The sequence below is a fragment of the Variovorax sp. GW821-FHT09B05 genome (assembly GCF_059418265.1).
Genome location: NZ_JBWKPN010000021.1, coordinates 56,620 through 110,395, shown reverse-complemented (window position 1 = coordinate 110,395; position 53,776 = coordinate 56,620). Strand labels below are relative to the sequence as shown.

Here is a 53,776-nt window from a genome sequence, read left to right as displayed (position 1 = left end):
CGTGCAGCACGGCGAGCAGCAGGTCGGTGTCGATGCCGGTCATGAGGAAGGGCGCGGCGCCGCGGCGGATGCAGTCGGCCACGTAGGCGATGTCGGCCACGCCGCCGATGGCCAGCGGCTTGCCGGCGCGCGCGCAGGCCGCGAGCGCGGCGTCGTGCGCCTCGCGCAGCAGCGGATGCACGGCGGGGCCACCCGCGAGGTTCATCTCGGCGCCGAGGTCGTTGCTGCCGATCGCCAGCAGATCGACGCCCGGCACGCGCGCGATGGCCTCGATGTTCTCGATGCCGCGCGGGCTCTCGATCAGCAGCTTGACCACGGTCGAGCGGTTGGCGCGTTCGCGCAGTTCGGCGGCCGGCAGCCGGCGGTAGCCGAAGGCGGGCAGCGCGGCGATGGCCGAGCGATGGCCCTCGGGCGGAAAGCGGCAGGCCGCGACCACGTCGGCCGCCTGTTCGGCCGTTTCCACGCGCGGCACGATGATGCCGGCCGCGCCCGCGTCGAGCAGCCGGCCGATCACGCCGTATTCGCGTTCCGGCACGCGCACGAAGGGCACCAGGCCGATGTCGAGCGCGGTGGCGCAGATCGCGCCGGCCGCGTCGATCGGCATCGCGCTGTGCTCGAGGTCGACCCAGATCGCATGGTGGCCGCTGGCCTTGGCCAGCCGCGCGATCTCGGCGCCGCGCGCATGGCGCACGCCGAGCGCGGCCACCCATTGGCGGCGGGCGAGCCGCTGCATCACGGGGCTGGTGCTGCCGGCGGAGGCCGGCGAAGGGGTGTCTCTTGTCTCCATGGCGGCGACTGTAGGCAGTTGGCCTTATATTTGGAAATACTGATTGGTCACAGATTTCCATACGCAGGAGATATCGATGGAACTACGGCATCTGCGCTATTTCGTGGCGGTGGCGGAGGAGCTGAACTTCACGCGCGCGGCGCAGCGGCTGCACATGGCGCAGCCGCCGCTGAGCACGCAGATCCGCCTGCTCGAGGAGGAGCTGCAGGTGCGCCTGCTCGATCGCGACAAGCGCCGCGTGCATCTCACGCAGGCCGGGCGCCACTTCCTCGAGCGCGCGCAGGCGATCCTCGCGTCGGTCGAATCGGCCAAGGGCGAGGCGCGCGACGCGGCCACGGGCGGCATCGGCAAGATCGCGCTGGGCTACACCGCCTCGTCGATGCTGTCGGCCACGCTGCCGGCCGCGATCCGCGAGTTCCAGGCCGCGCATCCGCGCATCGCGCTGGCGCTGCACGAGATGACCTCGCTCGACCAGCTCGACGCGGTGCACGGCCACCGGCTCGACCTCGGCATCCTGCGCCATCCCAACGTGCCGATCCCCGCGGGCATCGCGATCGAGGCCTGGTACCAGGCGCCGCTGATGGTGGCGGTGCCGGCCACCCATCCGCTGAGCCAGGCCCCGGTGCGCATCGCCGACCTGCGCGACGAGCCGCTGATCCTCTACCCGCGCCATTCGGGCATCGGGCTGTACTGGAAGGTGCAGGAGCTGTGCTCGAAGGCGGGCTTCCGCCCGCGCATGGTGCAGGAGGCGCGCGACGCCTCGACCATCGTCGGCCTGGTGTCGGCCGGCGTGGGCCTCGCGATCGTGCCCAGCGGCACCGAGTCGATCCGGCTCGAGGGCGTGGTCTACCAGCGGCTGCGCGAGAAGAGCGCCGTGTCGGCGCTGCACCTGGGCTACCGCGAGGCCGACCCGAACCCGTACCTGGGCCTGCTGCTCAAGCAGCTGCGGCGTTCGGCACGGGTCTGAGCGGGCTCAGGCCGGCACGGCGTCGATGTTCGGCCGGTCCCAGTGCCGGTGCTTCGCGATCGCGGCCACGAAGTCCTGCGCGATCTGCTGCGCGGCGCTGGCGTCGCCGAGGTTGGTGACCGGCGTGGCCGCCACCACCACGCCCGGCGGCAGGCTGTCGGCCGGCGTGTCGGCGGCGATGCCGAGGGTGGAAAGCAGTTGCACGCCCTCGCCCACCGTGCACACGGCCTTGCAGTGCTTGAAGGCCTCGAGCACGAAGTGCACCGCGTCGCCGCTGGCGGCGAGCGCGCGCGCGCCCTCGGCACCCGCGGGCACCAGCACCGCGTCGAACATCACCGAGGGCATGTTGGCGAAGGTGGCGTCGGTGTCGACCTGGCGCTTGGAGCCGCTGACCACCGAACCCAGGCGCGGGCCCACGACCTTGCATTGGGCGCCGGCCTGTTCGAGCGCCTCGCGGATCGGCTTGAGCGAGGCCGAGTCGATGCCGTCGGCCACGAGGATCGCGATCTTGCGGGTGCGGATCGAGCCGTCGCCGGTGCCCGCCATGCTGAGCGCGGGCGATTCCTCGATCGGCAGGTGGATGCGGTGCTCGCGGAAGCCCGCGCGCCCGGCCGCCGCGCGCGCATCGGGCTCGCCGATGCCCAGCGGCTCGGCCACGCGGCGCGCCAGCTTCTCGTCGACGTGCGCGAGGTTGTCGACCATGCGCTGGCGGATCGCCGGCACCTCCACCTTCGACAGCTCGAAGCGGAAGGCCGCGACGATGTGCTCCTTCTCGGGCGCGCTCTGGCTCTCGAAGAACAGGCGCGCCTGCGTGAAGTGGTCGTCGAAGGTGTGGCTGCGGCGGCGCAGCTTGGGCGCCTCGTAGTCGGCATCGGGATAGCTCTGGAAGCCGGCGCTGTCGCCGTCGACGCGGAACTCGGCGCCCGTGCCCAGGGTGTTGGGCTCGTAGGCGACCTGGCCGCGCGCGATGGTCTGGCGGTGCATGCCGTCGCGCTGGAAGTTGTGGAACGGGCACACTCCCTTGTTGATCGGCAGCTCGTGGAAGTTGGCGCCGCCCAGCCGCGAGATCTGCGTGTCGGTGTAGGAGAACAGCCGCCCCTGCAGCAGCGGGTCGTTGGTGAAGTCGATGCCCGGCACCAGGTGGCCCGGGTGGAACGCCACCTGCTCGGTCTCGGCGAAGAAGTTGTCGGGGTTGCGGTTGAGCACCATGCGGCCGATCTTCTGCACCGGCACCATCTCCTCGGGGATCAGCTTGGTGGGGTCGAGCAGGTCGAAGCCCAGCGTGCCTTCCTTGCCCTCGGGGATCATCTGCACGCCGAGTTCCCATTCGGGGAAGTCGCCGTTCTCGATCGCCTCCCAGAGGTCGCGGCGGTGGAAGTCGGGGTCCTTGCCCGCGATCTTCTGCGCCTCGTCCCAGGCCAGGCCGTGGATGCCGAGCTTGGGCTTCCAGTGGAACTTGACGAAGTGGCTCTCGCCGCGCGCATTGACCAGGCGGAAGGTGTGGACGCCGAAGCCTTCCATCATGCGCAGGCTGCGCGGGATCGCGCGGTCGCTCATGGCCCACATCAGCATGTGGGTGGTCTCGGGCATCAGCGAGGCGAAGTCCCAGAAGGTGTCGTGCGCGCTCGCGGCCTGCGGCATCTCGTGGTGCGGCTCGGGCTTCACGGCGTGGATCAGGTCGGGGAACTTCATCGCGTCCTGGATGAAGAACACCGGCACGTTGTTGCCCACCAGGTCGTAGTTGCCTTCGCGGGTGTAGAACTTGACGGCGAAGCCACGCACGTCGCGCACGGTGTCGGCCGAGCCGCGCGAGCCGGCCACGGTGGAGAAGCGCACGAACACCGGCGTCTTCGCCTCGGGGTCCTGCAGGAAGTCGGCGCTGGTGAACTGCGACATCGACTTGTAGACCTGGAAGTAGCCGTGCGCCGCCTCGCCGCGCGCATGCACCACCCGCTCGGGGATGCGCTCGTGGTCGAAGTGCGTGATCTTCTCGCGCAGGATGAAGTCCTCGAGCAGCGTGGGTCCGCGCCGTCCGGCCTTCAGCGAGTTGTGGTTGTCGGGGATCCGCAGGCCCTGGTTGGTCGTCAGCTCGGCCCCGTGGTCGAGCGTGAAGCCCTCGAGCTGCTGCTGCTTGGCATCGCTGGCGTCCCCCGCTTTGGAAGTCTTGGCGGGCTTGGCGCGCCGGGCGGCGGCCTTGTTCTGTGGCGTCATCGAGGGGCTTTCAAGGTGTCGTGAAGGGAGCTCAGGCTCATCCGGCGCCGCCGTTGTCGAGAAGCATGTCCAGCACATTCACCACGGCGACCAGGCAGATGCAGCCGGCGACGGCGGCAACGGACCAGATCAGGATCTCGTCGCCCCAGTTGGTGGCGAACGAGTCGAACAGCGACGAAAACTCCATGATTCCCTCCAGCAGACCGGTTGAACGCGCCCGTACGACCTGTCGAAAGATCGCTGGCCAGGACTTGCGACATCTCCCTGCCTGGCTTCGGATACGAGCGGAAACGAAGCGTAGGGTCGGCACCGCGCAAAACCCGTAGTGGCGCCCCGCCCCCGTCTGTGGGAGAGCGGGCGCCCCTGCGGTAGGAAGGCACCGACAGCGCGACGGCCTACGACCGATGCGCGCGTTGACCCCGCGCGCGCATCGGTCGCAGGCCCCAAGATCGGCGTTGGGGAATCTCCCCCGCGAAAGAACCCATGCTCATCCGGATCGGCTACGACATCGAGCTCGCGCTCGCCACGGCCCCCATCGCGCCCACCGCGCTGGTCTACATGCTGCAGGTCCATCCGTCGCGCGTGGCGGACCTGCGCGGCGGCGGCGAGCAGCTCACGGTCGAGCCGCCGCTGTTCACCGATCACTACTTCGACGCCTTCGGCAACGCCTGCGCGCGCGTGCAGATCCCCGCGGGCGTGACCAACGTGCGGCTGCGCAACCAGGCCGTGATCGCCGACCCGGGCACGCCCGACCCGGTGGACCGCGGCGCCGTCGAGCACGACCCCGCCGCGCTGCCGGTGGAAACGCTGGCCTTCCTGCTGCCCAGCCGCTACTGCGAGGTCGACAGCGAGCTGCTGCAGTTCGCCTGGGACCGCTTCGGCACCGTGGCGCCGGGCTGGTCGCGCGTGCAGGCGATCTCGGATTTCGTGCACGGCCACCTGCGCTTCGACTACGCCAATGCGCGCTCCACGCGCACCGCCGCACAGGGCCTGCGCGAGGGCACCGGCGTGTGCCGCGACTTCGCGCATCTGGCGATCACGCTGTGCCGCTGCATGAACATCCCGGCGCGCTACGTGACCGGCTACCTCGGCGACATCGGCGTGCCGCCGGTGCGCTCGCCGATGGACTTCAGCGCCTGGTTCGAGGTCTACCTCGGCGACCGCTGGCACACCTTCGACGCGCGCCACAACCAGCGCCGCATCGGCCGCGTGACGGTGGCGCGCGGGCGCGACGCGGCCGACGTGCCGATCACGATGATGTTCGGCGCGCACACGCTGGCGCGCTTCGACGTGACGACCGAAGAAGAGCGCTAGCGCCGGGCGGCCCGCGGGGCCGGCCTTGTGGCACATTCAGGCGCCGCCCCACGAACCGCAAGCCGCGCATGAGCCACCTCGACCTGAACCTCGTTCGCGTGTTCGTCGCGATCTACGAAACCCGCAGCGTGACCCATGCGGCCGAGCGGCTCGACGTCACGCAGTCGACCGTGAGCTACGCGCTGGCGAAGCTGCGCAAGGTCTACCTCGACCGCCTGTTCTCGCGCGGCAGCGACGGCCTGGTGCCCACGGGCATGGCCGAGCAGCTGTTCCAGCGCTTCCGCGAGGCACTGACCATGGTCGAGGGCACGCTCGAGCAGAACGCCAGCTTCGACCCGCTGCGCTCGACGCGGCGCTTCCGGCTCGCGATGTCGGACATCGGCGTGCTGTACTTCGTGCCGCCGCTGCTGCGCCGCTTCCAGGAGGTGGCGCCGCGCATCGAGATCGAGATCGCGCAGATCTCCGACACGCTGGGCGAGGAGCTGTCGACCGGGCGCCTGGACATGGCGGTCGGCAACATCCCCTCGCTGGGTTCGCCGATGCACGGCGCGCTGCTGTTCCGCGAGCACTACGTGTGCCTGATGTCGGCCAGCCATCCGAGCATCGGCGAGCGCATGAGCCTTGCGGCCTTCTCGGCGGCGCGCCACGTGATGGTGTCGTCGCCGCGCTCGGGCCACTTCCTGATCGAGGACATGCTGGCCGAGCGCGGCATCAACCGCAACATCGTGGCGCGCGTGCCGCAGTTCACCGTGCTGCCGCAGCTGCTGTCGCAGAGCGACCTGCTGGTGCTGCTGCCCTCGCGCGTGGCCGACCTTTACGTGCGCCAGGGCGGGCTCAAGGCGCTGCCGCTGCCCGTGCCGCTGCCCGACTTCCAGGTGCAGGCGCACTGGCATGCGCGCCACGAGTACAGCGCGGCGCACCGCTGGCTGGTCGACGAGATCGTGCGCACGCTCGGCAAGCTCTAGACCAGATAGCGCCGCACGGCCTCCTCGTCCCACGCGATGCCGGTGCCGGGCTCGGCCGGCGCGGTCGCCATGCCGTCCTCGAAGGCGAGCGGCCGCGCCAGCACCGGCGCCGCCAGGTCCATGCGCTCGAGCAGGTGGGCCGTCGGCGTCACCGCCATCAGGTGCACGCTGACCTCCTGGAAGATATGGCTCGACATCGGCACGCCGTGCGCCTGCGCCAGCACGGCGGCGCGCAGCCAGCCGGTCACGCCGCCGATCTTCATCGCATCGGGCATCGCGAGGTCGCAGGCGCCGGCCTGCAGCGCCTTGGCCATCTCGTCGGGCCCGCACCAGTTCTCGCCCATCTGCAGCGGCAGCGCCACGCGTTCGCGAATGCGCGCGTGGCCCGCGTAGTCCTCCTGCAAGGTGGGCTCCTCGACCCAGCCGACGCCCTCGGCCTCGAGCGCGCGGATGCGGCGCACCGCCTCGGGCACGCTCAGGCCCTGGTTGTAGTCCACCAGCAGCTCGACGCGGTCGCCGACGACGGCGCGCAGCGCGCGCACCACCTCGAGGTCCTCGGCCAGCGTGGCATGGCCGATCTTGGTCTTGATGGCGCGAAAGCCCTGCGCCACCGCGAGCGCGGCGCGCCGCGTGCCGAGTGCGAGGCCGTCCATGCTGTGGCTGTCGTAGGCCGCGATGGCGCGGCGCGTGCCGCCCAGCAGCTCGACCAGCGGCACGCCGCGCGCCTGGGCCAGCGCGTCCCAGGCCGCCATGTCCAGCCCGGCGCCGGCCATCAGCGCGATGCCGGTGCGGCCCAAAAGGCGCAGCCGCTGCGCCAGCAGCCGGTCGAGGTCGAAGGGGGCCAGCGGCTGGTCCTTGAGCACGCTGCCCAGAGTCAGCACCATGCGCCGCGTGGCGCGCAGCGCGAGCGGCGTGTAGGTGAACAGGTAGGCATGGCCGACGGTGCCGTCGTCGGCGTGCAGGTCGACCAGCACCAGCGGCGCGGTCGCCACCACGCCCACGCTGGTGCGCACCGGATGCTCGAGCGGCACGTTGACGCAGCGCGCCTGCACGTCGGCCACGCGCAGGCCGGTGTCGGGAAGGGAGTTCATGCGTGCGTCGTTCCTCACAGGCCCAGGTAGGCGGCCTTCACGCGCTCGTCGCCGAGCAGCTGCGCGGCCGGCCCGCCGAGCGCGATGGCGCCGGTCTCGAGCACGTAGCCGCGGTCGGCCACCGAGAGCGCGGCATGCGCGTTCTGCTCCACCAGCAGGATCGGGATGCCGCGCGACTTGAGCCGCGCGATGACGCCGAAGATCTCCTTCACCAGCAGCGGCGCCAGCCCCATCGAGGGCTCATCGAGCAGCAGCATGCGCGGCTCGCACATCAGCGCGCGTGCGATCGCCAGCATCTGCTGCTGGCCGCCCGAGAGCGTGCCGGCCGCCAGCAGGCGCTTCTCGCCGAGCACCGGGAACAGCGCGTACATCTCGTCCAGCCGCTGCGCGCGGCGCTCGGCGCGCGTGTAGCCGCCGAGCAGCAGGTTGTCCTGCACCGACAGCGGGCCGAACACCTGGCGGCCCTCGAGCACCTGCGCCAGGCCGGCGCGCACGCGCGCGTCGGCGCTGTCGCGCGCGATCTCGCGGCCGAACAGGCGCACGCTGCCGGCGCCGCCGCGGATCAGGCCGGAGACCGCGCGCAGCAAGGTGGTCTTGCCCGCGCCGTTGGCGCCGACCAGCGCCACCAGCTCGCCCGCGCCGACCTGCAGGTCGATGCCGTGCAGCGCCTCGATGCGGCCGTAGCCGGCGCGCAGACCGCTGACTTCCAGTGCGATGCCGCTCATGCGCAGGCCTCCGCCTCGGTGCCGAGGTAGGCCGCGATCACCTGCGGGTTGGCGCGCACCTCGGCGGCGGTGCCCTCGGCGAGCTTGCGGCCGTAGTCGAGCACCAGCAGGTGGTCGGAGATGTTCATCACCAGCTTCATGTCGTGCTCCACCAGCAGCACCGTCACGCCCGAGGCGGCGATGCTGCGGATCAGTTCGGTGATCTCGTGGGTCTCGGTGTCGTTGAGGCCCGCGGCCGGCTCGTCGAGCAGCAGGATGCGCGGCCGGCTCGCGAGGGCGCGCGCGATCTCGAGCCGCTTGAGCAGGCCGAACGAGAGCTGCGTGGCATGGGCATGCGCATGGCGGCCCACGCCCACGTAGTCGATCAGCCGCAGCGCCTCCTCGCGCAGCGCGGCGTCGGCACGGCGCGTGGCGCCGGTCATGCCGCCCAGCAACGAGCTGCGCGTGTGCAGGTGCGCGCCGAGCATCACGTTCTCGCAGGCCGTCATGTTCATGCACACCTGCAGGTTCTGGAAGGTGCGGCTCATGCCGCGCCGCGCGAGCCGGTCGGGCGCCATGCCCGCCACGTTCTCGCCGTCGAGCAGGATCTCGCCGCGCGTGGGCTCGTAGACGCCGCTGATCAGGTTGAACAGCGTGGTCTTGCCGGCGCCGTTGGGCCCGATCACCGAATGCACCGAGCCGCCGCGCACGCTGAAGCTCACGTCCTGCATGGCGTGCACGCCGCCGAAGGACTTGCTCAGGTTCTTCACTTCGAGCATGGCTCAGCCCTTCCTGCGCAGCCGCAGCGCGAGCGTGGGCACCAGCCCCTTGGGCAGGAACATCATGGTGAGCATCAGCACCAGGCCGAAGAACACCATCTCGTAGCCGTGCAGGCCGCCCAGCAGCTGCGGCAGCGCGGTCAGCAGCGCGGCGCCGAGCAGCGCGCCGAAGGTCGAGGCCATGCCGCCGAGCACCACCATGGTCGCGAGCTCCACCGAATGCGTGAAGGCCGCCAGCGAGGGACTGATGAAGCCCAGGTAGTGCGCCGTGAGGCTGCCCGAGACCGCGGCGAACACGGCCGACACCACGAAGGCGCGCACCTTGAAGCGCGCCACGTCCACGCCCATCACGCGCGCCGCCACCTCGGAGCCGTTGAGCCCGCGCAGCGCGCGCCCGGCCGGCGACTCGTAGAGGTTGAGCGACAGCAGCACCGCGAGCCACAGCAGCACCGCCGCCAGCGCATACCAGTGCAGCACCTTGGCGAAGGCGAAGCCGGCCACCGCCAGCGGCGGCACCGGCATGCCGTCGGGGCCGCCGGTCCAGTCGACCTCGTTGATCAGCACGATGTTGACGATCACGCCCAGCCCAAGCGTGGCCATGGTCAGCGAATGGCCCTTGAGGCGCAGGATCGGCTTGGCGATCAGCCAGGCCACCAGCGCCGCGCCCACGGCCGCGGCGCAGATGGCCGGCAGCGCGGGCCAGCCGAAGCGCGCCGTGACGATGCCGCTGCCGTAGGCGCCGATGGCGACGAAGGCCGCGTGGCCGATGCTGATCTGGCCCGCGAAGCCCATCAGCAGGTTGAGCCCGATGGCGGCGATGGCCGCCAGCGCGATGCGCACCGCGACGTCGATCACGTAGTTGTTGGGCATGGCCAGCGGCAGCAGCGCCAGCACCAGGGCCAGCAGCAGCAGGGAGGGACGCAGCAGCGCCCGCGAGGACGCCTTCATACGCGCTCCGCTGCCTTGCTACCGAACAGGCCGTGCGGCATGACCAGCAGGATGAACACGATCAGCACGAAGGGCACGGCGTCCTTGTAGGCCGAGGAGACATAGCCCGCCATCAGCGCCTCGAGCAGGCCGACGATCAGGCCGCCGACCACCGCGCCGCCCGCGCTGCCGAGCCCGCCCAGCGTGGCCGCGACGAAGCCCTTCATGCCCAGCATCAGGCCGATGTCGTAGACCGTGGTGGTGATCGGCGCGGCCACCACGCCGGCCACGGCGCCCAGCAGCGCCGACAGGCCGAACGAGAGCTGCAGCACGCGCGAGGTCGGGATGCCGACCGCGCGCGCGGCCAGCGCGTTGGCCGCCACCGCGAGCATGGCCTTGCCCACCATGGTGAAGCGGAAGAAGGCGAAGCACAGCGCCACCAGCAGCGCGGCCGTGCCCAGCACCCACAGGCTCTGCGGCAGCACGTAGGCGCCGAGGATCGACAGCGCCGCGTCGCCGCTGAAGGCCGGCAGGGTCTGCTGGTTCTTGCCGAGCACGATCTGCACCACGCCCTGGATGAAGATCGAGGCGCCGATGGTGATGATGATCAGCGACACCACGCTGGCCTCGCCCGCGGGCTTGATCGCCAGCCGGTACAGCAGCAGGCCCGCCACCACCGTGGCCAGCACGCCGCCGGCCACGGCCACGCCGTAGGGCAGGCTGGCGCCGAGCAGCGCGGCCGTGATCATGGCGCCGAGCATGAGGAAGTCGCCCTGCGCGAAGTTGATGACGCCGCTGGCGTTGTAGATCAGCGAGAAGCCCAGCGCGGCCAGCGCGTAGATCGCGCCGGTGGTGAGTCCCGAGAAGACGAATTGCATGAAGTCAGCCATGGCGTGCTCCGGCGTGGGAAAGCCCGGCTGTGCCGGGGAAGGGAAGGTTGGCGAGCAGGTGGTGGGGCGCGACCTCGTCCACGCGGTCGGCGCCCAGCAGCACCAGGGTGCGGGCGATGTCGTCGACCAGGCCGGCCAGCACGCCGCGCGCGCCCGCCTCGCCGTCGCAGGCCATGCCCCAGACCGCGGCGCGGCCGACGAAGGCCGCGGTGGCGCCGGCGGCCAGCGCCTTGACCACGTCGCTGCCGCGGCGGAAACCGCCGTCGACGAACACCGGGATGCGCCCGGCCACGGCATCGACCATGCGCGGCAGCACCGAGATGGTCGAGGGCGCCGCGTCGAGCTGGCGCCCGCCGTGGTTCGACACCACGATGCCGTCGGCGCCGTGGCGCACGGCCAGCGCGGCATCGCCCGGATGCAGCAGGCCCTTGACCAGCAGCGGGCCGTCCCACAGCCGGCGCAGCCAGGCCAGGTGTTCCCAGGCCAGGGTGCGGTCCATGGTGCGCGACAGCAGCGCGGCCTGCAGCTGGGCCGAGGTGGCGCCGTCGTCGGCCTCGGCCAGGTTGACGAACGAGGGCGAGCGGCCCTGCATCGCCATCGCGAGCGACCAGCGCGGATGCAGCGCGAGGTCGAGCAGGGTCGAGGGCGTGAAGCGGAACGGCAGCCGAAAGCCGTTGCGCACGTCGCGCTCGCGCAGGCCGCTCACCGCCGCGTCGACCGTCAGCACCAGCGCCGAATAGCCGGCGGCGCGCGCGCGGCGCACCAGTTGCTCGGCGATGGCGCGATCGCCCATCACGTAGAGCTGCATCCATTGCAGCGCCTCGGGGTCGCGCCGCAGCGCGGCCTCGCGCACCGCCTCGAGCCGGTCGTTCGACGGCGTCGACAGCACGTGCGGCACGCCGGTGGCCGCGGCCGCGCAGGCCAGCAGGGTGTCGCCATGCGGGCGCACCAGGCCCGAGAAGCCCACGGGCGCCACGCCCAGCGGCGCGGCCCAGCGCCGGCCGAACACCGTGATGCCGGGGTCGGCATGGCGGGTGTCGCGCAGCGCGGTGGGCACCAGGTGCAGCGCGGCCAGGTCGGCTTCGTTGCGCCGCAGGCAGTCCTCGGTCTCCGCGCCGCCGTCGACATAGTCGAAGACGAAGCGCGGCAGCCGCCGGCGGGCATGCCGGCGGTGATCGTTCGCATTGAGCTTCATGCGCTCTCCGGTGACGCGCGCGAACTCAGCGGACTTCCACGAACTTGCCGTCCTTGATCTCGACCATGCGGAACGCGGACACGTCCAGGCCCATGTGGTCGGTGGCCGACATGCGGTAGATGCCGCTCACGCCGACGAAGTCCTTGGTGGCCTCGATGGCGTCGCGCAGCTTCTGCTTGTCGGTGCCGCCGGCGCGCTGGATCGCGTCGATCAGCAGGTACAGCGCGTCGTGCGCATAGCCGCCGAAGGTCGACACGTCCATCTTCGCGGTCGACTCGTAGTCCTTCGCGTACGACACGCTGACCTTCTTCTGCGGATCGGCATCGGGCAGCGCCTGGGCGATCAGCAGCGCGGGCGAAGGCATGCGGATGCCCTCGGAGGACTTGCCCGCGATGCGGATGAACTCGGTCGAGGCCTGGCCGTGCGAGGTGTAGAGCGGCTGCTTCATCGCGAGCTGCTGGTGGTTGCGCGCGATGATGGCCGGCGCCTGGCCGGTGCCGAACACGAACACGGCCTGCGCGCCCGAGGACTTGATGCGCGTGAGCTGCGGCGTGACGTCGGTGTCCTTCTCGCCGTAGGTCTGGTCCTCCACCACCTTCAGTCCCAGCGACTCGGCGAGCTTGAGCGTCTCGGTGCGGCCCGACTTGCCGAAGCCGCCGGTGTCCGACAGCAGCGCGAACTGCGTGAAGCCGCGCTTCTTCATCTCGCCGAGCACCTTCTCGGCCGCCATGCGGTCGGAGTGCGGCATCTTGAACACGTAGGGCTTGACCGGCTCGACGATGACCGAGGCGGCGGCCAGCGAGATCAGTGGCATCTTCGCGGCCTCGGCCTGCGGCACCATCGCCATGGTGGAGCCGGTGGTGGAGGCGCCGAGGATCGCGTCGACCTCGTCCTGCATGATCAGGCGGCGCGTGAAGGCGTTGGCCTTGTTCGCGTCGCTGGCGTCGTCGTAGAGCACCAGCTCGAGCTTGCGGCCGAGCACGCCGCCGGCCGCGTTGATCTTGCGCACGTACATCTCGAGCGTCTTCTGCTGCGGATCGCCGAGGAAGGAGGCCGGGCCGGTGGCCGAGACCACGGCGCCGATCTTGATCGGCCCGGCCGCATGGACCTGCGCGGCCAGCGGCAGCAGCAGCGCGCCGGCCAGCAGCGCGTTGACGGCGCGGCGGCCGAGGAAAGTGGAAGGCTTGCTGTTTCTCATCGTCTTGTCTCCTGTCGTCGTTCTCTTTGGGGGAAGGGATGCGGACCCTCAGCGCGCCGGCTTTCGCCGCACGATGTGGATGGGGTGGACGCGCGGCGCGGGCGGCGGCAGGCCCAGCGCGCGCGCCAGGGTGCGGCCCTCGGGGTCGGCCAGCGCGGCTTCGCGCGCGGCGCGCACGCGCTCGGCCGCCTGCGCGAGCGCGGCGGCATCGCCGGGGGGCGCGGCGAACTGGGCCTGCATGTCGTCGAGCACCGCGCCGAGGTTGCGGTGGCCGCGCTCGCTGGTCTCGCCGTAGCCCTTGACCAGGTTGCCGCACAGCGCGATCTCGTAGGCCAGGCGCGGGCTCAGCGCGAGCGCGGCGCGCACGGTGTCGAGCCAGCGCTCGATCATGGCCTGCTCGATCGCGTAGCGCGCGCCCGCGCGGCGCAGCACGCGCAGCGAGCGCAGGCCGCACAGCAGCGCGAAGCCCAGCACGGTGTCGGTGCGCATGTGCAGGCCCACGTTGAGCCGGTGCGCCTTGTGGGCCAGGCGCCGGCGCAGCCAGGCCGAGGCGCGCGGCGGCAGCAGCGAACAGACCTCGTCGAGGCCGGGCTTCAGGTATTCGGTCAGGCGCAGCGGCTCGCCCTGGCGCGCGCCCACCTCCTCGCGCACGCGTTGCAGCCGCTCGCCGCGGGTCTTGAGGTCGGCCACGCGGATCACGTCCTCGTAGCTCATCCACAGCGCGAGATGGCGCGCGGTCTCGCGCGTCACGGGCAGCTCGCCGCCGAAGGGCCGCTCGAGCGCGAGCACCGCGTCGACGCGCTGCAGGTAGAGCGCGCCGTAGCGCGCGTCCTGGTAGTCGAGCACCTGCTGCAGGCCATGGCCCAGCAGTTCGTGCAGCGGCTCGGGCATGGCGGCGATGCGCGGGTCGATGGGCGTGCGCGGCGGCGCCACAGCGGCACTGGCGGTGGCCTCCGGCGCAGGACGAGCCACCTGCTCGAAGCCCGCCGCGAAACCCTTGAGGCTGGCCTCCACCGCCTTGCCCGAGGCGCGGATCGCCTGCTCGCAGGCCTCGCGCGAGAACGGCAGCGCGCCGCTGCCGGCCATGGCGCCGAACATCACGGTGTTGATCACCGTGCCGTGGCGCCAGGCCAGCGCGCGCATGTCGAACAGGTGGCTGTGCCGCGCGAGTTCGCGCGCGGCCTCGCTCACGCGCCGGCCGTCGTAGCGGCCATCGCCCATGGCGGATTTCTCGGCCACCGCGAACTCGCGGTGCGTCGAGGCCACCAGCGTGGTGCGCCGCGGATGCACGAAGCCGCCCTGCAGCACGCGTCCCGCCTCCATCAGCTCGGAGGCGGCGACGATGTCGACGTCGCCCGGACTCGGCGTGAGCGAGAACACCGGGCGCGCGCCGCCGAGCCGCGCGGCCTCGACCGGGTAGATCTCGATGTAGTAGTTGGTGGCGCCGGTGCGCTGCGCCACGCCGGGCACCGAGGTGCTCTGCACCGGGAAGCCCTGGGCCGCGGCCGCGGCGATCAGCCAGTCGGCCAGCACGCCGCCGCCCTCGCCGCCCATGGCGGCGACCAGTACGGTCACGATGCGCGGTGCGTCTTCGAAGGCGTCGTGGTTCATGCCGCCAGCGCCTCCGCGCGGTCGCGCGCCTTGCCGGCCATGAGGCCGATGACGCCGCTGCGCAGCCGGTGCAGCAGGCGCTCCCAGGTGCCGGCGTTCTGCACGATCTCGGCCTTGTAGAACGAGGGGCAGAGGATCGCGGCGTGCGCGTTCTCGCCGCACAGGCCGCAGCCCACGCAGCCCTGGTTGACGGTGGCCACGGGATCGGTGCGCAGCGCGCTCGGGTTGGGCTTGATGGTGAGCGACGGGCAGCCCGACAACCGGATGCACGAGTGGTCGCCGGTGCAGACGTCGTCGTCGATGCCGAAGCGCGTGCGCACCACGCGCTCGCCGCGCTTGAGCTTCGCGGCCGTGACGGGCTTGATGCGGCGCTGGCGCTCGAGCTGGCATTCGCCGTCGGCGATGATGACCTTGAGGCCGCCCTCCTCGGTGGTCATCGCCTCCTGCAGCGTGTCGCGCATCTCGGCCACGCTGTAGCTGCGCACCTTGCGCACCCAGCCCACGCCCACGCCCTTGAGCGCGGCCTCGATGTCCAAGGTCAGCGGCTTGGCCGCGGGCTGCGTGGGCGAGGAGGGAATGGCCTGCGTGCCGGTGGCCGAGGTGTAGCCGTTCTTCAGGATCACGAGCACCGAGTCCTGGCCGTTGTAGACCGCGTTGACCACGCCGCTGGTGAAGCCGTTGTGCCAGAAGCCGCCGTCGCCCATGATGCTGACGACCCGGTTGCCCATCAGCGGCGCGATGCCCGAGGAGCTCGCGAGGCCCAGGCCGTAGCCGAGCACCGTGCTGCCGGTGTTGAACGGCGGCAGGGTGCCGAAGGTGTGGCAGCCGATGTCGGCGCTGACGTGCACGCTGCCGAGTTCCTTCTGCATCAGCTTGATGGCGGCGAACACCGGGCGCTCGGGGCAACCGATGCAGAAGCCCGGCGGCCGGCTCGGCACGGGCACGCCCAGCGCCTCGACCGCGCGCGGCTTGAGCGCGGCCAGCGGCGCGGCGCTGTCGGCGACCTGCACGGCGCCCTGGTCGCCGAGCGCTTCGGGCCGCGCCTGGCGGATGAACTCGGCCAGGCCGCGCACCAGCACCTCGCCGGTGTACTCGCCGGCCATCGGGAAGATGTCCTTGCCGTGCAGCCGCGTGTCGCAGCCGGCCTTGCGCAGCATCGCGTGCAGCGCGTCCTCCATGTAGTTGGGCTGGCCCTCTTCCACCATCAGCACCGCGCGCTTGCCGCGGCAGAAGTCGATGAGCTCGTCGGGCACCATCGGGTAGACCACGTTGAGCACCTGCAGCGGAATGCGGCTGTTGCCGAAGGCATCGGCCAGGCCGAGTTGCTGCAGCGCGCGCAGGGTGCCGTTGTAGAGGCCGCCCGGCAGCACCAGGCCGACGTCGGCGCAGTCGCCGTCGAAGCGCTCGTTGAGCCGCGCGTCGCGGATGTAGGCCAGCGCGGCCGGCCAGCGCGACTCGATCTTCATGCGCTCCTGCGCATAGATCGAGGGCGGCAGGTTGATGTTGGCGAAGTCGAAGCGCGGCTGTGAAATGGCCTCGCGCGTGGAGATGGCCGGCGCGCGGTTGTCCTTGCAGACGAAGCTGCCGTGCACGTGGCAGGCGCGGATGCGCAGCTGCAGCATGACGGGCGTCTGGCTCGCCTCGGACAGCTCGAAGCCGTGCTCCACCGCGTCGACGATCGAGCCCAGGTTGGGCCGCGGATCGAGCAGCCACATCTGCGACTTCATCGCGAAGGCGTGGGTGCGCTCCTGGATGATGCTCGAGCCCTCGCCGTAGTCCTCGCCGAGGATCACCAGCGCGCCGCCCAGCACGCCGGCCGAGGCGAGGTTGGACAGCGCGTCGGACGCGACGTTGGTGCCGACCGTGGACTTCCACGTGACGGCGCCGCGCACCGGGTAGTTGATGGAGGCGCCGAGCATCGCGGCCGCGCCGGCCTCGGAGGCGCTGTTCTCGAAGTAGATGCCGAGCTCGTCGAGCAGCTCGCGCGCATCGCCGAGCACGTCGATCAGGTGCGAGACCGGCGCGCCCTGGTAGCCGCCGATGTAGCTCACGCCCGATTGCAGCAGGGCCTTGGTGACGGCCAGGATGCCCTCGCCGTGGAATTCCTCGTTCGCGCCCAGCGAGAGGCGCTTGACTTCTTCGGCGAAGGATCGCTCCATGGTGTTCTTTGTCTCCGGCCGGCGCCGCGGGAAGCGCCGCATTTCATCGTGGGTGGCTCGTGGACGGGGACTTTAGGAGTACCCGTTCATTTGCCCAATCGATGAAATGGGAGTTACACATCGATGAATTCGATGTGGTGTCGTGCGATCGGAATCGGCTTGCCCGCGCGGGGCGGGAGGCTCAGTCCACCAGGTAGCCGAGCCTGCGCATCGCGTCGCCGAGCCCCTTGCGGCTGCGCTCCATCGCGGCCCAGGGCGCGTTGCCGATCTCGAGCCGCTCGACGATGGTCGCCACGGTCCAGTGGTCGGAGCCGTCGACCTCGAACAGCTCGTCCCAGTCCAGCGGCACCGACACGCCCAGGCCCGGCCGCGCGCGTGCCGACCAGGCGCTGATGGTGGTGGCGCCGAAGCCGTTGCGCAGGTAGTCGGCGAAGATCTTGCCGACGCGGTTGCGCGGCCCGCTCTTGGCGACGATGCGCTCGGGCACGCTGCGCGCGAGCTGCTGCACGATGGCCTGCGAGAAGCCCTTGACCTCGTCCCAGCCATGCGTGCGCCGGATCGGCACCACCACGTGCAGGCCCTTGCCGCCGCTGGTCTTGAGGAAGGACGGCAGGCCGAGCTCGTCGAGCAGGGTGCGCACCAGCAGCGCGGCCTCCTGCATGCGAGGCCACTCGACGCCCTCGCCGGGGTCGAGGTCGAAGGTCATGCGGTCGGGCTGGCCGAAGGCGCGCGAGAGCGCGTTCCAGGTGTGGAACTCCACCACGTTGAACTGCGCCGCGCCGAGCAGGCCCTCGGCCACGTCGATCTGCAGCAGCGGCTCGTGGCCGGGATCGAGCGCCGGGTCGAGCAGGCCCACGCCGGCCATCTCGCCGTGCTGCGCATGCTTCTGGAAGAACAGCTCGCCCGCGATGCCGTCGGGCGCGCGCACCAGCGCCACCGGCCGGCCGCGCAGGTGGGGCAGCATCAGCGGCGCGACGCGCGCGTAGTAGGCGGCGAGCTCGCCCTTGGTGATGCCGCTCTGCGCGTCGACGAGGCGGTCGGCATGGGTGATGCGCGGCGTGGATTGCTTGCGAGCAGCGGCCATGGTTCGTTTCCTTGGTCCGCCATGGTCATGCTCGCCTGGAGCGGCGGATGTAGGAACGCGACGGCGCGCCGTGTATCCCTGGCGCTCAGGCCGTGCCGTCGAGCCGCCGTTCGCTGGGCCGCGCGAAGTAGAACCACTCGGTGTCCGGCAGCGCGAGCGCGTTGGGAAACACGATGCAGCCGTCGTCGGGCGCGGTCACGGGCGTGCCGTCGTGCCGCGTGCCGATGAGCTCGCCGCGGCGCACCGGATCGAAGGTGGCCCAGTCGCGCGCGAAGCGGTCGTCGGCATGCAGCCGGTCGGTCACGCTGGCCAGGCGCAGCAGGCGCGGCGGCACGTCGGGCCCGGCCGACAGACCCGGCGGCAGCGCCGCCATGCCCAGCAGCGCCAGCGTGCGGCGGATCGCGCGCCAGGCCACCTCGGGCGCCAGCGGATCCTGGTGCTGGCCGCATTCGAGCGTGACGCCGTAGCCGCCGCAGCTGCGGATGTATTCGTTGGTGCCGCGGCCGAAGTCGATGGCGGCCTCGTCGACCGCGGCGCCGCGCTGCGCGAGGCCCGCGGCATAGATGTCGAGCCAGCCCTCGACCACGATCGGCGTGCCCAGGTGCAGCGCGAGCTGGCCTTCCTCGGCGGCGCGCGCGAAGGGCTCGAGCGTGCCGGTGTTGTCGCGCGGGCCGATCATCGCGAAGGCCTCGCCCGCGCTCTGGAACGAATGCAGGTCGAGCAGCACCTCGTGGCGCGCGATCACGGGCGCCAGCACGTTGGTCACGCGGGCCTCGTAGTCGGCCGGCTCGGCCGCGGGCTTGAACAGCCGGTTGAGGTTGCGCTCGCCCTCGCGCTGCAGGCGCCGGCGCGCCAGCGGATTGGCCACCGGCACCAGCGTGAGCTCGCCGCGCAGCAGCGCGAGCTCGCCCGCCGCGAACTCGGCCAGCACCCGCTCGATGCCGGCGGTGCCGCTGGTCTCGTCGCCATGCACGCCGCCCATCACGAGCAGCCGGGGGCCGGGGTTCAGGGAGGCGAAGGCGTGGAGGCGGATGCTGTCGTGCGCGACGGCGTCGAAGGGAGAGGAAGCCATGCGGGGATTATGAGGAGGCCTCTTGACAGGTGCAAAGATGCTTCGCTTTTCATAGCACCGACCCTCGCGGCCACGAGGCCACGGCCGCGATCGACACGCAGCCTACAGCCGTGCCCTGGGCTGTCCTACCGGCCCCGCGCGGACGGCCCCGCAAGCTGGTGCCCACCAACGACCGAAGGAGCCTTCATGGCCAAGGACAGCACCCCGACCCGCAAGCAGCCCGCCGACCCGCAGAAGGACGCGGGCGGCGGCAAGACCAAGATCGAACAGGGCGGCGAGTCGTCGCCGCGGCTGCCGCACGAACGCGACCAGTCCTCGGACAGCCAGCAGACCCGCGACGGCAAGCCGACCGAGCGTGGCCGCCGCGCGCATGACGATGTGGAGCGCGGCCTGGTCGACACCGACCAGGGGCTGCGCGCCGACAAGGTCGGCGAGCAGGCCAAGCGCTGATTCGAAGGCCTGCTGCCGCTCAGGCGGCGGCCACGCCCGCCAGTTGCGTGCGCATCTGCGAGATCACCGCGCCATAGTCCTTGGCGTTGAAGATCGCGCTGCCGGCCACGAAGGTGTCGGCGCCGGCCGAGGCCACGCGCGCGATGTTGTCGGCCTTGATGCCGCCGTCGACCTCGAGGCGGATGTCGCGCCCGCTCTGCTCGATGCGCTTGCGCGCCTGTTCGATCTTGCGCAGCGCCGAGTCGATGAAGCTCTGGCCGCCGAAGCCGGGGTTGACGCTCATGATCAGGATCAGGTCGATGTCGTCGATCACCCAGTCGAGCACCTCGAGCCCGCGCGCCGGGTTGAACACCAGCCCCGGCTTGCAGCCGGCCGCGCGGATCGCCTGGATGCTGCGGTGCACGTGCGGCGTGGCGTCGGGATGGAAGCTGATGTAGTCGGCCCCGGCCTGCGCGAACGAGGCCGCGAGGGCGTCGACCGGCTGCACCATCAGGTGCACGTCGATCGGCACCGGCGTGCCGTCGGCCGTCTTGGCATGCGGCTTGAGCGCCTGGCAGATCATCGGACCGAAGGTCAGGTTCGGCACGTAGTGGTTGTCCATCACGTCGAAATGGATCCAGTCCGCACCCGCGGCGATCACGTCCGAGAGCTCTTGGCCGAGCTGGGCGAAGTCGGCGGAAAGGATGGAGGGGGCGATGCGGAAGGTCATGGGCGGCGATTGTCGCAGCCGGCCAAAGGCGCAGCGGAGCTCCCGGACTTCTTCTATGCCTGCCAGGGATCGACCAGCGCCACGCCGGTGCCGGCATAGCCGGCCGCGTCGCGCGAGACCACCGCGAGGCCATGCTGCGCGGCGGTGGCGGCGATGATCAGGTCGGGCTGCGAGAAGGTGCGCCCGGCCTTGCGGCCCTGCTCGACCATCAGCCGCCACTTGAACATCACGTCCTCGCTGACCGGCAGCACGCGGTAGCCGAACATCGGCCGCAGTTGCAGCTGCAGCCAGTCGTTGAGCTGGGCGCGCTTGTGGATGTCGGCCACCAGCTCGATGCCGAAGCGGATCTCCGCGAAGGTGACGGTGCTGACGAACAGGCTTTCGAGCGGCTGCGCGCCGACGAAGGCGACCACCCGGGGCTCGGGACGCGGGCGCCGCAGCTCGGACAGCACGTTGGTGTCGAGCAGGAAGCCGCTCATCGCGCTCATGGCGCTCACGGCATTCACAGCTCGACGCTGCGCACCGGTGAGGCTTCGGAAGCGCCGACCGACAGCTCGATGTCCCGATGCGGCGAGGCCTGCAGCACGTCGACCAGGGCCTGGCCCGTGCGCGCGCCCTGCAAGCGCTGGAAGTCCTCGGCTGCGATCACCACGACCTCGTCGCGCCCGTGGACCGTGACGTGCTGCGGCCCCTCGCTGTGGACGCGGCGCACCAGTTCGCTGAAGCGCGCCTTGGCGTCCTGCAGCGGCCAATGGCCTGGAAGTGAAATTCTGGTCATACCGACCAGATTATCTGTTCTTCGCCAATCCTGCAAGAAAGCCGGCCCGGCACCGGGAAGCTCTCCCCGCGCCAAAAACCAGCAGTTACCATCGCGCGCATGTCACACAGCCCCCTTTCCATCGAGGTCGAGCCGCGCTACCTCGCCGACCAGTCCTCGCCGAAGGAAGGCATCTACACCTTCGCCTACACCATCACGATCACCAACACCGGCTCGACCGGTGCCCAGGTGATCGCGCGGCACTGGCTGATCAACGACGCCTCGGGGCATGCGCAGGAGGTCAAGGGCCTGGGCGTGATCGGCCAGCAGCCGCTCTTGGCGCCGGGCGAGAGCTTCCGCTATACCAGCGGCTGCCGGCTGCAGGCCGCGAGCGGCACCATGCATGGCAGCTACCTCGTGGTGACCGAGGACGGCGAGCGCTTCGACGTGCCGATCCCGATGTTTGTGCTCGAGGCCGACATCGGCGGCGCGCCGGTCTCGCGCGTGCTGCACTAGCCTTTCCCGCTCGGGCACCCGCACGGAATTTCTCCCGCTGCGGCATCGCCCTCCTCTTCCCTTCTCGATTCCCTCCTCCCATGGCTGCCGCTTCGCGCGACCTGCAGGGGCTGCTCGCCGGCCTCGATCCTTCCGCCGACGTGGCTCGGCGCCACATCTGGCTCATCGACCTGTTCGACTGGCTGCGCGGCGACCGTGCCTCGCCGCAGGCGGCCATGGGCCGCGTGCAGCTGCTGCTCGACGCCATCGAGGCACGGCCCGAGCTGCGCGAGCGCGTGCGCGCCTGGTGGCGTGCCTTCACGCGCGACGTCGACCTGTCGACGCTTTTGGCCGACTACGGCTTCGCGCCGCGCACCGCCTTCCTCAGCGAGTTCAACGAGCGGCTGCGCCGCAAGATCCTGCCGGGTACGCCCGAGACCACCGATGCCTCGGAGCTGTTCCGCATGGTGCTGCCGGGCGATTTCGATGCGCGCTGGATCGCGCTGCTCGAGGCGCCGCAGCTGGTGCGCATCGGCGCGCTGCTGGCCGATGAAGCGGCCGACGACGGCACCACCGTGCCGCGCTGGCGCGCCACGCTGATGGATGCCATCACCTACTGCGCGAGCCAGCTGGTGGCCGCGGGCTTCTCGTCCGAGCTGCGGCTGCGCATGCGCAGCACCGAGGAGAGCCGGCCCTTCCATGCGCTGATGGCCGAGCTCGACGAACTGCGCGAGCGGCTGTTCGAGGACCGCCCGCGCGACGAGGCCGCGGTGCAGGCGGCCTTCGTCGCGTTCCGCGACCGGCTCGATGCCTGCCGCGCGAGCGCCGCCTCGGTCTACGCGCACCTGGAAGACAACGGCATCTCGGTCGGCCTGGTGTTCCGCGTGCGCCAGATGCGCGAGCGGGTGCTGCGCATCCGCGAGCTGCTCGACGGCCTGATGTCGCCCACGCCCGCGGTCAGCATCGCGCGGCTGGTCGGCCGGCTGGTGCAGGCCGGCAGCGAGCGCAACAGCATCCGCGCGCTGATCGCCTCGAACTCGTCGATGCTCGCGGCCAAGGTCACCGAGCGCAGCGCCGAGACCGGCGAGCACTACATCACGCGCGACCGCGCGAGCTACCGGCAGATGGTGCGCAAGGCCGCGGGCGGCGGCGCGCTGACCTCGCTCACGGTGCTCGCGAAGTTCGGCATCTATGCGCTGGGCCTGTCGGCCTTCTGGAGCGGCCTGGGCTCGGGCGTGATGTACGCCGCCAGCTTCGTCGCGATCCAGCTGCTGCACCTCACGCTCGCCACCAAGCAGCCGGCCATGACGGCGCCGGCGCTGGCCGCGCGGCTGCGCGAGATCCGCGCCGACAGCGGCCTCGACGAATTCGTCGACGAGGTCGCCAACCTGGTGCGCTCGCAGGTGGCGGCGGTGCTGGGCAACGTGCTGGTGGTGGTGCCGGCGGTGGCCGCGCTCGCCATCGCCTGGCGGCTCGCGCTGCACCAGCCGCTGCTCGATGCCGCGCATGCGGCCGCCGTGCTGCAGTCGCTGTCGCTCGCGGGTCCCACCGCGCTGTTCGCGGCCTTCACCGGCGTGCTGCTGTTCGCCTCCAGCCTGATCGCGGGCTGGGCAGAAAACGCCTTTGTCCTGCATCGGCTGGACTCCGCCATGCGGTACAACCCCCGCATCGGCGCCGTCCTGGGCGCCGCCCGGGCCCGTCGATGGGCCGACTTCATGCGCACCCACATCTCCGGTTTCGCCGCCAACATTTCGCTGGGCCTGATGCTCGGACTGCTGCCAGCGGTCGCGGGCTTCTTCGGGCTCGGCCTCGACGTGCGGCACGTGACGCTGTCGGCCGGCCAGATCGGCGCGGCCGTGGTGTCGCTCGGCCTGCCGGTGCTGCAGCAGCCGCTGCTGTGGTGGGCGGTGGCGGCGATCCCGGTGATCGGTGCGCTCAATGTGAGCGTGAGCTTCTATTTCGCATTCCGGCTGGCGCTGCGCGCGCACAGCGTGAGCCTCGCCGACCGCGCCCGCATCCGCGGCGCGCTGCGGGCGCGCTGGCGCAGCCGGCCCATGAGCTTCTTCCTACCCGCATGAATCTGACGAGTCTCACCGCCGACCTGATGGGCTTCTGGTCCGAATGGGCCCGCCCGTCGGCCGGCCTTCCCACCGTGCTGTGGTCGCTGCTGCTGGCCGCGGCCGCCGCCTCCGGCCACCTGGTGCGCCGCTACATGGGCATGCCCAAGGTGGTCGGCTATTCGATCGTGGGCACCATCGTCGGCTTCGCCGGCTTCGAGGGCGCGATCTGGCCGCTGCGCGGCATCAGCCTGTTCCTGCTCGAGCTCGGCGTGGCCGTGGTGCTGTTCGAGGCCGGCGGCCGGCTGCCGCTGCGCTGGTTCCGCCACAACCCGATGGTGCTGGTGCAGAGCCTGCTCGAGGCCACGCTGACCTACTTCGGCGTGTTCTGGGTGCTGCGCCTGCTGGGCCTGCCCGACCCGGTGGCCAACCCGCTCGCGCTGATGGCGATCGTCGCCTCCCCCGCGGTGCTCAGCCGCGTGATCATGGACACCCGCGCCGCCGGCCCGGTGACCGAGCGCGCGATGACGCTGGCCACGCTCAACACCTTCTATGCGCTCGCGCTCGGCTATGCGCAGGCCGGCCTGATCGAGCGCGCGCCGCAGACCATGCTGCAGAAGCTCTACCCGATCGCGGTGGTGCTGGGCCTGTCCTTCGTGGTCGGCGCGCTGATGGCGCTGGCGCTGCGCACCGCGCTGCGCGTGATGAGCCCGACCAGCGAGAACACCTCGCTGCTGCTGCTGGCGCTGATCGCGGCCGGCGCCGCCGTCACGGCGCACATCGGCGGCTCCGCGCCCCTGGCCGCGCTGATCGGCGGCGTGCTGCTCAAGACCCTGAATCCCAAGCCCTGGGCCTGGCAGCGCCAGCTCGGCACCGCGGCCTCGCTGCTCACCATGCTGATGTTCGTGCTGGTGTCGATCGTCGCCGCGCAGGCCGACTGGACGCTGCCCGTGGCCAGCGTGGTGCTGGCGCTGATCGCCGTGCGCATGGTCGCCAAGATCGCCGGCGTGGCGATCGCCAACCCCGGCAGCGGCGCGAGCTGGAAGCAGGCCTTCTGGGTCGGCTGCGCGATGTCGCCGCTGTCCTCGATCGCGCTCCTGATCGCCTCCAATTTCGCCACCGCCTCGCCACTGCTCGGCACCATGATCACCCAGGTCGCGCTGCCCTCGATCCTGCTGATGGAGCTGCTGGGCGCGGTGCTCGCCACGGTCGCGATCCATGCGGTGGGCGAGAGTTCGGTGCCCTGGGCGCCCGAGGCCTTCAGCAGCACCGCCGAGGACACGCAGCGATGAGCAGCAACACGACCACTCCCCCGAGCCCCGCGATCGACCCGGACAGCGACGACGTGCGCTCGTCGCCGCTGCCGGCCGATCCCGCGAGCCGCGCCGTCAAGCTCGAGCCCTTCAACAAGTCGGAGGCGCTGTCGCTCGGCGTCGAGCTCGAGCTGCAGCTCGTGAACACGCACGACTACGACCTCGCGCCGTATGCGGAAGACATGCTGCGGCTGATGGCGCAGACGCCGCTGCCCGGCAGCGTGGTGCCCGAGATGACCTCGAGCATGATCGAGATCTCGACCGGCATCTGCCATTCGGCGCAGGACGTGATCGCGCAGCTCACGCCGATCCGCGACGCGCTGATCAAGAACGCCGACAAGCTCAACATCGCGGTGGTGGGCGGCGGCACGCATGCGTTCCAGCAATGGCACGAGCGGCGCATCTACGACAAGCCGCGCTTTCGCGAGCTGTCGGAGCTCTACGGCTACCTGAGCAAGCAGTTCACCATCTTCGGCCAGCACGTGCACATCGGCTGCCCCGATGCCGACTCGGCGCTCTTGATGCTGCACCGCATGTCGCGCTACATCCCGCACTTCATCGCGCTGTCGGCCTCCTCGCCCTTCGTGCAGGGGCAGGACACGCAGTTCGACTCGGCGCGGCTGAACTCGGTGTTCGCGTTCCCGCTGTCGGGCCGCGCGCCCTTCACCACGAGCTGGAAGGAATTCGAGGCCTACTTCGAGCGCATGACCCGCACCGGCGTCGTGCGCAGCATGAAGGACTTCTACTGGGACATCCGGCCCAAGCCCGAGTTCGGCACCATCGAGATCCGCGTCTTCGACACCCCGCTGACCGTGGCGCGCGCCGCCGCGCTCGCGGGCTATGTGCAGTCGCTGGCCGCCTGGTTCCTGCAGGAGCAGCCCTTCGAGCCCAGCGAGGACGACTACCTGGTCTACACCTACAACCGCTTCCAGGCCTGCCGCTTCGGCCTCGACGCGGTCTACGTCGACCCGGCCAGCGGCCAGCACATGCCGCTGCGCGACCACATCCTGATGACCATGACCCAGCTCGAATGGCACAGCGAGGCGCTCAACGCCACGCAGGCGCTGGGCGAGCTGCGCACCAGCGTCGAGACCAACCGCAACGACGCGCGCTGGCTGCGCGAGCGGCAGGGGCGCGAGCGGCTGCTGGCCGAGGTGGTGCGGCAGGCGTCGCTGCGCTTTCGCGGGGCGACGTAGCGGACGCCTCAGCGCGGCACGTAGCCCTTCTCGAGCACCGTGCCGTCCTCGGCATCGATCACGAAGCGCGCGCGCGCGCCGAAGGCGACGGCATTGCTCTCGATCTCCCAGCGCGCGGACTGCTTCGAGAAGAACCAGGGCTTGCGCAGCCGCGCCTGCACCGGCTCCACGAAGGCCCAGCCCTGCTGCAGCGCGATGCGGCGCGCGACGCCGATGGCGGTGGCTTCGTCGATCATCGCGCGGGCGCGGGCTGCAGCCGCGGCGAGGACGGTTGGGCCGGGGCCTGCGCGGGCAGCAGCGGCAGCGGCAGCGCCTGCGGCATGCGGGGATGCGTGGGCATCGGCCCGTCGCTCACGCCGACCCAGAACAGGGTGCCGCCCAGCGAGATGGTGCCGATGGCCATGCCCTCGGCGCGCATCTGCGACACGGTGACGTAGCCGAACTGGATCGGGAAACGGTAGGCGCCGAGCGCCTGCGACAGGCCGTGCACCCGCAGCTGGCCATAGCCCTCGGCCATCGCCTCCTCGAGGTAGCGCAGCAGCGAGGACTTCGAATAGGCGTTCCAGCGGAACTGCGCGCGCAGCTGCCGCAGCGGGCCGGTGCGCGGCGAGAAGTAGCGGTGCACGAGCTCGTGGAACAGCGTGACCTTCTGCTCGCTGAGGCTCTGGGCGCGCGAGACCGCGATCTCGCCGTACATGGTGGTGCCGCCGAGTTCGCCGCCGGGCAGCGAGCGCGGCCGGCTCAACGACAACCCGTTGCCGGCCGGCGGCGGCGTGCCCACGTCGGGCAGCGGTTCGACGCGCGGCATGCCGCGCTGGACCACGGGCTTGGCGGCGCCGCGCAATAGCATCGCCTGGATCGCGGAGATTCCCAGCAGCATCACGGCCTTCGCGAAGTGGCCGGCCGCCTCGTCGAGGTCGGCGCTGGTGCGGCCGTTGACGGCCTTGGTGGTGAATTCCGACAGCTCGCCCGCGCCCGAGAACACCGACATGCCGAGCGCCGCGAAGCCGACCACCAGCAGGATGATGTCGACCACCTCGCCCACGCCGAAGAAATGCGAGCCGGCCCACACCACCAGCGTGCCGGCGACGATCGCCAGCGCCTCGGGCTGCAGCATCGCCTCGACCGTGCCGCGCGCCTCGCCGGGCAGCAGCGGGAGCGAGCGGCGCATGGCTTCGCCGACGCGTTCGGTCGCGGACAGGGTCAGGGTATCGGGCATTCGGCGGATCTCCTCGGACAGTCCGCCAATCTAATGCATCGCGGCGGCGCCGCGTGTCGGCCATCGGCGCATGCCTTTCCCCGCTTATGCTCGGCGCATGGGTGAATTCGACCTGATCCAGCGCTACTTCCAGCGCCCCGCCACACGCTCGCCGCTGGGCGTGGGCGACGACTGCGCGCTGCTCGCGCCCGCGCCGGGCATGCAGCTCGCGGTCTCCTCGGACATGCTGGTCGAGGGCCGGCACTTCCTCTCGACCGTCGATCCGGCGCGGCTCGGCCACAAGGCGCTGGCGGTCAACCTCAGCGATCTCGCGGCCTGCGGTGCGAAGCCGCTGGCCTTCACGCTCGCGCTGGCGCTGCCGGGCGTGGACGAAGGCTGGCTCGAAGGCTTCTCGCGCGGCCTGTTCGCGCTGGCCGACGAACACGGCTGCGAGCTGGTGGGCGGCGACACCACGCGCGGCCCGCTCAACATCTGCATCACCGTGTTCGGCGAAGTGCCGGCCGGCGCGGCGCTGCTGCGCTCGGGCGCACGCGCGGGCGACGAGCTGTGGACCAGCGGCACGCTCGGCGATGCGCGGCTCGCGCTCGAGAACTTCCGCGGCACGCTGTCGCTGCCGGGCCCGCTGTTCGAGCGCACGCGCGCCCGCATGGAGCAGCCCGCGCCGCGCGTGGCGCTGGGCCAGGCGCTGCGCGGCATCGCGAGCGCGGCGGCCGACGTGAGCGACGGCCTCGCGGGCGACCTCGGCCACATCCTGCGCGCGAGCCGCGTGGGCGCGACGCTCGACGTCGACGCGGCGATGCATTGCATCGCGGCCGTGGCCGACGGCTCGGCCGCCGCCGCGGGGCTGGAACGCGACACGCTGCGCGCGATGGCGATCTCGGGCGGCGACGACTACGAACTGGTGTTCACCGCGCCGGCCTCGGCGCGCGCGGCGGTGGAACAGGCCGGCCGCGACAGCGCGACGCCGGTCACGCGCATCGGGCGCATCGATGCCGAGAGCGGCCTGCGTTTCGTCGATGCCGCGGGCGCGCCGGTGGCGCAGCGCTTCGGCTCCTTCGATCACTTCGCCTGAACGCCAGTCCGCCTCACAGCGTGCGCTTGAGCACGTCGATGAACTGGCGCGCCGCCTCCGACAGCGTGTGGCCGCGCTTGGTGACCACCGAGATGTCGCGCGAGACGCGCGGCGCGCTCAGCAGCTTGATGACCAGCGCGGGATCGCCCGCCGCGCGCGCGAAGGCCGAGGGCATGATCGACGGGCCCATGCCGCAGGCGGTCATCCACAGCGCGGTCGAGAGAAAGGACACCTCGTGCGCGACCTCGAGCGCCACGCCCGCATCGCTGGCGGTGCCGTCGATCAACGGGCGCACGCCATAGCCGGGCCGCACCGTGATCACCGGATGGCGGCCGAGGTCGGTCCAGCGCACCACGCGCGCCTGCGCCAGCGGATGGTCGCTGCGGCACACCAGCGCGAGATGGTCGCGCAAGAGGCGCTGCGTCTCGACCTCGGCGCCGGGCCGCTCGGGCGTGCCGATGCCGAAGTCCACGTGCTCGCCGAGGATGCGCGCGATGAACTGGTCGGGCGCGCAGTCGCTGACCACCACGCGCACCTTGGGATGCTGCCGCTGGAACTCTCCGATCGCCTCGGGCAGCAGGAACGAGGCCAGCGTCGGCGTGATCGCGATCGAGACGCGGCCGCGCTCGAGCGTGGCGAGGTCGCGGAAGCCGGCCGCGAGCGCATCGACGTCGCGCAGGATGCGCTCGGCCGCGGGCAGCATCTCCTGCGCGGCGGCCGTCGGCTTGAGCGAGCGCGTGGTGCGGTCGAACAGCCGCGTGCCCAATCCGTCCTCGAGCTGGCGCAGCAGCATGCTCACGGCCGACTGCGTGACGAACAGCCGTTGCGCCGCGGCGCTGAGCTGCCGCAGCTGGTAGACGGCGAGGAAGGCGCGCAGCTGGCGGATCGTAGGACTGAAGTTCGCTTTCATCAGGAAACATGATATTTGGTTCTGAATTTCTTGATTTACGAATGAATCCGCCCATCGTTCAATCGGACGCAGAACAGACATGAACATTCAAGGAGTACCGATGACCGCAACGATCGCCCGCGGCGCGACACAACCGCTGCGCAGGCAATTGCTGCTGGCCGCGGCCGCCGCGCTGTCCGGCGGACCCACCTTCGCGCAGGCACCCGCCGCGGGCGCCTTTCCCGACAAGCCGATCCGCGTGGTCGTGACCTTCCCGCCCGGCGGCAGCGCCGACGCGGTGGTGCGCATGCTGGTGCCGCGGCTCAACGAGAAGCTGGGCCAGCCGGTGGTGGTCGACAACCGGCCGGGCGCGGGCGGCAACGTCGGCCTCACGCTGGTGGCCAAGGCCCCGGGCGACGGCTACACGCTGGGCGTGGGCGCGGCGGGCGCGCTCGCGGCCAACGCGAGCCTCTATGCGCAGATGCCCTTCGATCCGCTCAAGGACTTCAAGCCCGTGGGCATGCTGGCCGCGATCCCGTTCGTGATCGTGGGCCATCCCTCGATCGCGGCGCGCAACCAGCGCGAGCTGATCGCGCTCGCGAAGACGCAGCCCGGCGGGCTGTCGATCGGCCATGGCGGCAACGGCACGGCGATGCACCTGTCGGCCGCGCTGTTCGCGCAGATGGCCGAGGTCAAGCTGGTCGAGGTGCCCTACCGCGGCTCGGGTCCGGCCGCGCTCGACGCGCTCGCGGGACAGGTGCCGCTCGCGGTGGTCGACCTGCCCTCGGCGCTGCAGCAGATCAAGGCCGGCAAGCTGATTGCCTTCGCCGTCACCAGCCCCGCGCGGCTGCCGATGCTGCCCGAGGTGCCGACGGTGGCCGAGGCCGGCCTGCCCGGCTACGACTCGACCGGCTGGTTCGGCGTGGTGGCGCCCGCGGCCACGCCGGCGCCGGTGGTCGCGCGGCTCAATGCCGAGATCAACGCGGCGCTCGGCGACGAACAGATCAAGGCCGCGATGCGCAACCTCGGCGTGGAACCCGCGCCAGGGTCGAGCGAAGCCTTCGATGCCTACATCCGCGCGGAGACCCGCAAGTGGGCGCAGGTGATCCGCACCGCCAACATCAAGCTCGAATAGACCCCGTGCGCATGAAGAACGACCTCGATCTCCAGGCCGACGTGCTGATCGTCGGCGCCGGCCCGGTGGGCCTCTCGCTCGCGATGGACCTGGCCTCGCGCGGCGTCAGCACGATCGTCTGCGAGACGCGCGGCTTCGCCGAGCCGCCGAACGTGAAATGCAACCATGTGGCGTCGCGCACCATGGAGCAGTTCCGCCGCCTGGGCGTGGCGCAGAAGCTGCGCGACGCGGGCCTGCCGCCCGACCATCCGAACGACGTGGTGTTCCGCACCAGCGTGACCGGCATCGAGCTCGCGCGCATCCCGATTCCCTGCCGGCGCGACCGCTACACCGAGACCGAGGGCCCCGATGCCTGGTGGCCCACGCCCGAGCCGCCGCACCGCATCAACCAGATCTACCTCGAGCCGATCCTGCTGCGCCACACGGCCGCGCTGCCCGGCGTGACCCTGCTCAACCGCACGCAGGTCGGTGGCTTCACGCAGGACGCCGAGGGCGTGACGGCGATCGCCACCGACCTCGACAGCGGCGTGACGCGCAGCCTGCGCGGGCGCTACATGGTGGGCTGCGACGGCGGCAGCTCGGCGGTGCGCAAGCAGATGGGCGCGAAGCTCGAGGGCACGGCGGTGATCCAGCGCGTGCAGTCGACCTGCATCCGCGCGCCCGGCCTGCGCGCGCTGATCCCGGGCAAGCCCGCGTGGTCCTACTACGCGATGAACCCGCGCCGCTGCGGCACCATGTTCGCCATCGACGGCCACGAGACCTGGCTGGTCCACAACCACCTCAACGCCGAGGAGCCCGAGTTCGATTCGGTGGACCGCGACCGCTCGCTGCGCGAGATCCTCGGCGTCGGTCCCGATTTCGAGTACGAGATCCTCAGCAAGGAGGACTGGGTGGGCCGCCGCCTGGTGGCCGACCGCTTCCGCAACGGCCGCGTGTTCCTCGCGGGCGACGCCGCCCACCTGTGGGTGCCCTACGCGGGCTACGGCATGAACGCCGGCATCGCCGACGCGCTCAACCTCTCGTGGCTGCTCGCGGCCAGCGTGCAGGGCTGGGCCGACGAGGGCATCCTCGACGCCTACGAGGCCGAGCGGCTGCCGATCACCGAGCAGGTCTCGCAGTTCGCGATGGACCATGCGCAGAAGATGATCCGCGCGCGCCGCGCGGTGCCTCCGAACATCGAGGCGCCCGGCCCCGAGGGCGATGCGCTGCGCGCCGACATCGGGCAGGAGGCCTACGAACTCAACGTGCAGCAGTTCTGCTGCGCGGGCCTGAACTTCGGCTACTTCTACACCGGCTCGCCGATCATCGTGCCCGACGGCGAGCACGTGCCGCCGGTCTATTCGATGGGCGCCTTCACGGCCTCGACCGTACCGGGCTGCCGCGCGCCGCACTTCTGGCTGGCCGACGGCCGCTCGCTGTATGACGCCTTCGGCCCGGGCTACACGCTGCTGCGCTTCGACCGCAGCGCCGACGTGCGCGCGCTGGAACGCGCGGCCGACACCTACCGCATGCCGCTCACGGTGCTCGACATCGATGCCGCCGTGGTGCCGCCGGCCTACGCGCACCGGCTGGTGCTGTGCCGCGCCGACCAGCACGTGGCCTGGCGCGGCGCCTACATCCCGGCCGACGTGTATGCGCTGGTGGCGCGGCTGCGCGGCGAGCCGCAGCGCGAGCGCGCGACCAAGCGCGCGCTGCCGTGGGAAGGGGTGCTGGCCTAGCGTCTAGGCCTCGCGCGTGGCCGACACCACGCGCCGCGCCAGCAGCACCACCAGCGCCGGCGCGATCGCGAAGCTCGCGAACAGCCACACGGCCGCCGAGCGCGCACCCTCGACGCCGCCCGGCTGCGTGAGCCCGGCCGCGTTCGCCACCAGCCCGGCCACCGCGGCGCCGACCGCCATGCCGTAGAGCTGCACCGTGGTGATCGAGGCCGAGGCCAGGCCTTCCTCGCCGGCCGGCGCGCGCGACATCACGCGCGTCAGCAGGTGCGGCCAGCCGATGCCCACGCCGAGCCCCACGGCCGCCAGCGCCAGCGCGACGGCCAGCGTCTCCAGCCCGGCCGGCAGATGCCCCGGCGCGGGCAGCAGCACGGCCAGCGCCGCCAGGCCCAGTGTGCAGACCACGGGACCGGCGCGCAGCATGCGGTCGGCACCGGCGCCGCTGCGTCCCGACGAGAGCAGCGAGCCCACGCTCCAGCCGCCGGCCATCGCGGCCGTGAGGTAGCCGGCCGCGAGCGGCGTGTGGCCGTGCAGCAGCTGCAGGAAATAGGGCACGAAGATCTCGGTGGTGGTGCCGATCAGCAGCAGCGCCACGCTGGCGTAGATCGCGCCCAGCGGCGCGGCGATCGAATAGGCGCCCGTGGGCAGCAGCCGCACGGCCGAGGCGCGGTCGACGCGGGTGGCGGCGATGCCGAGCGCCAGCCCCAGCGCGACGCCCGCGGCCTGCACCGGCAGCGAGGCGCCGAACTCGCTGGCCGCGATCACCAGCACCGAGGCCAGCAGCAGCGCGATCTGCGGCAGCGCGATGCGCGGCGCGGTGGCGGGGCGCTCGTGGCGCACGCCGGCCGCGGGGCGCAGCTGCAGCGTCACCAGCAGCGCCTGCGCGGCCGCCACCGGCAGCAGGGTCCAGAAGGCCCAGCGCCAGTGGCCGCCCTGCGCGAACAGCCCGCCCGCCGCCGGCCCGCACAGCGTGGCCACGCCCCACATGCCCGACACCAGCGCCACCGCGCGCGGCCACAGCCGCGGCGCGAACACCAGCTGGATCAGGCCGTAGCTCAGCGCCGCCAGCAGCCCGCCGCCCAGGCCCTGCACCGTGCGGCCGGCCAGCATCCACGGCATGGCCGGCGCGAGCGCGCAGCCGATGGAGCCGGCGCTGAACACCGCCAGCGCCGCGAGGCAGGCGCCGCGCGGGCCCAGCACCGCGAGCAGGCGCACCGACAGCGCCGCGCCGAGGATCGAGCCGAGCACGAACAGCGTGGTGCTCCAGGCGTACCAGTCGAGCCCGCCGATCTCGCGCACCACCGAGGGCAGCACGGTGGTCACGATGTGGACGTTGACCGCATGCAGCGCGACGCCGCCGGTCAGCGCGAGCGCGCGCCAGCCGTTGCGGCCGCTGAAGAGTTCGCCCCAGCCGGCGGTGGCCGGCGGGTCGGCGCGGGAGCGGTCGAGGGCGGGAGAGGAGGAAGAGGCCATGGTGGAAGCGTCGGCCCGATGGCGCAGTGCCCGGGCCCGGATCTGAAGGTGCCCGGATACTAGGCCGCCATCTCGAATTAAACAAGCAATCGCTTTGATAAATAAAATCGAAGACGGCGCACCGCGCGCCCCGCCGGCACCCGCTGCGGCAAGATGCGCGACACTCCCGGCTGATGCACGCCGCCGTTCCCGTCTCCGATCCCGCCCGTCCGATGCCCACTTCCGGCGCCATGCCCCCGCCCTCCATCCGCCGCCCGAGCGCGCGCTTCCTGTTCTCGCATCCGGCGCACTTCATCGGGCTGGGCCTGGGTTCCGGCCTGTCGCGCTTCGCGCCCGGTACCGTGGGCACGCTGTGGGCCTGGGCCGCGTTCTCGGTGATGCAGCACTGGCTGTCGCCGGCCGCCATTGGCTGGATCATCGGGGTCTCGCTGCCGCTGGGCTGGTGGGCCTGCACGCTGACGGCACGCGACATGAACCTGGCCGACCCCGGCGCGGTGGTGTGGGACGAGGTGGTCGCGTTCTGGATCGTGCTGTGGCTGGTGACGCCGGCCGGCCTGTGGGCGCAGATCGTCGCCTTCGCCCTGTTCCGCTTCTTCGATGCCGCCAAGCCGGGCCCCGTGGCCTGGGCCGACGGCCTGTTCAAGCAGCGCGATGCCGCGCAGGTGCGCTGGTGGCACGCCGGCTTCGGCATCATGCTCGACGACCTGGTGGCGGCCTTCTGCTCGCTGCTGGTGATCGCGCTCTGGCGCGCCTGGTGAGACCCCGACCCATGGAATCCTCCTTCCCGCCCCCTTCATCGCAGGACCTCGACACGCCCGAGCTGGTGGAGGCCCTGGCGGGCCTGCTGCTGAAGAAGGGCTGGCTGCTGGCCACCGCCGAGAGCTGCACCGGCGGCCTGATCGGCGCCGCCTGCACCGAGCTCGCGGGCTCCAGCGCCTGGTTCGAGCGCGGCTTCGTGACCTACTCCAACGCGGCCAAGACCGAGCTGCTGGGCGTGGACGCCGCGCTGGTCGAGGCGCATGGCGCGGTCAGCGAGCCGGTGGCGCGCGCGATGGCGCAGGGCGCGATCGCGCATTCGGCGCCGGCGCGCGTCGCGGTGGCGGTCACCGGCATCGCCGGCCCCACCGGCGGCACGCCCGACAAGCCGGTCGGCACCGTGTGGTTCGGCTGGTCGGTCGACGGCCAGGTGCGCACCGAGCGGCGCCGCTTCGACGGCGACCGCGCCACGGTGCGCGCGGCCACGGTGCGGCATGCGCTGCACACGCTGGTGCAACTGCTCGAATCCCCGAACGCGGCCTGATCAGGCCAGCGCGAACTCGCCCAGCGGCCGGCGCGGCGCGGGCGGCACCAACGCCATCGGATAGCCGATCCGGCACAGCAGCTGCAGCGTGCGGCTGCGCGCGTCGCGCGGCGGCGGCAGGCCCAGCAGCATCTCGTGCGCCGCAGCGTGGTGCGCAGCCATCTCCGCGAACTCCTCGAGCGGCTGGCTCATCGGGTGCATGCCCAGCCCGAGGTCGGTGGCGCGCAGCTGCTGGCGCAGGTAGGCGCGGCCGGCGTTGAGCTGGTCGGTGCGGCTGTTGCCCGCGGTGCTGATCCAGGTGAAACCCATGGCCGTGCTGGCCTGGTCGGCATACAGCGCCAGCGTGCGCTCGAAGGCGCGGCTGCCCTCGCGCGCCGGCACCTCGCGGTCGAAGCGGCCCAGCGCCACGGCCACGCGCAGCGCCGGATCGTTGAGCGAGAAGCCGTCGCGGTGCGCGAGGATCTCCTCGGGCCCCACGCGCAGCAGCCGCAGGTTCTCGCGCGCGGTGTTGGGCGTGGTGATCTCCACCCGCGCCGCGGCCAGGCAGAGCCGGCGCAGCGGCAGCACGCGCGCCATCTCGACCGTGCCGTCGGCGCGCAGCGAGCCGCCGTTGGGCACCGCCGCGGTCACGCCCTGCAGCAGCTCGGCCGAGACCGGGCGCGCGGTGTCGAAGCGCTGCTTGGGCGTGCGCCGGCGCAGCACCTGGGAGAACAGCGGATCGGGCGTGCCGCCGCCCGCGAGCCGCAGCCGCGCCACCGGCAGGTGGCCCCACTGCCGCGGGTCGGCGGGCAGTTCGCCCTGCGGCCACAGCTGCACGCTGGCCGCCACGCCCTGCTGGGCCAGCGCCATCACCAGCAGCTCGAGGAAGGCGCCCTGGCCGATCACCACCTGGCGGCCGAAGGGGTCGGTCTCGGGCAGCAGGCGCTCGCGGTCGCAGTACAGGACGATCGCATCGGGCTCGCGCAGGTCCACGCGCCAGGGCTGGTGGTTGTAGGCCGAGGGCGCGGTCACAGCATAGGCGATCGCGCGCCGGCGCACGTCGGGCTCGTCGCCCGGACCGTTCCAGATCTCCAGGGCCGCCGCCGGCATGTCGTCGTGCAGCCACCAGGTGGCCAGTGCCGCGGCGCCCGCGGCCAACACCACACCGCCTCCCAGCAGCCGGACAAAGTTTCTTCGCTCGTCCATGCCGGGGATTATCGGAAGTCAAGATTGACTTCACAATTAGACAACCATTGACAACAGATATTCAGAATTGAATACCCCATGCGGCGCGGCACCGACCTCGATTTCGACTGGCGACTGATCCGCTCCTTCCTCGCGGCGCTCGACAGCGGCAGCCTGCTGGCCGCCTCGCGCCTGCTCAACGCGAGCCAGCCGACGCTGGGGCGGCACATCGCCGAGCTCGAGTCGCAGCTCGGCGTGGTGCTGTTCGAGCGCACCGGCCAGGGCCTGCTTCCCACCGCCATGGCCACGCAGCTGGCCGAGTCGGCGCGCGTCATGGAGAACGGCGCACTGGCGCTGTCGCGCGGCGTGGCCGGTGCCAATGCCGCCACCGCGGGCACGGTGCGGCTGTCGGCCAGCCAGGCGGCGGCGCGCCACCTGCTGCCGGCGATCCTGGCGCGCATGCGGCTGGAGCTGCCCGAGATCCAGATCGAGCTGGTGGCCAGCAACGAGGTCAGCAACCTGCTGCGGCGCGAGGCCGACATCGCGCTGCGCATGACCCGGCCCGAAACCGCGAGCCTGGTGGCGCGGCGCGTGGGCCGCTTCGCGCTCGGCGCCTTCGCGCAGCGCGACTACCTGCGCCGGCGCGGCACGCCGCGCCACTGGACCGACCTGCTGCGGCACGACCTGCTGGGCTACGACCGCGACGAGAGCATCCTGCGCAGCTCGGCCGAGCTGGGCGCGCCGCTGCAGCGCGAGGACTTCTGCTTTCGCACCGACGACGTCAGCGTCTACTGGGAGGCGCTGCGCCACGGCATGGGCATCGGCTTCGTGGCCGAATCGCTCGCGCGCAGCGACCCCGAGGTGGTGCGCGTGCTGCCCGCGCTCAAGCTGCCCGCGCTGCCGGTGTGGCTGGCGGTGCACCGCGAGGTCCGCACCGACCGGCGCATCCGCGCGGTCTATGATTTCCTGGTGCGCACCCTTCCGGCCGCGCTCTGACCCGCTCCACAACCACCGCGCTCCCGGCGCCCGAGGCCCCATGACAGCCACCACCAACGCGCAGACCATCGAGCGCTTCTACGGCGCGTTCGCCCAGCTCGACGCCGCCACCATGGAAGCCTGCTACGCACCCGACGCGGTGTTCGACGACGAGGCCTTCTCGCTGCGCGGGCGGCGCGAGGTCGGCGGCATGTGGCGCATGCTGTGCGAGGCCACGAAGGCCAAGGGCGCGGACGTCTGGCACCTCAGCCATCGCGACGTGCGCGCCGACGAGCGCGGCGGCAGCGCCCACTGGGACGCCCACTACCGCTTCAGCGCCACCGGCCGCCTGGTCGACAACAGCATCGACGCGCGCTTCGGCTTCACGCCCGAGGGCCTGATCGCCACCCACCGCGACAGCTTCCCGTTCTGGACCTGGTCGCGCCAGGCGCTGGGCACGCCGGGGCTGCTGCTGGGCTGGTCGCCGATGCTGCGCAACAAGGTGCGCGCCACCGCCGCCGCCAACCTCGCCAGGTACCTCGCGAGCCGGCCCGCCTGAACACCACCCTTGCAAGGAACCCCATGAGCACCGACGACAACGCCCCGATCCTCTCGAACAACGAGGCCGAGCACCGCTACGAGGCCCGCATCGGCGGCGAGCTCGCCGCGCTGGCCGAATACAACCTGCTGACCGACGCGATCATGTTCACCCACACCGAGGTGATGCCCGCGCACGAGGGCAAGGGCCTGGGCTCGAAGATCGCGAAGCACGTGCTCGACGAGGCCCGCGCGCGCGGCCTGCACGTGATCCCGGTGTGCCAGTTCATCGCGGGCTACATCCGCAAGCACCGCGAGTACGCCGACCTGGTGCGGCCGGACATCCAGCGCGCGTTCAAGATCTAGGAACGCGGCTTCGCGGTCGGCGCCGGCAGCCAGGCGAAGGCCGCGATGCCCGCCAGCAGCAGCACGGCGATGGTCGCCAGCACGGCCGTGAGCGGATCGCCGCCGTGCGCCGCCGCCACCGAGGCGGCGACGCCCGTGCCCCACTGCATCAGCGCCACGCCCATGAACATCGCCATGGTGAAGACCGCCATCGCGCGGCCCGTGAGCGCCGCCGGGTAGGCGCCGCGCACGTCGGCGTACTGCCAGACGATGAAGCCCGAGAGCAGGCCGATCAGCAGCATGCCGGCGATATCGAGCCAGGCCGAGTGCACGAACGCGATCAGCGCGAACAGGCCCGTGTAGGCCAGCGCCCAGAGCACGATGCGGCGGCGCCGCGCGGCGGGATCGGTGCTGTCGAGCCGGCCGAACAGCGGCGCGCCGACCAGCGAGATCACCGACACCGCGAGCGCGACGTTGCCGCTCTGCACCAGCGAGAAGCCGTGCCGCTCGATCATCAGCGGCCCGAGCCAGAGCCCGCGCAGCGAGATGAAGGCGGCGTAGGTCACGCCGCCCAGCACCACGATGCCCAGCGTGTGGCGCAGCATCAGCAGCGCGCCGAACTGGCGGATCGCCTCGGGCACCGACTCGCGCCGCGCCGGCACGGCCGCCGCGGGCTCGCGCACCCAGTGCCAGATCGCGAGCCAGGCCAGTGCGGCCGCCAGCGCCAGCAGCATGAAGCCGGCGCGCCAGGAATGCGCCTGCACCAGCCAGGCCAGCGGCGTGCCCGTGACCAGCATGCCCAGGCCGCCGATCGCCAGCACCAGGCCGGAAACGGTGGCGAAGCGCTCGGCGGGGAAGTGGCGCGCGATGAAGACGGTGCAGACCAGGAAGGCCGGCGCGCAGCCCACGCCGATCAGCGCCTGGGCCAGCACCAGCACCAGGTAGTTCGAGGACAGGGCCGACAGCAGCGCGCCCGCGATCGCGACCGGGAAGGCCACCAGCACGGTGCGCCGCACGCCGTGCAGGTCGATGCCGATGCCCATGAACAGCTGCATCGCGCCGAAGGCGAAATGGAAGGCGCCCGAGAAGATGCCCAGCGCCTGCGGCGACAGGCCGAACTCGGCCTGCAGCGGGCTGGCCATGATGGCGCCGACGGTGCGGAAGGCCTGGCTCAGCGCCACGCCCGCGCACAACGCGAGCACCATGGCCCAGGCCGCACGCGCGCTCAGCGCCGCGGCCGGTGGTGAAGCGGTACTGGCGCCCTCAGCCGGCACCGTGGCACTTCTTGTACTTCTTGCCGCTGCCGCAGGGGCAGGGGTCGTTGCGGCCCGGCGTGGCTTCCTTGCGGAGGGTCTCGACCTTGGGGCCCAGGCTCTTCCAGAGCTGGCGCAGGTCGTACACGGCCCAGATGGCGGCGCCGAAGTCGTCCAGCCGCTGCTGGCTCACGCTGGGCGGGCCGTTCTCGTCGTACATCGAGAGCACCGGCTTGGCCTTGTCGTCCTCGGTCAGCACGACGATGTTCTCGAGCGCGTCGTCGAGCATCTGGGCCGCCTCCTTGTCGCGCGGCGGGGTCCAGTCCTCGGGCCAGTTCTCGACCGCGTACATGAAGCCCAGCGCCCAGACCTGGGCGAACGAGGGCAGCGCCTCGCCCTCCATCTCGGCGCGCTCCTCGGGCGGCAGCGCGGCGACGGCGCCGCGGGTGTCGAGCACCTCGGGCTGCCAGCTGCGCTCGTCCTCGAGCGTCTCGACGTCGGCATCGAGGCCGACCTCGATCTCGCGCCAGCGGCGCTTCCAGTGCCAGACGAATTCCATCTGCTGGGCCGGCACGAAGTCGTCGCCCAGTAGCACGGGCCAGTACTCCGCGGGCTCGATGACGCGGCGGGTACAAACCAGCGCTGCCAGGAAGCCCTCGCAGAACTCCCATTGGGGGATTTCCTCGTCGTGCTCGCGCATCGCGTCGAGCGCCCGGTCGAGGGCGTCGAAGTCGTCGGGACCGAGGGGTTGCAGGTCGGGGGTGGGGGCCGGATTCGTGCCGGCGGAGTCGGGTGGGGTGGTCGTCATGGCAAGTTCGAAGCAGCCCTCTATGATGCAGCAGGCTCCGGCAGCCCCTCACAACCATGCCCACGATCACTCCGTTTCCGGTCCGCTACACCGCCTTCGCCCTGTGCGTGGCCGGTTTCGCGGCCAGCCTGGCCTTCGTCCTGGCCTCCCCCCATCTCTGGTTCGCCTGGCTCGCGCTGGTGGTGTTCGCGGTGCTCGCGGGCACCGGCGTGCACGACCTGCGGCAGACCCGGCACGCGATCCTGCGCAACTACCCGGTGATCGGGCACCTGCGTTTTCTGCTGGAATTCATCCGGCCCGAGATCCGCCAGTACTTCATCGAGAGCGACGCCGAGGCCGCGCCCTTCTCGCGCGCCCAGCGCTCGCTGGTCTACCAGCGCGCCAAGGGCGAGCCCGACAACCGTCCCTTCGGCACCCAGCTCAACGTGACCATCGCGGGCTACGAGTGGATCAACCACTCGATGCAGCCGACGAAACTCGCCAACCACGACTTCCGCATCGTGATCGGCGGCACGCCGCAGCCGGCCGATGCCAACCCGGCCCAGGTCTGCACGCAGCCCTATAGCGCCAGCGTGTTCAACATCTCGGCCATGAGCTTCGGCGCGCTCTCGGCCAATGCCATCCTCGCGCTCAACCAGGGCGCCAAGAGCGGCGGCTTCGCGCACGACACCGGCGAGGGCTCGATCTCGCAGCACCACCGGGTGCACGGCGGCGACCTGATCTGGGAGATCGGCTCGGGCTACTTCGGCTGCCGCAACGAGGACGGCACCTTCAGCGAGGAACGCTTCATCGCCAATGCGCGCGACCCGCAGGTGAAGATGATCGAGATCAAGCTGAGCCAGGGCGCCAAGCCCGGCCACGGCGGCGTGCTGCCGGCACCCAAGGTCACGCCCGAGATCGCGGCCGCGCGCGGCGTGCCGATCGGCGTGGACTGCATCTCGCCCTCCTCGCACAGCGCCTTCTCCACGCCGACCGAGATGATGCATTTCGTGGCCCGGCTGCGCGAGCTCTCGGGCGGCAAGCCCACCGGCTTCAAGTTCTGCCTCGGCCATCCCTGGGAATGGTTCGGCATCGTCAAGGCGATGCAGGCCACCGGCATCACGCCCGACTTCATCGTGGTCGACGGCGCCGAGGGCGGCACCGGCGCGGCGCCGGTCGAGTTCAGCGACCACGTGGGCGCGCCGCTGCAGGAAGGCCTGCTGCTGGTGCACAACACGCTGCTGGGCGTGAACCTGCGCCACCGCATCAAGCTGGGCTGCGCCGGCAAGGTCATCACCGCCTTCGACCTGGCGCGCATGATGGCGCTGGGCGCCGACTGGTGCAACGCGGGGCGCGGCTTCATGATGGCGCTGGGCTGCATCCAGGCGCAGAGCTGCCACACCGGCCACTGCCCGACCGGCGTGACCACGCAGGACCCGGTGCGCCAGCAGGCGCTGGTGGTGCCGACCAAGGCCGAGCGCGTGCGCAACTTCCACCGCAGCACGCTGCATGCGCTGCAGGAGCTGGTGCAGGCCGCCGGCCTCGACCATCCGCAGCAGATCACCGCCCACCACATCGTGCGCCGCATCTCCGACACCGAGGTGCGCCTGCTGAGCAACCTGGTGATGCAGGTGCAGCCGGGCGCGCTGCTGGGCCCGCTCGACGAGCAGCACAACGTGTTCCGCACCTACTGGCCGCTGGCCAGTGCCGACAGTTTCCAACCCCTGACACAGGGAATGCAGGGCATGCAGAGCGCTCCCGCCGCATCCCAGGGGCTCGCGCTGGCCGCATGAATCCGCTGCGACGTGGCGGCGCCGGCGCGCGCCTTTCGATGCGCAAGGGCGTGGCCTCGGGCCCGGCCCCGCTGGATGCGATCCCCTCCCCGCCCGCGCCGGGCGACTACGCGGCCTTCCTGCGCACCACCCTGCCGCGCCAGGCCAAGAACGTGGCCAGCCACCGCTTCGGCGACGAGCGCGTGTGGCTCAAGAAGGCCGGCCCGCGCCACGGCAAGTGGGGCTACCGGGTGATGGCCGCGGTGGCGCGCATGGCGCGGCTGGACATCATCAAGCCGGTGCCCAACCCCGGCGGCGAGGCCGCCATCGCGACCGAGGCGCGCCGGCTGCGCCAACTGGCCGCGGCCGGCCTGCGCGTGCCCCGGGTGCTGGCCGAGCAGGCCGACGGCCTGCTGATCTCCGACCTGGGCGCCAGCGGCCGCGGCACCGTGGTGCTGCAGGAGCGGCTCGACCAGGCCGCCACCGCCGGCCCGGCCGCGCTGCTCGCGGTCTGGCGCGAAGGGCTGGCGGCGATCGCCACCGTGCATGCGCACGGCCAGCACCTGAGCCAGGCCTTCGACCGCAACCTGGTGCAGTGCCCCGACGGCGTGATCGGCTACATCGACTTCGAGGACGACCCCTCGGAGGTGATGACGCTGGCCGAATGCCAGGCGCGCGACTGGCTCAGCTACCTGCATTCCACGGCCATGATGCTCGAGGCCGCCGCGCCCGACGCCGCCGGCCAGCACTGGCATGCGGCGCTGGCCGACGTGAACGCCGACGTGCGCGAGCGCATCGCGAACGCGGCGCGGCGCATGAAGTGGGCGCAGAAGCTGCCCGCGAGCCGGCGCTGGGGCCGCGACACGCAGCGCGTGCGCGCCGTGGCACGGCTGCTCGGGCGCTGGCACGGCGCCTGAGCGCCAGCCGGCTACGGCAGCGGCTCGAAGGCCGCCTGCACCGCCACCCCGAGCGTGCCCAGCCGCTTGCGCATCGAGAGCACCGCCTTGTCCTTGCTGAGCAGCCGCGCGCGGTGCGCCACCGCGAGGTCGACGAACATCTGGTCGTCGGGGTCGCTGCAGACGTAGGGCGCGCGCTTCGGCACGCCCTCCACCAGCCGCGCGCGCGCATCGAAATCGGCCAGCACGGCCGGCAGCTCGAGCGCGCGCTGCGCCATGCGGCGCGCGATCAGCGGATAGCGCAGCACGCGCGCGAGCTCGCCGCGCATCGGCTCGGTGGCGACCCAGCGCAGTTCACCGGCCGCGAGCACGGCGGCCAGCGGGGCCCAGGCCGGGTCCTCGAACACCAGCAGGTCGAGCGCGATGTTGGTGTCGATGACGATCGATGGCGGCGCGGGCAGCGCCGGGCTGTCTGCGGACACGCGCATGAAGCCGCTAGCCCCGCGCCGAACCCGCGACCATGTCGAAGCGGAACAGCCGGCACTCGATCGGGCCGTTCCACATCGGCACGCGGCGCGATTCCTTCAGGCGCATGCGCTTGGGCAGCTTGAGGTCGGGCGTGAGCACCCAGGCGGTCCAGCCCGGGTAGTTCTTCTTCCAGTGGCTCGCGAGCTGCGGGAAGAATTCGCCGCCGTCGCCCTCCGCCTCGCCCTCGGCGGGTGCCGCCACCTGCGCGGTCTCGCGCGCGCCGCTGCGCGCCACGCCGCCGATGCCTATGCGCTCGCCGTAGGGCGGGTTCAGCACGATCAGGCCGGCCTCGGCGGGCGGCATGCGCTGCAGCGCGTCGCCCCCGCGGAACTCAATCGCCTGGTCCACGCCCGCGCGCTCGGCGTTGCGCTGCGCGAAATCGACCATGCGGTGCGAGACGTCGGAACCGAAGATGCGCGGCGCGGCGCCCGCTTCGGCCGCCGGCGGCTCGGAGGCGGCGCGCACCGCGGCCCACACGTGGGGCTGGAACGGCAGCAGCTTCTCGAAGCCGAAGCGGCGCAGCCAGCCGGCCGGGATGCCGAGCGCGATCTGGGCCGCCTCGATGGCGATGGTGCCGCTGCCGCAGCAGGGGTCGTACAGCGGCTTGTCGGCGACCTCGCCGGTCTCGGGGTTCCACCAGCCGCTGGCGGCCAGCATGGCGGCGGCCAGGGTTTCCTTCAGCGGCGCGTCGCCCTTGTCCTGGCGCCAGCCGCGCTTGAACAGCGGCTCGCCCGAGGTGTCGATGTAGAGGGTGCAGGTGTCGGTGGTCAGGTGCGCGAACACGCGGCAGTCGGGCCACTGGGTCTCGATGCTGGGGCGCACGCCGCCGGCCCGGGCACGGAAGCGGTCGGCGATCGCGTCCTTGATGCGCAGGGTGGCGAAGTTCAGGCTCTGCAGCGGGCTGTGCTGGGCCGTGGTCTCGATCTTGAAGGTCTGCCTGGGCGTGAACCAGATCTCCCAGGCCACGCCGCTGGCCAGCCCGTAGAGGTCGTTCTCGTTGCGGTACAGGCCCTGGGCCAGCTCGACCAGCACGCGCTGCGCGAGGCGGCAGTGCAGGTTGAGCTGCAGCACCTCGCGCCAGTCGGCGCGCACCCGCACGCCGCCGCGCAGCATCAGCAGGTCGTCGCCGGCACGGCCGGTGAGCGCATGCACCTCCTGCGCGAGAAACTCCTCGACGCCGGCGGCGCAAGGCAGGAAAAGGGAGAGATCATTCACGGAAGTTCGCTTGGTCGACGGCCGGCTACGGGATTGCCATTGTCGCTGTGTCGCCCTGCTTGCCTATAGTGGTCCGGTCCATGAAGCCCCTGCACGACTCCGCGGCGCCCGCCGCCCGCCCCGCCAGCGCCGGCGGAAACCCCGAAGCGCCAGGGGCCGCGCGGGACGACGGCTTCGCCATCCAGTGCGAGGTGCTGCGCATCTCGGTGCAGCCGATCGGGCCGATCCTGGCGGTGCAGTACCTGCTGAACTGCGGCATCGCGGCGCTGTTCGCCTGGCAGTTCTCGCTGCCGCTGTCGCTGGCCTGGCTGGGCCTGATCACGCTGGTGACGGTGATGCGCGCCTTCGTGCCGCAGCGCCTGCCCGAGCCCTTCACGCCCGACAGCCTGCGCCGCGCCCAGCGCGTGCACGTGCTGCGCACCGGCATCTGGGAGCTGGCGCACGGCGCGGCCGGCGTGCTGCTGTTCGACCCCTCGCGCATCGAGCTGCAGCTGCTGCTGGGCGTGATCGTGATGGGCATGACGCTGTCGGCCGCCTTCTCGGTCTCGTTCTACACGCCGGCCACGCAGCTCGCGATCACCCTGCTGCTGGCGCCGATCATCGTGATGGGCATCTGGCTCGGGCCGCCGATGATGATCGCGGTCGCCGTCATCGGCGCCGGCCTCACCGCCATGATGTGGAAGCTGGTGGCCGAGCGCTCGCGCCAGCTCGAGGAGAACATCGGCCTGCGCCTCAACGAGCGCACCCTGCGCGAGCAGGCGCTGGCCGGCCTGCGCGCCTCCGAGCAGGCCCAGGCCGAGCGGCTGCGCTTCTTCTCGGCCGCCAACCACGACCTGCGCCAGCCGGTGATGGCCATCGGCCTGCAGGCCGAGGTGCTGCGCCAGCAGCTGCGCGAAGGCGCCGACACGATGGCGGTGCAGCACACGGTGGGCTCGCTGGCACGCGCCCAGCAGGCGCTGGAAGGACTCACCAACCAATTGCTGGAGATCGGCCGCATCGAGGCCGCGGCCGACCCGCTGCGCCCGGCCGCGGTCGCGCTGGCGCCGCTGCTGCACGAACTCGCGCGCCAGGCCGGCGAACGCCGCGTGCTGGTGCGCTGCCCGAGCGACGCGGTGGCCTGGAGCGACGCGGTCTCGCTGCGCCGCGTGCTCGCCAACCTGGTCGACAACGCCGTCAAGTTCACGCCCGCGGGCCGCGTGCTGCTGGCGGTGCGCGCGCGCCGGCGCGAGGGTGAGGGCGAAGGCGGAGCCGCCTGGCGCGTCGAGGTGCGCGACAGCGGCATCGGCATCGCGCCCGAGGCGCACGAGCGCGTGTTCGGCGACTTCGAGCAGATCGGCAACGTCGAGCGCAACCTGCAGCGCGGCCACGGCCTGGGGCTGGCGATCGTGCGGCGGCTCGCGACCCAGCTCGGCATCGAGGTGGTGCTGCGCTCGGCGCCCGGCCGCGGCTCGGTGTTCGCCTTCGAGCTCGCGGCCGCGCCCGCCGACGCGGCGCCGCTGGCACCGACCGCCCTGAAGCCGCCGCCCGAGGCCGCGCCCGCGCTGCGCCCCGGCCTCGCGGTGCTGGTGGTCGAGGACAACGCCGTGGTCGCCGACAGCCTGCAGTCGCTGCTGCGCCAGTGGGGCGCGCAGCCGCGCGTCTACGGCAGCGCCGCCGAGGCGCTGGCGCTGGCCGACCTGCAGGCGCTCGACCTCGCGCTGTGCGACATCCGGCTGCCGGGCGCGCTCGACGGCATCGCGCTGGCCACCCGGCTGCAGCAGCTCAAGCCCGCGCTGGCCATCTCGCTGGTGTCGGCCGACATCGACGAGGCCACGCAGCGGCTGGCCAACGAGCGCGGCTGGCATGCGCTGCGCAAGCCGGTGCAGCCGGCCGAGCTGCATGCGCTGCTGCGGCGCGCGCAGCAGGCGCCGCCGCAGTAGGAGCGGTACCACCGGGCGCGGCGTTCCGAGCTATGCTGCGCGCCATCCCCGATGCCGGCCCGCCCGCCGATGCCCACCGCCTCCTCCCCGCCGACCCTCGCCGAACTGAAGGCGGCCCGCTACACGCCGGTCGCGATCGGGCTGCACTGGCTGCTGGCGCTGCTGATCCTCGGCGCGCTCGGGCTGGGCCTGTACATGACCGGGCTGCCGTTCTCGCCGCAGCGCGTGCGCTTCTACAGCTGGCACAAGTGGACCGGCATCGCGATCCTGCTGCTGTCCGCCGTGCGCCTGCTGTGGCGCCTCGGCCATCCGCCGCCCGGCGTGCCCGACTTCGTGCTGGCCGCCATGCCGCGCTGGCAGCGCACGGGCCGCACGATCAGCCACCGCCTGATGTACCTGCTGTTCTTCGCCGTGCCGCTGCTGGGCTGGGCCCAGAGTTCGGCGCTGGGCGTGCCGGTGGTGTGGTTCGGCGTGCTGCCGCTGCCCGATTTCGTGCCCGTGGACCGCGCGCTCGCCGAGCAGTGGCTGCAGCCGCTGCACCGGGCCGGCGCCTACCTGCTGGCCGCCGTCTCGGTGCTGCATGTCGCGGCCGTCGTCAAGCACCAGTGGATCGCGCGCGACGGCCTGCTGCGGCGCATGTGGCCCGGGCCGTCGTCGACTTCCAGGAAACCCAACGCATGACCTCCCTTCTTCACCGCTGGCATGGCGCGCTGGCGCTCGCCACGCTCCTCCTTCCAGCGGCCCATGCCGAGCCACCGCCCGCGCGGCTGGTGCCCGAGAAAAGCCAGATCGTGTTCGTGAGCAAGCAGATGGGCGTGCCGGTCGAGGGTTCGTTCAAGAAGTTCGACGCGCGCATCGCCTTCGACCCGAAGAAGCCCGAGGGCGGCAGCGTGGCGCTGCAGATCGACACCGCGAGCGCGGCCTTCGGCATCCCGATGACCGATGCCGAGCTGCCCAAGGCGCCATGGTTCGATGCCGCGCATTTCCCGCAGGCCGGCTTCCAGACCACGGCCATCAAGGCGCTCGGCGACGGCCGCTTCGAGATGGCCGGCAAGCTCACGCTCAAGGGCATCGCCAGGCCGCTGACCGTGCCCGTGACGATCGCGCCGGCCGCCAACGGCCAATCGGTGGCCAGCGGCAGCTTCGTGCTGCAGCGCATCGACTACAAGGTCGGCGACGGCGAATGGACCGACACCTCGGTGATCGCCAACGACGTGCAGGTGCGCTTCAAGCTCGTCGTCGACGGCCTCGGCGCGCCCTGACCCCACACACTCCCCCGCACGCAGCACCCGCCATGAAGAACAAGACACTGCTTCCCGCCGCCCTGCTGGGCTTCGCGCTCGCCGCGTCCGGCCTTGCCGCCGCGCAGGAATACACCGCCCCGCCCGTCGCGGCCAAGCCCGCGGGCGGCCCGGTCAAGGGTGCCAGCTACGTGGTCGACCCGACCCACACCTTCGTCATGTACGAGATGGGCCACTACGGCACCACCACCAACCGCGGCCGCTTCAGCACCAAGGACGGCAGCGTGCAGATCGATGCCGCCGGCACCAGCGGCAAGGTCGACATCACCATGGACATCAGCTCGATCAACACCGGCGTCGACCTGCTGAACCGGCACGTGCAGAGCAAGGACTTCTTCAACGTCGCCGAATTCCCCACCGGCCGCTTCGTCGCCGAGCGCATCGCCTTCAGCGGCGACAAGGTGGCCGAGGTGCCCGGCACGCTCACGCTGATGGGGCAGACCAAACCCGTCACTCTCAAGGCCGTGCGCTTCAACTGCTACCTGAGCCCGCTGATCAACCGCCAGGTCTGCGGCGGCGACTTCGAGACCACCGTCGAGCGCAGCGACTGGGGCATCACCTGGGGGCTGAACTTCGGCTTCGAGAACAAGGTGAAGCTGCTGGTGCAGGTCGAGGCGGTGAACGTGCAGCAATGAATTCCGAAAGAGAGCACTTCCGATGATGGACACCACCCTTTCCCTGCTCGGCATCGCCGGCGCCATGGCCGTGGGCGCGATGAGCCCGGGCCCGAGCTTCGTGATGGTGGCGCGCACGGCCGTGGCCTCCCGTGCCGACGGCCTCGCGGCCGCGCTCGGCATGGGCGCGGGCGGGCTGGTGTTCGCGATCGCGGCGCTCGCGGGGCTGCAGGCCGCGTTCCTCGCGGTGCCGGCGCTCTACCTCGCGATCAAGGGCTTCGGCGGCGCCTACCTGGTCTACCTCGGCATCCGCATCTGGCGCGGCGCGCGGCAGCCGCTCGCGATGGCGCCGGAGGCGGGCACGCCCGCCGCATCGGGCGGCCGCGGCAAGCGCACCTTCCTGCTCGGGCTGGCCACGCAGGTCAGCAACCCGAAGACGGCCGTGGTCTACGCGAGCATCTTCGCGGCCTTCCTGCCGCGCGAGGTGCCGCTGGTGCTGGCGCTCGCGGTGCCGGCCGTGATCTTCTGCATCGAGACCGGCTGGTACGCCATCGTCGCGCTCGCGCTGTCGTCGGCGGCGCCGCGCTCGGCCTACCTGCGCTACAAGACCTGGATCGACCGCGCGGCCGGCGGCGTGATGGGGCTGCTGGGGCTGCGGCTGATGTGGTCGGCGGTGCGCGGGACCTGAGGCGGGACGCTCACTCGCCCTTGATGCCGGCGCTCTGGATCAGTTGGGCCCAGCGAGCCCGGTCCTCGCCGAGCCACTGGCGGTACGCGGCCGGCCCGAGATGCTTGACCTCGGCGCCCAACGACTTGAGCCTGGCCTGCATGGCCGGCTTGGCGAGCGCCGCGGCGATGGCGGTGTCGAGCTTGGCCGCGATGGGCGCGGGCAGGCCCGCGGGCGCGATGAAGCCGATCGGCTGCGCATAGTCCTCGAAGCCCTTGAAGCCGAGCTCGGCGGTGGTGGGCACCTGCGGATAGTCGGGATGCCGCTGGGCGGTGGTGGCGGCCAGGATGCGGATGCGGCCGCTCGCGACGAAGTCGGACACGCCGACCATCGGGAAGAACATGAAGTCGACCCGGCCCGCCATCACCTCGGTCAGCGCCGGCGCGTTGCCCTTGAACGGGATGTGGTTCATCTTCGTCCTGGTGCGCTGCTCGAGCAGCGCGGCCGCCAGGTGCGCCGAGCCGCCCACGCCGGCCGTGCCGTAGCTGACCGCGCTCGGCCCGCTCTGCGCCTTCTTCACCAGGTCGCCGAGCGTCTTGTACGGCGAGTCGCCGGCCACGACGATGAGCTGCGGCAGCACCGCGACCATGCTCACGGGCGTGAAATCCTTGACCGGGTCGTACTTGACGCGCTCGGGCTGCAGCAGCGGATTCACGTTGTGCGAGATGGTGTTGACGACCAGCGTGTAGCCGTCGGGCGCGGCGCGCTGCACGTACTCGGTGGCGATGTTGCCGTTGGCACCCGGCTTGTTCTCCACGATGACCGACTGCCCGAGCGCGGTGCCGATGTCCTGCGCGAACACGCGCGCCAGGATGTCGGTCGGGCCGCCGGCGCTGTAGCCGACCACGAGCTTGATCGGCTTGTCAGGGTAGTCGTTCTGGGCCTGCGCGCGGCCGTGGAGGCCGGCGCTGCCGAGCAGCGCGGCGGCGATCAGCAGCAGGCGGCGGGTGGGGAGATGTCTCGTCATCTTGTTTTCCTTTCGGTTCGGGGATTCACGGGGCCGGCCGCAGCAGGTCGGCCGAGAGCTGCGCCACGCCCGGAGCGCCGCACAGGCGCATCGTGCGCAGCAGTTCGTCGTGCAGGATGTCGAGGGCGCGCTGCGCACCGGCGTCGCCCGCGGCCACCGCGCCGAACAGCGTCGCGCGGCCCAGCAGCACGCCGTGCGCGCCCAGGGCCAGCGCCTTCGCGATGTCCGCGCCGCGGCGGATGCCGCCGTCGACCAGCACCGGGCAGCGCCCGGCCACGCCCTGCAGCACCTCGGGCAGCGCCTGCAGGCTGGGGACGGCGCCGTCGAGCTGCCGGCCGCCATGGTTGGAGACGACGATGGCGTCCACGCCCATGGCGGCCAGGCGCGTGGCATCGTCGGCGCGGCTCACGCCCTTGACGATCAGCTTGCGCGGCCAGCGCTCGCGCACCTCGGCCAGCCGCGCCCAGTCGAAGGCGGGGTCGTAGCTGCGGCCGACGGACGAGGCGATGGCGCCCGCGCTGGTCGCCGCCGTCTCGAGCCCGCGCAGGTTTTCCATTGCGGGCAGGCCGCGCAGCAGCATGTCGAAAGCCCAGCGCGGCCGCGAGGCGAAATCGAGCACGTTGCGCGAGGTGAAGCGGAACGGAATCGAGAAGTGGTTGCGGAAATCGCGCTCGCGCTTGCCGCCGACGGGCAGGTCGACCGTGATGACCAGTGCCTCGTACCCGGCCTCGCGGGCACGGTCGACCAGCTGCCAGAAGAAGTCCCGGTTGCGCAGCACATAGGCCTGGAACCACAGGCGCCCGGGCGCCTGCTCGGCGATGGTCTCGATGGCGGTGGTGGCGCTGCTCGACAGGGTGTAGGGCAGGCCCATCCTGGCCGCCGCGCGTGCGAGCGCCAGGTCCGCGCCGCGCCAGCCGAAGCCCGCCGCGCCGGTCGGCGCGATGGCGGCCGGCATGCCCGCGGGCGCGCCCAGCAGGCTGCAGGCGGACGAGGCATCCGCCACGTCGACCAGCACGCGCGGCGCGAGCTGCCAGCGCTCGAAGGCGCGGCCGTTGCCGGCGAGCGTGCGCTCGTCCTCGGCGCCACCGTCGAAGAAATCGAACACGGCGCGCGGCAGCCGCCGGCGCGCGAGCGTGCGCAGGTCGGCGATCGAATAGCAGGCGGCCGCGCTGTGCGTCATGCGCCGGCCAGCGCCGTGTCGGCCACCGCGCGCGGCGTGCCGTCGTCATGGAAGAAGCGCGTCGCCATCACCTGGCAGCGCTTGATGTAGCGCGGCTCGTCGGGTCGGTAGTCGGGGATCGCGTTGTGGATGGTGCCCATGTTGTCCCACATGAGCACGTCGCCGACCTCCCAGCGATGGGCATAGCGGAACTCGGGGCGGGTCTGGTGCGCGAAGAGGAATTCGAGCGCCTCGGCGCTTTCCTTCTCGTCCATCTCGTTGATGCGGATCGCATAGCCCGGGTTGGCGTAGAGCACGCGCCGGCCCGTGATCGGGTGCACGAGGAACAGCGGATGCGAGACCGGCGGCCGCGCCGCGCGCTGCGCGGGCGTGAGCGGCGGACGCGTGCTGCCGCGCTCGCGGCGCATCATTTCCCAGAACTTGTCGAAGTCGTGCAGCACGGTCATGCCCTCGAGGCGCCGCTTCCACGGATCGGGCAGGGCCTCGTGCGCCGCATGCATGTTGCAGAACTCGGTGTTGCCGAGGGGCTGGCCGTCGCGGTGCGGAATCCGGATGCCGTAGAGCACGTTGGTGAACGCGATCATCCGGTTGTAGGACATGTCGGTGTGCCAGTCCTGCCCCGCGTCGGAGAGTCCGAGCGGCTTGCCGTTCTCGACGATGTTCGACAGCACCATGACCTCGGGCAGTCCCGGCTCCTGGTAGGCGCCCGCCACGTTGACCTCGAGCCGGCCGAAGTTCGCCGAGAAGTCGCGCAGCTGGGTCGCGGACAGTTCCTGCCGGGGGTAGCTCAGCACGCCGTGGCGGCCGAGCGCCTGCAGCAGCTGTTCGAAGACCCCGGCGGACAGCGGGCGCGACAGGTCGAGTCCCTCGACGCGGGCACCGAGGGTGGCGCCGCCGGGAACGATGCGGATGGTCATGGATGGAGTCCTCTGGCGAATGAAGGGGGTCGTGTTCGGGGAAGGCCGTCAGTACGCGGCGTCGAGCAGCGCGCGGATCTCGTGCGCGCCGGCGACGCGCCGCGGGTTGTAGTAGAGGCCGCGTTCGCGCATCGTCTTGGCGCCGATGCGGTCGAGCGCATCGCGCGGCACGCCGATGTCGCGCAACCGCGTAGGCACGCCGATGGCCGCCTGCAGCGCGCGCAGGGCATCCACCAGCGCGGGCACGCCGGGCGCGCCCCACGCCGCGGCGGCGCGCATCAGCGGCCCGGCCGCGGCTTCGGCATTGAAGGCGATGGCGTGCGGCAGCATCACGGCATTGGCATCGCCGTGGCCGACGCCGGTCACCGAGCCGATCGCATGGCACACGGCGTGATGCAGGCAGGTGCGCGCATTGACCAGCACCTGGCCCGAGAGGTGCGCGGCATAGAGCAGCGCGGCGCGCGCCGCGACGTCCCGCGGATCGCGGTGGACGGCGGGCAGCGCCTGCGCGAAGCGCGCCATCGCATCGAGCGCCAGCGTCTCGGCCAGCGGCGAACGCTCCATCGAATAGAGGCCCTCGAGGCAATGCGCGAGTCCGTTCATGCCGGTGGCGCACATCAGCGCCGCGGGGATCTCGAGGTTGGCGCGCGGGTCGATCAGCACCAGCCGCGCAGCGAGCTGCACATCGGTGAACAACAGCTTGGCGCCGTCGTCGCCGCGCACGCCGAGCGACGCCGTGACTTCGGCGCCGGAGACGGTCTGCGGAACGGCCACGATCGGCAGCTTCGGCGCGAGGAGGCGCGGCGCCACCAGCGAATCGGGCGGCGTGAAGCGCACCGCGTGGTCGGCGAGCGCACCGCCCTCCGCCATCAGCAGCGCGATCGCCTTGGCCGTGTCGGAGGCACTGCCGCCGCCGATGGCGACGAAGCCGTCGACGCCCTCGGCGAGCGCCCGCGCGGCCAGCTGCTCGACCAGCGCCACGCTCGAATGCGCGGGCACCGGGTCGGCCAGCAGATGCGGCAGGTCGCCCAGCGCCGCAAGGCTGCGCGCGAACAGGGCCGAGCACTGCGTGCGCGCGCCGCCCAGCACCAGCGGCCGCGCGATGCCCAGCGCATCGAGCTCGGCGCGCAGGCCGTCGATGGCGCCTTCGCGCATCACCAGCCGCGTGGCGACGCCGCGGTGGACGAAGGAGGCGGGCAAGGCGTTCATTCGGCGGAAGCGGAGGCGAAGTCGAAGGCCGTCACCATGCGCTGCTCGGCGATGCGCCAGCCATGGCCCGGATCGCGGCGGAAGACGGTGGTCGTCAGGTTGAAGCGCAGCGGCCCGGCGATGCGCGGCGGCGCGCCGTCGGGCTGCGCGGCGGCGGGATGGCGGTAGGCCGTCATGTAGGCCTCGACCTCGGCCGATGTGCCGTCCTGCGCGCTCACATGAGCATTGGTGAGCACATGGCGCGTCTCGACATCGGCGGCGCGCGCTTCGAGCGCGGCGCGCACGGCCGGCTTGCCCTCGAGCCACCGGCCCTGGCGCAGCCAGCGGCAGTCGTCGGCGAACAGCGCGAGCATCGCGTCGTAGTCGCGCCGGTCGAGCGCATGGAAGAAGCGGTGCAGCGCCTGCGTCAGCTCGGGCAGCAGGCGCGCGGCGTCAGGAATGGAAACATCGGCGGTCATGTGGCGGACGAGTCTAGGAGTCGGCTTGCCCGCTGACACACCCTGTTCGACAATCCAAGGTTTGCGATTTGGAAACCTTGAACCGGGTCGAACGACGTGGATCGCCTTCGCTGCCTTCAGATATTCACCGAGGTCGCGCGCTGCGGAAGCTTCGCGCGCGCAGCCATGCAGCTCTCGGTGTCGCGCGCCACCATCACCAAGCACGTGGCCTGGCTCGAAGCCTCGATGGGCGCGCAGTTGCTCAAGCGCACGTCCAAGCAGGTGGCATTGACCGAGGC

54 protein-coding genes and 1 pseudogene (2 of these 55 running past the window's edge) are annotated in these 53,776 nt (G+C 71.8%); 24 read left to right on the top strand and 31 right to left on the bottom strand.

The features are described 5' to 3' along the window. On the bottom strand, positions 1 to 787 hold the 5' portion of the coding sequence (locus AC07RM_RS36345; protein ID WP_495337579.1) for an HpcH/HpaI aldolase family protein. It extends 62 nt beyond the left edge of the window; only the first 787 of its 849 coding nucleotides appear in the window; the start codon lies at positions 785 to 787; its stop codon lies off the left edge, out of view. Between the two features lie 76 nt (positions 788 to 863). Between AC07RM_RS36345 and AC07RM_RS36340 the strand changes: the two genes are divergently transcribed. Next, entirely contained in the window at positions 864 to 1,754 is an 891-nt protein-coding gene (locus tag AC07RM_RS36340; RefSeq protein WP_203204111.1) for a LysR family transcriptional regulator, read from the top strand. Between the two features lie 6 nt (positions 1,755 to 1,760). On the opposite strand, the pseudogene katE reads toward AC07RM_RS36340, so the two are convergent. Further along, positions 1,761 to 3,971, bottom strand: a pseudogene (gene katE, locus AC07RM_RS36335) (catalase HPII); the annotation flags it as partial. A gap of 31 nt (positions 3,972 to 4,002) precedes the next feature. Continuing rightward, positions 4,003 to 4,152: a hypothetical protein gene (locus AC07RM_RS36330; protein ID WP_177239491.1), complete on the bottom strand. Its 150-nt coding sequence runs from the start codon at positions 4,150 to 4,152 to the stop codon at positions 4,003 to 4,005. A gap of 296 nt (positions 4,153 to 4,448) precedes the next feature. On the opposite strand from AC07RM_RS36330, the gene AC07RM_RS36325 reads away from it, so the two are divergent. Both AC07RM_RS36325 and AC07RM_RS36320 read left to right on the top strand, forming a co-directional pair. Next, the gene (locus AC07RM_RS36325; protein ID WP_495337578.1) at positions 4,449 to 5,279 is read left to right on the top strand and encodes a transglutaminase-like domain-containing protein; all 831 of its coding nucleotides are present in this window, start codon (positions 4,449 to 4,451) and stop codon (positions 5,277 to 5,279) included. Between the two features lie 68 nt (positions 5,280 to 5,347). Continuing rightward, on the top strand, positions 5,348 to 6,244 hold the full coding sequence (locus AC07RM_RS36320) for a LysR family transcriptional regulator (protein WP_296781686.1): 897 nt from the start codon (positions 5,348 to 5,350) through the stop codon (positions 6,242 to 6,244). On the opposite strand, the gene AC07RM_RS36315 is transcribed toward AC07RM_RS36320, so the two are convergent. The 11 genes from AC07RM_RS36315 to AC07RM_RS36265 all read right to left on the bottom strand — a co-directional run bounded on the left by AC07RM_RS36315 (position 6,241) and on the right by AC07RM_RS36265 (position 18,954). After that, positions 6,241 to 7,335, bottom strand: coding sequence for an enolase C-terminal domain-like protein (locus AC07RM_RS36315; RefSeq protein WP_495337577.1), 1,095 nt, complete (start codon positions 7,333 to 7,335; stop codon positions 6,241 to 6,243). The two genes, AC07RM_RS36320 and AC07RM_RS36315, sit on opposite strands and share 4 nt — an antisense overlap. Before the next feature lie 14 nt (positions 7,336 to 7,349). Then, positions 7,350 to 8,060: an ABC transporter ATP-binding protein gene (locus AC07RM_RS36310; RefSeq protein WP_495337576.1), complete on the bottom strand. Its 711-nt coding sequence runs from the start codon at positions 8,058 to 8,060 to the stop codon at positions 7,350 to 7,352. Beyond that, the gene (locus tag AC07RM_RS36305; protein WP_398498212.1) at positions 8,057 to 8,818 is read right to left on the bottom strand and encodes an ABC transporter ATP-binding protein; all 762 of its coding nucleotides are present in this window, start codon (positions 8,816 to 8,818) and stop codon (positions 8,057 to 8,059) included. Before AC07RM_RS36305 ends, AC07RM_RS36310 begins: the two co-directional genes overlap by 4 nt. Before the next feature lie 3 nt (positions 8,819 to 8,821). Further along, a complete protein-coding gene (locus AC07RM_RS36300; protein ID WP_057593306.1) occupies positions 8,822 to 9,766 on the bottom strand; it encodes a branched-chain amino acid ABC transporter permease in 945 nt (314 codons plus the stop codon). Continuing rightward, positions 9,763 to 10,635, bottom strand: a complete 873-nt coding sequence (locus tag AC07RM_RS36295) for a branched-chain amino acid ABC transporter permease (protein WP_398498213.1) — start codon at positions 10,633 to 10,635, stop codon at positions 9,763 to 9,765. Before AC07RM_RS36295 ends, AC07RM_RS36300 begins: the two co-directional genes overlap by 4 nt. Beyond that, complete coding sequence (locus AC07RM_RS36290; protein WP_495337575.1) at positions 10,628 to 11,830, bottom strand: alpha-hydroxy acid oxidase; 1,203 nt, start codon at positions 11,828 to 11,830, stop codon at positions 10,628 to 10,630. The genes AC07RM_RS36295 and AC07RM_RS36290 overlap by 8 nt, the downstream gene beginning before the upstream one ends. A 25-nt stretch (positions 11,831 to 11,855) precedes the next feature. Beyond that, on the bottom strand, positions 11,856 to 13,028 hold the full coding sequence (locus AC07RM_RS36285) for an ABC transporter substrate-binding protein (protein WP_208511892.1): 1,173 nt from the start codon (positions 13,026 to 13,028) through the stop codon (positions 11,856 to 11,858). 48 nt (positions 13,029 to 13,076) lie between these two features. Next, positions 13,077 to 14,639 (bottom strand): indolepyruvate oxidoreductase subunit beta family protein, encoded by a 1,563-nt coding sequence (locus AC07RM_RS36280; RefSeq protein ID WP_495337574.1) that lies wholly within the window; start codon positions 14,637 to 14,639, stop codon positions 13,077 to 13,079. Continuing rightward, positions 14,636 to 16,798 (bottom strand): thiamine pyrophosphate-dependent enzyme, encoded by a 2,163-nt coding sequence (locus AC07RM_RS36275; protein ID WP_495337573.1) that lies wholly within the window; start codon positions 16,796 to 16,798, stop codon positions 14,636 to 14,638. Before AC07RM_RS36275 ends, AC07RM_RS36280 begins: the two co-directional genes overlap by 4 nt. 181 nt (positions 16,799 to 16,979) lie before the next feature. Next, on the bottom strand, positions 16,980 to 17,882 hold the full coding sequence (ligD, locus tag AC07RM_RS36270; protein WP_495337572.1) for a non-homologous end-joining DNA ligase: 903 nt from the start codon (positions 17,880 to 17,882) through the stop codon (positions 16,980 to 16,982). A gap of 85 nt (positions 17,883 to 17,967) precedes the next feature. After that, the gene (locus AC07RM_RS36265) at positions 17,968 to 18,954 is read right to left on the bottom strand and encodes a succinylglutamate desuccinylase/aspartoacylase family protein (protein WP_495337571.1); all 987 of its coding nucleotides are present in this window, start codon (positions 18,952 to 18,954) and stop codon (positions 17,968 to 17,970) included. 186 nt (positions 18,955 to 19,140) lie between these two features. On the opposite strand from AC07RM_RS36265, the gene AC07RM_RS36260 reads away from it, so the two are divergent. Continuing rightward, entirely contained in the window at positions 19,141 to 19,404 is a 264-nt protein-coding gene (locus AC07RM_RS36260) for a hypothetical protein (protein WP_495337570.1), read from the top strand. Between the two features lie 19 nt (positions 19,405 to 19,423). On the opposite strand, the gene rpe is transcribed toward AC07RM_RS36260, so the two are convergent. The 3 genes from rpe to AC07RM_RS36245 are packed head-to-tail and all read right to left on the bottom strand — an operon-like array spanning position 19,424 to position 20,891. After that, positions 19,424 to 20,113, bottom strand: a complete 690-nt coding sequence (rpe, locus tag AC07RM_RS36255) for a ribulose-phosphate 3-epimerase (protein WP_296781695.1) — start codon at positions 20,111 to 20,113, stop codon at positions 19,424 to 19,426. Between the two features lie 53 nt (positions 20,114 to 20,166). Beyond that, a complete protein-coding gene (locus tag AC07RM_RS36250; RefSeq protein WP_495337569.1) occupies positions 20,167 to 20,601 on the bottom strand; it encodes a type II toxin-antitoxin system VapC family toxin in 435 nt (144 codons plus the stop codon). A gap of 14 nt (positions 20,602 to 20,615) precedes the next feature. Further along, a complete protein-coding gene (locus AC07RM_RS36245; protein WP_203204093.1) occupies positions 20,616 to 20,891 on the bottom strand; it encodes a type II toxin-antitoxin system Phd/YefM family antitoxin in 276 nt (91 codons plus the stop codon). Positions 20,892 to 20,990: 99 nt separating this feature from the next. On the opposite strand from AC07RM_RS36245, the gene apaG reads away from it, so the two are divergent. The 4 genes from apaG to AC07RM_RS36225 all read left to right on the top strand — a co-directional run bounded on the left by apaG (position 20,991) and on the right by AC07RM_RS36225 (position 25,931). After that, positions 20,991 to 21,386 carry a Co2+/Mg2+ efflux facilitator ApaG/CorD gene (gene apaG, locus AC07RM_RS36240; protein WP_057593319.1) on the top strand — a complete coding sequence of 132 codons (396 nt, stop codon included), beginning with the start codon at positions 20,991 to 20,993 and terminating at the stop codon, positions 21,384 to 21,386. 80 nt (positions 21,387 to 21,466) lie between these two features. After that, positions 21,467 to 23,443: a transporter-like protein TlpB gene (gene tlpB / locus AC07RM_RS36235; protein ID WP_495337568.1), complete on the top strand. Its 1,977-nt coding sequence runs from the start codon at positions 21,467 to 21,469 to the stop codon at positions 23,441 to 23,443. Next, on the top strand, positions 23,440 to 24,714 hold the full coding sequence (locus AC07RM_RS36230) for a cation:proton antiporter (RefSeq protein WP_489042149.1): 1,275 nt from the start codon (positions 23,440 to 23,442) through the stop codon (positions 24,712 to 24,714). The genes tlpB and AC07RM_RS36230 overlap by 4 nt, the downstream gene beginning before the upstream one ends. Beyond that, positions 24,711 to 25,931 (top strand): YbdK family carboxylate-amine ligase, encoded by a 1,221-nt coding sequence (locus tag AC07RM_RS36225; protein ID WP_495337567.1) that lies wholly within the window; start codon positions 24,711 to 24,713, stop codon positions 25,929 to 25,931. The genes AC07RM_RS36230 and AC07RM_RS36225 overlap by 4 nt, the downstream gene beginning before the upstream one ends. Positions 25,932 to 25,939: 8 nt before the next feature. On the opposite strand, the gene AC07RM_RS36220 is transcribed toward AC07RM_RS36225, so the two are convergent. Then, complete coding sequence (locus AC07RM_RS36220; protein ID WP_093350714.1) at positions 25,940 to 26,167, bottom strand: hypothetical protein; 228 nt, start codon at positions 26,165 to 26,167, stop codon at positions 25,940 to 25,942. After that, positions 26,164 to 27,150 (bottom strand): hypothetical protein, encoded by a 987-nt coding sequence (locus AC07RM_RS36215; protein WP_495337566.1) that lies wholly within the window; start codon positions 27,148 to 27,150, stop codon positions 26,164 to 26,166. Before AC07RM_RS36215 ends, AC07RM_RS36220 begins: the two co-directional genes overlap by 4 nt. 97 nt (positions 27,151 to 27,247) lie before the next feature. Here AC07RM_RS36215 and thiL point away from each other — a divergent pair, with 97 nt between their 5' ends. Further along, the gene (gene thiL / locus AC07RM_RS36210; protein WP_495337565.1) at positions 27,248 to 28,222 is read left to right on the top strand and encodes a thiamine-phosphate kinase; all 975 of its coding nucleotides are present in this window, start codon (positions 27,248 to 27,250) and stop codon (positions 28,220 to 28,222) included. Positions 28,223 to 28,235: 13 nt separating this feature from the next. On the opposite strand, the gene AC07RM_RS36205 is transcribed toward thiL, so the two are convergent. Beyond that, on the bottom strand, positions 28,236 to 29,132 hold the full coding sequence (locus AC07RM_RS36205) for a LysR family transcriptional regulator (protein WP_495337564.1): 897 nt from the start codon (positions 29,130 to 29,132) through the stop codon (positions 28,236 to 28,238). Between the two features lie 100 nt (positions 29,133 to 29,232). Here AC07RM_RS36205 and AC07RM_RS36200 point away from each other — a divergent pair, with 100 nt between their 5' ends. Next, positions 29,233 to 30,246, top strand: a complete 1,014-nt coding sequence (locus tag AC07RM_RS36200; protein ID WP_495323205.1) for a Bug family tripartite tricarboxylate transporter substrate binding protein — start codon at positions 29,233 to 29,235, stop codon at positions 30,244 to 30,246. An 11-nt stretch (positions 30,247 to 30,257) separates the two neighbouring features. Continuing rightward, complete coding sequence (locus AC07RM_RS36195) at positions 30,258 to 31,964, top strand: FAD-dependent oxidoreductase (RefSeq protein WP_495337563.1); 1,707 nt, start codon at positions 30,258 to 30,260, stop codon at positions 31,962 to 31,964. 3 nt (positions 31,965 to 31,967) lie between these two features. Here AC07RM_RS36195 and AC07RM_RS36190 read toward each other — a convergent pair whose 3' ends face one another. After that, the gene (locus AC07RM_RS36190) at positions 31,968 to 33,434 is read right to left on the bottom strand and encodes an MFS transporter (protein ID WP_495337562.1); all 1,467 of its coding nucleotides are present in this window, start codon (positions 33,432 to 33,434) and stop codon (positions 31,968 to 31,970) included. Between the two features lie 230 nt (positions 33,435 to 33,664). On the opposite strand from AC07RM_RS36190, the gene AC07RM_RS36185 reads away from it, so the two are divergent. Together AC07RM_RS36185 and AC07RM_RS36180 are read left to right on the top strand one after the other, a co-directional pair. After that, complete coding sequence (locus AC07RM_RS36185) at positions 33,665 to 34,192, top strand: phosphatidylglycerophosphatase A family protein (protein WP_203204085.1); 528 nt, start codon at positions 33,665 to 33,667, stop codon at positions 34,190 to 34,192. Positions 34,193 to 34,203: 11 nt separating this feature from the next. Further along, positions 34,204 to 34,734 carry a CinA family protein gene (locus AC07RM_RS36180; protein ID WP_495337561.1) on the top strand — a complete coding sequence of 177 codons (531 nt, stop codon included), beginning with the start codon at positions 34,204 to 34,206 and terminating at the stop codon, positions 34,732 to 34,734. On the opposite strand, the gene AC07RM_RS36175 is transcribed toward AC07RM_RS36180, so the two are convergent. Then, a complete protein-coding gene (locus tag AC07RM_RS36175; protein WP_495337560.1) occupies positions 34,735 to 35,919 on the bottom strand; it encodes an Acg family FMN-binding oxidoreductase in 1,185 nt (394 codons plus the stop codon). Between the two features lie 78 nt (positions 35,920 to 35,997). Between AC07RM_RS36175 and AC07RM_RS36170 the strand changes: the two genes are divergently transcribed. Genes AC07RM_RS36170 through AC07RM_RS36160 form a run of 3 tightly spaced genes read left to right on the top strand, consistent with a single transcriptional unit; the run spans position 35,998 to position 37,776 of the window. After that, on the top strand, positions 35,998 to 36,894 hold the full coding sequence (locus tag AC07RM_RS36170; RefSeq protein WP_296781706.1) for a LysR family transcriptional regulator: 897 nt from the start codon (positions 35,998 to 36,000) through the stop codon (positions 36,892 to 36,894). Between the two features lie 40 nt (positions 36,895 to 36,934). Continuing rightward, positions 36,935 to 37,432 (top strand): nuclear transport factor 2 family protein, encoded by a 498-nt coding sequence (locus AC07RM_RS36165; protein WP_495337559.1) that lies wholly within the window; start codon positions 36,935 to 36,937, stop codon positions 37,430 to 37,432. Positions 37,433 to 37,455: 23 nt separating this feature from the next. Beyond that, a complete protein-coding gene (locus AC07RM_RS36160) occupies positions 37,456 to 37,776 on the top strand; it encodes a GNAT family N-acetyltransferase (RefSeq protein WP_057595774.1) in 321 nt (106 codons plus the stop codon). Here AC07RM_RS36160 and AC07RM_RS36155 read toward each other — a convergent pair. Both AC07RM_RS36155 and AC07RM_RS36150 read right to left on the bottom strand, forming a co-directional pair. After that, the gene (locus AC07RM_RS36155) at positions 37,773 to 38,960 is read right to left on the bottom strand and encodes an MFS transporter (protein ID WP_495337592.1); all 1,188 of its coding nucleotides are present in this window, start codon (positions 38,958 to 38,960) and stop codon (positions 37,773 to 37,775) included. The genes AC07RM_RS36160 and AC07RM_RS36155 overlap by 4 nt on opposite strands. Before the next feature lie 58 nt (positions 38,961 to 39,018). Continuing rightward, on the bottom strand, positions 39,019 to 39,816 hold the full coding sequence (locus AC07RM_RS36150) for a UPF0149 family protein (protein WP_495337558.1): 798 nt from the start codon (positions 39,814 to 39,816) through the stop codon (positions 39,019 to 39,021). A 56-nt stretch (positions 39,817 to 39,872) separates the two neighbouring features. Here AC07RM_RS36150 and AC07RM_RS36145 point away from each other — a divergent pair, with 56 nt between their 5' ends. After that, positions 39,873 to 41,588, top strand: a complete 1,716-nt coding sequence (locus AC07RM_RS36145; protein ID WP_093350675.1) for an FMN-binding glutamate synthase family protein — start codon at positions 39,873 to 39,875, stop codon at positions 41,586 to 41,588. Further along, on the top strand, positions 41,585 to 42,484 hold the full coding sequence (locus AC07RM_RS36140; RefSeq protein ID WP_093350673.1) for a BUD32 family EKC/KEOPS complex subunit: 900 nt from the start codon (positions 41,585 to 41,587) through the stop codon (positions 42,482 to 42,484). The genes AC07RM_RS36145 and AC07RM_RS36140 overlap by 4 nt, the downstream gene beginning before the upstream one ends. 11 nt (positions 42,485 to 42,495) lie before the next feature. Here the strand turns inward: AC07RM_RS36140 and AC07RM_RS36135 are convergent, their stop codons facing one another. Further along, positions 42,496 to 42,951, bottom strand: coding sequence for a PIN domain-containing protein (locus AC07RM_RS36135; protein ID WP_093350670.1), 456 nt, complete (start codon positions 42,949 to 42,951; stop codon positions 42,496 to 42,498). 7 nt (positions 42,952 to 42,958) lie between these two features. After that, on the bottom strand, positions 42,959 to 44,206 hold the full coding sequence (locus AC07RM_RS36130; protein ID WP_495337557.1) for a THUMP domain-containing class I SAM-dependent RNA methyltransferase: 1,248 nt from the start codon (positions 44,204 to 44,206) through the stop codon (positions 42,959 to 42,961). 80 nt (positions 44,207 to 44,286) lie between these two features. Here AC07RM_RS36130 and AC07RM_RS36125 point away from each other — a divergent pair, with 80 nt between their 5' ends. The 5 genes from AC07RM_RS36125 (at position 44,287) to AC07RM_RS36105 (ending at position 48,728) form a co-directional block, all read left to right on the top strand. After that, positions 44,287 to 46,125, top strand: a complete 1,839-nt coding sequence (locus tag AC07RM_RS36125; RefSeq protein WP_495337556.1) for an ATP-binding response regulator — start codon at positions 44,287 to 44,289, stop codon at positions 46,123 to 46,125. A gap of 69 nt (positions 46,126 to 46,194) precedes the next feature. Next, positions 46,195 to 46,806, top strand: a complete 612-nt coding sequence (locus AC07RM_RS36120; RefSeq protein WP_093350663.1) for a cytochrome b — start codon at positions 46,195 to 46,197, stop codon at positions 46,804 to 46,806. Next, a complete protein-coding gene (locus AC07RM_RS36115; RefSeq protein ID WP_296797595.1) occupies positions 46,803 to 47,387 on the top strand; it encodes a YceI family protein in 585 nt (194 codons plus the stop codon). The genes AC07RM_RS36120 and AC07RM_RS36115 overlap by 4 nt, the downstream gene beginning before the upstream one ends. Positions 47,388 to 47,419: 32 nt before the next feature. Further along, positions 47,420 to 48,061: a YceI family protein gene (locus tag AC07RM_RS36110; RefSeq protein WP_495337555.1), complete on the top strand. Its 642-nt coding sequence runs from the start codon at positions 47,420 to 47,422 to the stop codon at positions 48,059 to 48,061. Positions 48,062 to 48,083: 22 nt separating this feature from the next. After that, positions 48,084 to 48,728: a LysE family translocator gene (locus AC07RM_RS36105; protein ID WP_495337554.1), complete on the top strand. Its 645-nt coding sequence runs from the start codon at positions 48,084 to 48,086 to the stop codon at positions 48,726 to 48,728. 10 nt (positions 48,729 to 48,738) lie between these two features. Here the strand turns inward: AC07RM_RS36105 and AC07RM_RS36100 are convergent, their stop codons facing one another. Genes AC07RM_RS36100 through AC07RM_RS36080 form a run of 5 tightly spaced genes read right to left on the bottom strand, consistent with a single transcriptional unit; the run spans position 48,739 to position 53,498 of the window. Continuing rightward, positions 48,739 to 49,734, bottom strand: coding sequence for a Bug family tripartite tricarboxylate transporter substrate binding protein (locus AC07RM_RS36100; RefSeq protein ID WP_495337553.1), 996 nt, complete (start codon positions 49,732 to 49,734; stop codon positions 48,739 to 48,741). A 25-nt stretch (positions 49,735 to 49,759) separates the two neighbouring features. After that, positions 49,760 to 50,914, bottom strand: coding sequence for an alpha-hydroxy acid oxidase (locus tag AC07RM_RS36095; protein WP_495337552.1), 1,155 nt, complete (start codon positions 50,912 to 50,914; stop codon positions 49,760 to 49,762). Further along, positions 50,911 to 51,831 (bottom strand): TauD/TfdA dioxygenase family protein, encoded by a 921-nt coding sequence (locus AC07RM_RS36090; RefSeq protein ID WP_495337551.1) that lies wholly within the window; start codon positions 51,829 to 51,831, stop codon positions 50,911 to 50,913. The genes AC07RM_RS36095 and AC07RM_RS36090 overlap by 4 nt, the downstream gene beginning before the upstream one ends. 48 nt (positions 51,832 to 51,879) lie before the next feature. Further along, a complete protein-coding gene (locus AC07RM_RS36085) occupies positions 51,880 to 53,040 on the bottom strand; it encodes an iron-containing alcohol dehydrogenase family protein (RefSeq protein ID WP_495337550.1) in 1,161 nt (386 codons plus the stop codon). Continuing rightward, positions 53,037 to 53,498, bottom strand: coding sequence for a nuclear transport factor 2 family protein (locus tag AC07RM_RS36080; RefSeq protein WP_495337549.1), 462 nt, complete (start codon positions 53,496 to 53,498; stop codon positions 53,037 to 53,039). The genes AC07RM_RS36085 and AC07RM_RS36080 overlap by 4 nt, the downstream gene beginning before the upstream one ends. A 96-nt stretch (positions 53,499 to 53,594) precedes the next feature. Between AC07RM_RS36080 and AC07RM_RS36075 the strand changes: the two genes are divergently transcribed. Then, positions 53,595 to 53,776, top strand: partial view of a LysR family transcriptional regulator gene (locus AC07RM_RS36075; RefSeq protein ID WP_093350643.1) — the 5' end (the start) only. The gene runs 757 nt beyond the window's last position; 182 of the gene's 939 nt are visible here — the first part of the coding sequence; it begins with the start codon at positions 53,595 to 53,597; the stop codon falls past the right edge of the window.

Excerpts from the sequence above, each read along its gene's own strand:
- AC07RM_RS36340 (WP_203204111.1), top strand. The coding sequence starts at position 864 with ATGGAACTACGGCATCTGCGCTATTTCGTGGCGGTGGCGGAGGAGCTG.
- AC07RM_RS36330 (WP_177239491.1), bottom strand. The coding sequence starts at position 4,152 with ATGGAGTTTTCGTCGCTGTTCGACTCGTTCGCCACCAACTGGGGCGAC.
- AC07RM_RS36325 (WP_495337578.1), top strand. The coding sequence starts at position 4,449 with ATGCTCATCCGGATCGGCTACGACATCGAGCTCGCGCTCGCCACGGCC.
- AC07RM_RS36320 (WP_296781686.1), top strand. The coding sequence starts at position 5,348 with ATGAGCCACCTCGACCTGAACCTCGTTCGCGTGTTCGTCGCGATCTAC.
- AC07RM_RS36315 (WP_495337577.1), bottom strand. The coding sequence starts at position 7,335 with ATGAACTCCCTTCCCGACACCGGCCTGCGCGTGGCCGACGTGCAGGCG.
- AC07RM_RS36310 (WP_495337576.1), bottom strand. The coding sequence starts at position 8,060 with ATGAGCGGCATCGCACTGGAAGTCAGCGGTCTGCGCGCCGGCTACGGC.
- AC07RM_RS36305 (WP_398498212.1), bottom strand. The coding sequence starts at position 8,818 with ATGCTCGAAGTGAAGAACCTGAGCAAGTCCTTCGGCGGCGTGCACGCC.
- AC07RM_RS36300 (WP_057593306.1), bottom strand. The coding sequence starts at position 9,766 with ATGAAGGCGTCCTCGCGGGCGCTGCTGCGTCCCTCCCTGCTGCTGCTG.
- AC07RM_RS36295 (WP_398498213.1), bottom strand. The coding sequence starts at position 10,635 with ATGGCTGACTTCATGCAATTCGTCTTCTCGGGACTCACCACCGGCGCG.
- AC07RM_RS36290 (WP_495337575.1), bottom strand. The coding sequence starts at position 11,830 with ATGAAGCTCAATGCGAACGATCACCGCCGGCATGCCCGCCGGCGGCTG.
- AC07RM_RS36285 (WP_208511892.1), bottom strand. The coding sequence starts at position 13,028 with ATGAGAAACAGCAAGCCTTCCACTTTCCTCGGCCGCCGCGCCGTCAAC.
- AC07RM_RS36280 (WP_495337574.1), bottom strand. The coding sequence starts at position 14,639 with ATGAACCACGACGCCTTCGAAGACGCACCGCGCATCGTGACCGTACTG.
- AC07RM_RS36275 (WP_495337573.1), bottom strand. The coding sequence starts at position 16,798 with ATGGAGCGATCCTTCGCCGAAGAAGTCAAGCGCCTCTCGCTGGGCGCG.
- ligD (WP_495337572.1), bottom strand. The coding sequence starts at position 17,882 with ATGGCCGCTGCTCGCAAGCAATCCACGCCGCGCATCACCCATGCCGAC.
- AC07RM_RS36265 (WP_495337571.1), bottom strand. The coding sequence starts at position 18,954 with ATGGCTTCCTCTCCCTTCGACGCCGTCGCGCACGACAGCATCCGCCTC.
- AC07RM_RS36260 (WP_495337570.1), top strand. The coding sequence starts at position 19,141 with ATGGCCAAGGACAGCACCCCGACCCGCAAGCAGCCCGCCGACCCGCAG.
- rpe (WP_296781695.1), bottom strand. The coding sequence starts at position 20,113 with ATGACCTTCCGCATCGCCCCCTCCATCCTTTCCGCCGACTTCGCCCAG.
- AC07RM_RS36250 (WP_495337569.1), bottom strand. The coding sequence starts at position 20,601 with ATGAGCGCGATGAGCGGCTTCCTGCTCGACACCAACGTGCTGTCCGAG.
- AC07RM_RS36245 (WP_203204093.1), bottom strand. The coding sequence starts at position 20,891 with ATGACCAGAATTTCACTTCCAGGCCATTGGCCGCTGCAGGACGCCAAG.
- apaG (WP_057593319.1), top strand. The coding sequence starts at position 20,991 with ATGTCACACAGCCCCCTTTCCATCGAGGTCGAGCCGCGCTACCTCGCC.
- tlpB (WP_495337568.1), top strand. The coding sequence starts at position 21,467 with ATGGCTGCCGCTTCGCGCGACCTGCAGGGGCTGCTCGCCGGCCTCGAT.
- AC07RM_RS36230 (WP_489042149.1), top strand. The coding sequence starts at position 23,440 with ATGAATCTGACGAGTCTCACCGCCGACCTGATGGGCTTCTGGTCCGAA.
- AC07RM_RS36225 (WP_495337567.1), top strand. The coding sequence starts at position 24,711 with ATGAGCAGCAACACGACCACTCCCCCGAGCCCCGCGATCGACCCGGAC.
- AC07RM_RS36220 (WP_093350714.1), bottom strand. The coding sequence starts at position 26,167 with ATGATCGACGAAGCCACCGCCATCGGCGTCGCGCGCCGCATCGCGCTG.
- AC07RM_RS36215 (WP_495337566.1), bottom strand. The coding sequence starts at position 27,150 with ATGCCCGATACCCTGACCCTGTCCGCGACCGAACGCGTCGGCGAAGCC.
- thiL (WP_495337565.1), top strand. The coding sequence starts at position 27,248 with ATGGGTGAATTCGACCTGATCCAGCGCTACTTCCAGCGCCCCGCCACA.
- AC07RM_RS36205 (WP_495337564.1), bottom strand. The coding sequence starts at position 29,132 with ATGAAAGCGAACTTCAGTCCTACGATCCGCCAGCTGCGCGCCTTCCTC.
- AC07RM_RS36200 (WP_495323205.1), top strand. The coding sequence starts at position 29,233 with ATGACCGCAACGATCGCCCGCGGCGCGACACAACCGCTGCGCAGGCAA.
- AC07RM_RS36195 (WP_495337563.1), top strand. The coding sequence starts at position 30,258 with ATGAAGAACGACCTCGATCTCCAGGCCGACGTGCTGATCGTCGGCGCC.
- AC07RM_RS36190 (WP_495337562.1), bottom strand. The coding sequence starts at position 33,434 with ATGGCCTCTTCCTCCTCTCCCGCCCTCGACCGCTCCCGCGCCGACCCG.
- AC07RM_RS36185 (WP_203204085.1), top strand. The coding sequence starts at position 33,665 with ATGCCCCCGCCCTCCATCCGCCGCCCGAGCGCGCGCTTCCTGTTCTCG.
- AC07RM_RS36180 (WP_495337561.1), top strand. The coding sequence starts at position 34,204 with ATGGAATCCTCCTTCCCGCCCCCTTCATCGCAGGACCTCGACACGCCC.
- AC07RM_RS36175 (WP_495337560.1), bottom strand. The coding sequence starts at position 35,919 with ATGGACGAGCGAAGAAACTTTGTCCGGCTGCTGGGAGGCGGTGTGGTG.
- AC07RM_RS36170 (WP_296781706.1), top strand. The coding sequence starts at position 35,998 with ATGCGGCGCGGCACCGACCTCGATTTCGACTGGCGACTGATCCGCTCC.
- AC07RM_RS36165 (WP_495337559.1), top strand. The coding sequence starts at position 36,935 with ATGACAGCCACCACCAACGCGCAGACCATCGAGCGCTTCTACGGCGCG.
- AC07RM_RS36160 (WP_057595774.1), top strand. The coding sequence starts at position 37,456 with ATGAGCACCGACGACAACGCCCCGATCCTCTCGAACAACGAGGCCGAG.
- AC07RM_RS36155 (WP_495337592.1), bottom strand. The coding sequence starts at position 38,960 with ATGGTGCTCGCGTTGTGCGCGGGCGTGGCGCTGAGCCAGGCCTTCCGC.
- AC07RM_RS36150 (WP_495337558.1), bottom strand. The coding sequence starts at position 39,816 with ATGACGACCACCCCACCCGACTCCGCCGGCACGAATCCGGCCCCCACC.
- AC07RM_RS36145 (WP_093350675.1), top strand. The coding sequence starts at position 39,873 with ATGCCCACGATCACTCCGTTTCCGGTCCGCTACACCGCCTTCGCCCTG.
- AC07RM_RS36140 (WP_093350673.1), top strand. The coding sequence starts at position 41,585 with ATGAATCCGCTGCGACGTGGCGGCGCCGGCGCGCGCCTTTCGATGCGC.
- AC07RM_RS36135 (WP_093350670.1), bottom strand. The coding sequence starts at position 42,951 with ATGCGCGTGTCCGCAGACAGCCCGGCGCTGCCCGCGCCGCCATCGATC.
- AC07RM_RS36125 (WP_495337556.1), top strand. The coding sequence starts at position 44,287 with ATGAAGCCCCTGCACGACTCCGCGGCGCCCGCCGCCCGCCCCGCCAGC.
- AC07RM_RS36120 (WP_093350663.1), top strand. The coding sequence starts at position 46,195 with ATGCCCACCGCCTCCTCCCCGCCGACCCTCGCCGAACTGAAGGCGGCC.
- AC07RM_RS36115 (WP_296797595.1), top strand. The coding sequence starts at position 46,803 with ATGACCTCCCTTCTTCACCGCTGGCATGGCGCGCTGGCGCTCGCCACG.
- AC07RM_RS36110 (WP_495337555.1), top strand. The coding sequence starts at position 47,420 with ATGAAGAACAAGACACTGCTTCCCGCCGCCCTGCTGGGCTTCGCGCTC.
- AC07RM_RS36105 (WP_495337554.1), top strand. The coding sequence starts at position 48,084 with ATGATGGACACCACCCTTTCCCTGCTCGGCATCGCCGGCGCCATGGCC.
- AC07RM_RS36100 (WP_495337553.1), bottom strand. The coding sequence starts at position 49,734 with ATGACGAGACATCTCCCCACCCGCCGCCTGCTGCTGATCGCCGCCGCG.
- AC07RM_RS36095 (WP_495337552.1), bottom strand. The coding sequence starts at position 50,914 with ATGACGCACAGCGCGGCCGCCTGCTATTCGATCGCCGACCTGCGCACG.
- AC07RM_RS36090 (WP_495337551.1), bottom strand. The coding sequence starts at position 51,831 with ATGACCATCCGCATCGTTCCCGGCGGCGCCACCCTCGGTGCCCGCGTC.
- AC07RM_RS36085 (WP_495337550.1), bottom strand. The coding sequence starts at position 53,040 with ATGAACGCCTTGCCCGCCTCCTTCGTCCACCGCGGCGTCGCCACGCGG.
- AC07RM_RS36080 (WP_495337549.1), bottom strand. The coding sequence starts at position 53,498 with ATGACCGCCGATGTTTCCATTCCTGACGCCGCGCGCCTGCTGCCCGAG.